At 71.1% G+C, this 57,671-nt stretch carries 45 protein-coding genes (1 of these 45 only partly in view); 26 read left to right on the forward strand and 19 right to left on the reverse strand.

Features of this window, described 5'->3' with window-relative positions; genetic code table 11:
• Positions 1 to 223 precede the first annotated feature (223 nt).
• The gene (locus B2K11_RS07935; RefSeq protein ID WP_163617732.1) at positions 224 to 1,360 is read right to left on the reverse strand and encodes a glycerate kinase; all 1,137 of its coding nucleotides are present in this window, start codon (positions 1,358 to 1,360) and stop codon (positions 224 to 226) included.
• Positions 1,361 to 1,461: 101 nt separating this feature from the next.
• Here B2K11_RS07935 and B2K11_RS07940 point away from each other — a divergent pair, with 101 nt between their 5' ends.
• Positions 1,462 to 2,154, forward strand: coding sequence for a ThuA domain-containing protein (locus B2K11_RS07940; RefSeq protein ID WP_163617733.1), 693 nt, complete (start codon positions 1,462 to 1,464; stop codon positions 2,152 to 2,154).
• 390 nt (positions 2,155 to 2,544) lie between these two features.
• Complete coding sequence (galE, locus tag B2K11_RS07945) at positions 2,545 to 3,522, forward strand: UDP-glucose 4-epimerase GalE (RefSeq protein ID WP_163617734.1); 978 nt, start codon at positions 2,545 to 2,547, stop codon at positions 3,520 to 3,522.
• Positions 3,523 to 3,558: 36 nt separating this feature from the next.
• Here the strand turns inward: galE and B2K11_RS07950 are convergent, their stop codons facing one another.
• Entirely contained in the window at positions 3,559 to 4,551 is a 993-nt protein-coding gene (locus B2K11_RS07950; protein ID WP_163617735.1) for a LacI family DNA-binding transcriptional regulator, read from the reverse strand.
• A gap of 164 nt (positions 4,552 to 4,715) precedes the next feature.
• Here B2K11_RS07950 and galT point away from each other — a divergent pair, with 164 nt between their 5' ends.
• From galT to B2K11_RS07965, 3 genes are all read left to right on the forward strand, one after another.
• Positions 4,716 to 5,900, forward strand: coding sequence for a galactose-1-phosphate uridylyltransferase (gene galT, locus B2K11_RS07955; protein WP_204260053.1), 1,185 nt, complete (start codon positions 4,716 to 4,718; stop codon positions 5,898 to 5,900).
• The gene (gene galK / locus B2K11_RS07960; protein WP_163617736.1) at positions 5,897 to 7,114 is read left to right on the forward strand and encodes a galactokinase; all 1,218 of its coding nucleotides are present in this window, start codon (positions 5,897 to 5,899) and stop codon (positions 7,112 to 7,114) included. Before galT ends, galK begins: the two co-directional genes overlap by 4 nt.
• A 232-nt stretch (positions 7,115 to 7,346) precedes the next feature.
• Positions 7,347 to 8,189 (forward strand): alpha/beta hydrolase, encoded by an 843-nt coding sequence (locus tag B2K11_RS07965; RefSeq protein ID WP_163617737.1) that lies wholly within the window; start codon positions 7,347 to 7,349, stop codon positions 8,187 to 8,189.
• A gap of 57 nt (positions 8,190 to 8,246) precedes the next feature.
• Here B2K11_RS07965 and B2K11_RS07970 read toward each other — a convergent pair whose 3' ends face one another.
• The 3 genes from B2K11_RS07970 to B2K11_RS07980 form a co-directional block, all read right to left on the reverse strand.
• Positions 8,247 to 11,060, reverse strand: coding sequence for a lamin tail domain-containing protein (locus B2K11_RS07970; RefSeq protein ID WP_163617738.1), 2,814 nt, complete (start codon positions 11,058 to 11,060; stop codon positions 8,247 to 8,249).
• A 215-nt stretch (positions 11,061 to 11,275) separates the two neighbouring features.
• Positions 11,276 to 13,555 (reverse strand): glycoside hydrolase family 3 C-terminal domain-containing protein, encoded by a 2,280-nt coding sequence (locus B2K11_RS07975; RefSeq protein ID WP_163617739.1) that lies wholly within the window; start codon positions 13,553 to 13,555, stop codon positions 11,276 to 11,278.
• A 59-nt stretch (positions 13,556 to 13,614) separates the two neighbouring features.
• Complete coding sequence (locus B2K11_RS07980) at positions 13,615 to 13,812, reverse strand: hypothetical protein (RefSeq protein WP_239525851.1); 198 nt, start codon at positions 13,810 to 13,812, stop codon at positions 13,615 to 13,617.
• Between the two features lie 109 nt (positions 13,813 to 13,921).
• Here B2K11_RS07980 and B2K11_RS07985 point away from each other — a divergent pair, with 109 nt between their 5' ends.
• Positions 13,922 to 14,596 carry a TetR/AcrR family transcriptional regulator gene (locus B2K11_RS07985; protein WP_163617740.1) on the forward strand — a complete coding sequence of 225 codons (675 nt, stop codon included), beginning with the start codon at positions 13,922 to 13,924 and terminating at the stop codon, positions 14,594 to 14,596.
• A gap of 51 nt (positions 14,597 to 14,647) precedes the next feature.
• Here B2K11_RS07985 and B2K11_RS07990 read toward each other — a convergent pair whose 3' ends face one another.
• Together B2K11_RS07990 and B2K11_RS07995 are read right to left on the reverse strand one after the other, a co-directional pair.
• Complete coding sequence (locus tag B2K11_RS07990; RefSeq protein WP_163617741.1) at positions 14,648 to 15,847, reverse strand: ROK family transcriptional regulator; 1,200 nt, start codon at positions 15,845 to 15,847, stop codon at positions 14,648 to 14,650.
• Between the two features lie 55 nt (positions 15,848 to 15,902).
• Entirely contained in the window at positions 15,903 to 16,706 is an 804-nt protein-coding gene (locus B2K11_RS07995; protein ID WP_163617742.1) for a histidine phosphatase family protein, read from the reverse strand.
• Positions 16,707 to 16,889: 183 nt separating this feature from the next.
• Between B2K11_RS07995 and B2K11_RS08000 the strand changes: the two genes are divergently transcribed.
• Complete coding sequence (locus B2K11_RS08000; RefSeq protein WP_163617743.1) at positions 16,890 to 18,203, forward strand: MFS transporter; 1,314 nt, start codon at positions 16,890 to 16,892, stop codon at positions 18,201 to 18,203.
• A gap of 24 nt (positions 18,204 to 18,227) precedes the next feature.
• Positions 18,228 to 19,730 (forward strand): carboxylesterase family protein, encoded by a 1,503-nt coding sequence (locus B2K11_RS08005; protein ID WP_163617744.1) that lies wholly within the window; start codon positions 18,228 to 18,230, stop codon positions 19,728 to 19,730.
• 182 nt (positions 19,731 to 19,912) lie between these two features.
• Here the strand turns inward: B2K11_RS08005 and B2K11_RS08010 are convergent, their stop codons facing one another.
• From B2K11_RS08010 to B2K11_RS08035, 6 genes are all read right to left on the reverse strand, one after another.
• Positions 19,913 to 20,899 (reverse strand): LLM class F420-dependent oxidoreductase, encoded by a 987-nt coding sequence (locus B2K11_RS08010; RefSeq protein ID WP_163617745.1) that lies wholly within the window; start codon positions 20,897 to 20,899, stop codon positions 19,913 to 19,915.
• A gap of 144 nt (positions 20,900 to 21,043) precedes the next feature.
• Positions 21,044 to 21,904: a site-specific DNA-methyltransferase gene (locus B2K11_RS08015; protein WP_163617746.1), complete on the reverse strand. Its 861-nt coding sequence runs from the start codon at positions 21,902 to 21,904 to the stop codon at positions 21,044 to 21,046.
• A gap of 178 nt (positions 21,905 to 22,082) precedes the next feature.
• Positions 22,083 to 23,132: a biotin/lipoate A/B protein ligase family protein gene (locus B2K11_RS08020; protein WP_163617747.1), complete on the reverse strand. Its 1,050-nt coding sequence runs from the start codon at positions 23,130 to 23,132 to the stop codon at positions 22,083 to 22,085.
• Positions 23,133 to 23,225: 93 nt separating this feature from the next.
• Entirely contained in the window at positions 23,226 to 23,552 is a 327-nt protein-coding gene (locus B2K11_RS08025; RefSeq protein ID WP_163617748.1) for a hypothetical protein, read from the reverse strand.
• A 189-nt stretch (positions 23,553 to 23,741) separates the two neighbouring features.
• On the reverse strand, positions 23,742 to 25,343 hold the full coding sequence (locus tag B2K11_RS08030) for a glycoside hydrolase family 6 protein (protein WP_163617749.1): 1,602 nt from the start codon (positions 25,341 to 25,343) through the stop codon (positions 23,742 to 23,744).
• Between the two features lie 197 nt (positions 25,344 to 25,540).
• Positions 25,541 to 26,392 (reverse strand): alpha/beta hydrolase, encoded by an 852-nt coding sequence (locus B2K11_RS08035; RefSeq protein ID WP_163617750.1) that lies wholly within the window; start codon positions 26,390 to 26,392, stop codon positions 25,541 to 25,543.
• A 105-nt stretch (positions 26,393 to 26,497) separates the two neighbouring features.
• Between B2K11_RS08035 and B2K11_RS08040 the strand changes: the two genes are divergently transcribed.
• Positions 26,498 to 26,971, forward strand: coding sequence for a MarR family transcriptional regulator (locus tag B2K11_RS08040; RefSeq protein ID WP_163617751.1), 474 nt, complete (start codon positions 26,498 to 26,500; stop codon positions 26,969 to 26,971).
• Positions 26,968 to 28,326 carry an MFS transporter gene (locus tag B2K11_RS08045; RefSeq protein ID WP_163617752.1) on the forward strand — a complete coding sequence of 453 codons (1,359 nt, stop codon included), beginning with the start codon at positions 26,968 to 26,970 and terminating at the stop codon, positions 28,324 to 28,326. Before B2K11_RS08040 ends, B2K11_RS08045 begins: the two co-directional genes overlap by 4 nt.
• A gap of 97 nt (positions 28,327 to 28,423) precedes the next feature.
• On the opposite strand, the gene B2K11_RS08050 is transcribed toward B2K11_RS08045, so the two are convergent.
• Entirely contained in the window at positions 28,424 to 30,871 is a 2,448-nt protein-coding gene (locus B2K11_RS08050; protein ID WP_163617753.1) for a glycoside hydrolase family 2 TIM barrel-domain containing protein, read from the reverse strand.
• Complete coding sequence (locus B2K11_RS08055; RefSeq protein WP_239525853.1) at positions 30,868 to 31,635, reverse strand: TetR/AcrR family transcriptional regulator; 768 nt, start codon at positions 31,633 to 31,635, stop codon at positions 30,868 to 30,870. Before B2K11_RS08055 ends, B2K11_RS08050 begins: the two co-directional genes overlap by 4 nt.
• A gap of 197 nt (positions 31,636 to 31,832) precedes the next feature.
• Here B2K11_RS08055 and B2K11_RS08060 point away from each other — a divergent pair, with 197 nt between their 5' ends.
• The 7 genes from B2K11_RS08060 (at position 31,833) to B2K11_RS08090 (ending at position 42,522) form a co-directional block, all read left to right on the forward strand.
• A complete protein-coding gene (locus B2K11_RS08060) occupies positions 31,833 to 33,362 on the forward strand; it encodes an ABC transporter substrate-binding protein (protein WP_163617754.1) in 1,530 nt (509 codons plus the stop codon).
• Positions 33,363 to 33,425: 63 nt separating this feature from the next.
• Positions 33,426 to 34,367, forward strand: coding sequence for an ABC transporter permease (locus tag B2K11_RS08065; protein WP_163617755.1), 942 nt, complete (start codon positions 33,426 to 33,428; stop codon positions 34,365 to 34,367).
• The gene (locus tag B2K11_RS08070) at positions 34,364 to 36,286 is read left to right on the forward strand and encodes a dipeptide/oligopeptide/nickel ABC transporter permease/ATP-binding protein (RefSeq protein ID WP_163617756.1); all 1,923 of its coding nucleotides are present in this window, start codon (positions 34,364 to 34,366) and stop codon (positions 36,284 to 36,286) included. Before B2K11_RS08065 ends, B2K11_RS08070 begins: the two co-directional genes overlap by 4 nt.
• Positions 36,283 to 37,146 carry an ATP-binding cassette domain-containing protein gene (locus tag B2K11_RS08075; protein WP_163617757.1) on the forward strand — a complete coding sequence of 288 codons (864 nt, stop codon included), beginning with the start codon at positions 36,283 to 36,285 and terminating at the stop codon, positions 37,144 to 37,146. The genes B2K11_RS08070 and B2K11_RS08075 overlap by 4 nt, the downstream gene beginning before the upstream one ends.
• Positions 37,147 to 37,236: 90 nt before the next feature.
• Positions 37,237 to 39,663: a glycoside hydrolase family 3 C-terminal domain-containing protein gene (locus B2K11_RS08080; RefSeq protein WP_163617758.1), complete on the forward strand. Its 2,427-nt coding sequence runs from the start codon at positions 37,237 to 37,239 to the stop codon at positions 39,661 to 39,663.
• 157 nt (positions 39,664 to 39,820) lie between these two features.
• Positions 39,821 to 40,951 (forward strand): serine hydrolase domain-containing protein, encoded by a 1,131-nt coding sequence (locus B2K11_RS08085; RefSeq protein ID WP_163617759.1) that lies wholly within the window; start codon positions 39,821 to 39,823, stop codon positions 40,949 to 40,951.
• A gap of 62 nt (positions 40,952 to 41,013) precedes the next feature.
• Positions 41,014 to 42,522, forward strand: coding sequence for a glycoside hydrolase family 43 protein (locus tag B2K11_RS08090; protein ID WP_163617760.1), 1,509 nt, complete (start codon positions 41,014 to 41,016; stop codon positions 42,520 to 42,522).
• Between the two features lie 104 nt (positions 42,523 to 42,626).
• Here B2K11_RS08090 and B2K11_RS08095 read toward each other — a convergent pair whose 3' ends face one another.
• The 4 genes from B2K11_RS08095 to B2K11_RS08110 form a co-directional block, all read right to left on the reverse strand.
• The gene (locus tag B2K11_RS08095; protein ID WP_163617761.1) at positions 42,627 to 44,123 is read right to left on the reverse strand and encodes a DUF1593 domain-containing protein; all 1,497 of its coding nucleotides are present in this window, start codon (positions 44,121 to 44,123) and stop codon (positions 42,627 to 42,629) included.
• A complete protein-coding gene (locus B2K11_RS08100; protein ID WP_163617762.1) occupies positions 44,120 to 45,196 on the reverse strand; it encodes a nucleoside hydrolase in 1,077 nt (358 codons plus the stop codon). The genes B2K11_RS08095 and B2K11_RS08100 overlap by 4 nt, the downstream gene beginning before the upstream one ends.
• A 105-nt stretch (positions 45,197 to 45,301) precedes the next feature.
• A complete protein-coding gene (locus B2K11_RS08105; RefSeq protein WP_163617763.1) occupies positions 45,302 to 46,570 on the reverse strand; it encodes a D-arabinono-1,4-lactone oxidase in 1,269 nt (422 codons plus the stop codon).
• Between the two features lie 29 nt (positions 46,571 to 46,599).
• Positions 46,600 to 47,337, reverse strand: a complete 738-nt coding sequence (locus B2K11_RS08110; RefSeq protein WP_163617764.1) for an FCD domain-containing protein — start codon at positions 47,335 to 47,337, stop codon at positions 46,600 to 46,602.
• Positions 47,338 to 47,475: 138 nt separating this feature from the next.
• Here B2K11_RS08110 and B2K11_RS08115 point away from each other — a divergent pair, with 138 nt between their 5' ends.
• The 9 genes from B2K11_RS08115 to B2K11_RS08155 form a co-directional block, all read left to right on the forward strand.
• Complete coding sequence (locus B2K11_RS08115; protein WP_239525854.1) at positions 47,476 to 48,795, forward strand: extracellular solute-binding protein; 1,320 nt, start codon at positions 47,476 to 47,478, stop codon at positions 48,793 to 48,795.
• Between the two features lie 72 nt (positions 48,796 to 48,867).
• On the forward strand, positions 48,868 to 50,553 hold the full coding sequence (locus tag B2K11_RS08120; RefSeq protein WP_163617765.1) for a hypothetical protein: 1,686 nt from the start codon (positions 48,868 to 48,870) through the stop codon (positions 50,551 to 50,553).
• A gap of 94 nt (positions 50,554 to 50,647) precedes the next feature.
• Positions 50,648 to 52,066 carry an MFS transporter gene (locus B2K11_RS08125; RefSeq protein ID WP_239525855.1) on the forward strand — a complete coding sequence of 473 codons (1,419 nt, stop codon included), beginning with the start codon at positions 50,648 to 50,650 and terminating at the stop codon, positions 52,064 to 52,066.
• On the forward strand, positions 52,063 to 53,811 hold the full coding sequence (locus B2K11_RS08130; protein WP_163617766.1) for a dihydroxyacetone kinase family protein: 1,749 nt from the start codon (positions 52,063 to 52,065) through the stop codon (positions 53,809 to 53,811). The genes B2K11_RS08125 and B2K11_RS08130 overlap by 4 nt, the downstream gene beginning before the upstream one ends.
• Complete coding sequence (locus B2K11_RS08135; RefSeq protein ID WP_163617767.1) at positions 53,804 to 54,289, forward strand: ribose-5-phosphate isomerase; 486 nt, start codon at positions 53,804 to 53,806, stop codon at positions 54,287 to 54,289. Before B2K11_RS08130 ends, B2K11_RS08135 begins: the two co-directional genes overlap by 8 nt.
• A gap of 86 nt (positions 54,290 to 54,375) precedes the next feature.
• Positions 54,376 to 55,284 carry a triose-phosphate isomerase family protein gene (locus tag B2K11_RS08140; RefSeq protein ID WP_345770764.1) on the forward strand — a complete coding sequence of 303 codons (909 nt, stop codon included), beginning with the start codon at positions 54,376 to 54,378 and terminating at the stop codon, positions 55,282 to 55,284.
• Positions 55,281 to 56,075: a TIM barrel protein gene (locus tag B2K11_RS08145; RefSeq protein ID WP_163617769.1), complete on the forward strand. Its 795-nt coding sequence runs from the start codon at positions 55,281 to 55,283 to the stop codon at positions 56,073 to 56,075. Before B2K11_RS08140 ends, B2K11_RS08145 begins: the two co-directional genes overlap by 4 nt.
• Complete coding sequence (locus B2K11_RS08150) at positions 56,072 to 56,938, forward strand: phosphogluconate dehydrogenase C-terminal domain-containing protein (RefSeq protein ID WP_163617770.1); 867 nt, start codon at positions 56,072 to 56,074, stop codon at positions 56,936 to 56,938. Before B2K11_RS08145 ends, B2K11_RS08150 begins: the two co-directional genes overlap by 4 nt.
• Positions 56,939 to 56,946: 8 nt before the next feature.
• A protein-coding gene (locus tag B2K11_RS08155) for an SDR family NAD(P)-dependent oxidoreductase (RefSeq protein ID WP_163617771.1) crosses the window boundary here: on the forward strand, positions 56,947 to 57,671 show its 5' portion. Its footprint extends 28 nt past the window's final position; only the first 725 of its 753 coding nucleotides appear in the window; it begins with the start codon at positions 56,947 to 56,949; its stop codon lies off the right edge, out of view.

Below are 57,671 nucleotides of genomic sequence, written 5' to 3' on the forward strand. Positions count from 1 at the left end.
CCCTCGTTCCTCGCTCGCTCAACGACCGGAACCAGCGGAGCGCGTGGAAATCCGGACGCGATCCGTCTCCCGGCGCCAAGGACCGGAGACGCGGAGTACCGGGACTGCGGACGCCGTCGATCTCGCTCGCAACACGCGTGATTCCGGTCGTTGAGCGGAGGGCGCTCTAGCGCCCGCAGACGAAACGCCTCGAACCGCCGCGAAGCCCTGGCTCGGATGCGAGTCAGCGGTCGGAGACGGCCCGCGCGAGCTGCGCGCCTGCCTTTTCGAGCCAGTGCCCGGCATCGGCCATCGCCGCCACACCGGAGCCGGCGAGCTCCGTGAGCGACGCGGTCGCCGCGAAGCCTGCGACATCGGCGTCCGCTGTGATCCGCCCCGCGACCAGCGCGACCGGCACGCCCGCCGACGCGGCGATCGCCGCCACGTGGGCCGGGACCTTGCCGGCGGCCGACTGGCCGTCGTACGACCCCTCCCCCGTGACCACCGCAGCGGCGTCCGCCACCGCCGCGGCGAGACCCACGAGGTCCGCGACCGCAGCCGACCCGGGCACGAGCGTCGCGCCCCACGCCAGCAGGCCGAACCCGGTGCCGCCGGCCGCGCCGGCGCCCGCGGCATCCGGATCCGTGCCGGCGAATGCGGCCAGCCCTGCGAGCCGCGCCAGCCCCGCGTCGAGCGCGGCGATGTCTTCTGCCGCCGCACCCTTCTGCGGGCCGAACACCGCCGCCGCGCCCCGCACGCCGAGGAGCGGGTTCGTCACGTCGCTGAGCACCGTCGCACCGTGGGACGGGAGCGGCGCGAGTCCTGACAGGTCCGCCGATGCCACCGCGGCGAGGCCCCGGGCGCCGTCAGCGATCGGCGAGGCGGCGGCATCCGTGAATCGCGCCCCCAGCGCCGTGAGCATGCCCGTGCCGCCGTCGGTCGACGAGCTCGACCCGATGCCCAGCACGAGCCGCGACACCCCGTGGGCGAGGGCGTCGGCGATCGCCTCGCCGAAGCCGCGCGTGTGCGCGTCGAAGGCCCGGAGGCGGGGCGGGGTGCCGAGCAGCTCGATGCCGCTGGTGTTCGCGAGCTCGACGACGCCGGTTCCGCGGGGCGCGTCAGGGCTCGGCGGGAGGAGGACCCAGGATGCCGCCACCGCCGTGCCCTCCGGACCGGTCACCGTCACCGGCATCCGGCGCGCGCCCGGCACGGCCGCGGCGAACGCGTCGACCGTGCCCTCTCCGCCGTCCGCCATCGGCAGCGGCCGCACGTGGTCGGAGGGATGTTCGGCACGCCACCCGGCGGCGAGGGCCGCGGCCGCGGCCGCGGCTCCGATCGTCCCTTTGAACGAGTCGGGCGCGATCACGACGGTGCGGGTCATGGCGTCATTCTCCTCGGGAGTGCGGGCGCGTCACCCGCGCGGGCGACGACCGGGCGGAGACATTCGTGCGGGAAAGCGTTATCCTGCCGATCATGGTATCCATGGACTCAGCGGAAACCCAGCCCGAGCGCCCTCGTGCGACGATCGCCACCGGCACCGGCCGCTACGCCGATCCGTGGCATCCGTTCCCCGAGACGTCCGCGTGCATCGCCGCAGCCCTGCGGGACGACGGCTGGGACGTCACGGTCGACGACGACGTCGACCACGCCCTGGCTCACCTCGACGGCGTAGACCTGCTCGTCGTCAACGCCGGCGACCCCTGGCGCCACGGAGACGTCGAGCTCGAGCACTTCGCCGACCCCGCCGCGGACGCGGGACTGACGGCCGCGATCGCCCGCGGCATCGGCATCGTCGCCGTGCACGCGTCGCTGTCGACGCTGCGCGACCATCCCGCCTGGCGGGAGGCCATCGGCGGCGAGTGGGAACCCGGACGCTCCTGGCACCCTCCCATCGCCGACGCGCACGTGCGGGTCGTCGACGCCGATCACCCTGTGACGGAGGGGATGCCGGGGATCGACGTGTTCGACGAGCGCTACAGCGACCTCGCCGTCGACGACGGGGCCCGCGTGCTCGCCGAGCACGACGTCGACGGCACCGCCCACGCGGCGGTGTGGGTGCGGGAGCAGCCGACCCGCGCGGTCGTGTCGTCGCTCGGTCACGACGCGCGCGCGTACGACTCCCCCGAGCACGTCGCGCTGATCCAGCGCGCGGCGCGCTGGGCCGCGCGCGTCTGACGCCTCTGGACTCGACAGGTCAACCGCGCTTCCACAGGAGGCTGGATCGATTCAGCCTCCTGTGGAAGGCCGGTTGACCTGTCGGAACGCGGGCCGCGGCATCCGCCTCTCGGCTGACGCCTGCCCCCGACGCCGGACGTCCTCGACAGAACCCCGGCCGCGGCATCCGTCGCACGCCTGACGCCCTGCCCCCGACGCCGGACACCCCCAACAGGTCAACCGCGCTTCCACAGGAGAGTGAAAGGAATCAACCTCCTGTGGAAGGCCGGTTGACCTGTCGGAACGCGGGCCGCGGCATCCGTCCCGCCTCGTCACCCGACAGGGACGCCACACCGGAGCGGGCAGAATGGGATGCGGCGCCGCTCGGCGACCCGAACCCCACGGAGTGACATGACCTGGCTCGTGACCGGAGGCGCCGGCTACATCGGCGCCCACATCGTCCGCGCTCTCGCCGGCGCGGGGCTGACGCCCGTCGTCATCGACGATCTCTCGAGCGGACACGCGACGTTCGTGCCCGACGACGTGGCGTTCGTGCGCGGCTCGATCCTCGACCGCGACCTCGTCGAGCGGGCGCTCCGCGAGCACTCGGTCGACGGGGTCATCCACCTCGCCGGGTTCAAGTACGCCGGTGTCTCGGTGCAGCGCCCGCTGCACACCTACGCGCAGAACGTCGAGGGCACGCGTGTGCTGCTCGAGGCCATGCAGGCGGCGGATGTCGCGAACCTCGTCTTCTCGTCGTCGGCGGCCGTCTACGGCACGCCCGACGTGCCGCTCGTGACGGAGGACCTGCCCAAGCGTCCCGCGTCGCCGTACGGCGAGTCCAAGCTCATCGGCGAGTGGCTCATCCGCGACCAGGCGATCGCGACCGCCGCGTCGGAGCAAGCCCTCCGCTACACGGCGCTGCGCTACTTCAATGTCGTCGGCTCCGGCGACCCCAGCGTCTACGACACCAGCCCGCACAACCTGTTCCCGCTCGTCTTCGAGGCGCTGATCGAGGGACGCACGCCCCGCATCAACGGCGACGACTACGACACTCCGGACGGCACCAACGTGCGCGACTACGTGCACGTCGCCGACATCGCGGCGGCCCATGTCGCGGCGGCGCAGCGGCTCCTCGCGAACCGGCCGATCGAGCCCGCGTACAACCTCGGCTCGCAGAACGGGCTGAGCGTGCGCGAGATCATGGACGCGATGGCACGCGTGACCGGCGTCGACTTCACGCCCGAGATCGCCCCGCGCCGCGCCGGCGATCCCGACCGCATCGTCGCCACCGGCGAGCTCGCCGCGCGCGACCTCGACTGGCAGAACCGGTACACGGTGGACGAGATGGTCCGCTCGGGCTGGGAGGCCCGCCGGGCCGCCGGCTGACCCGGGCGGTCGCCCCTCGCCGAGGTGAGGGAGAGCTCAGCGGGCGGGCGCCGTGCTCGCCCGCACGACGAGCCGTGTCGGCACCGTCTCGAACGCGGCAGGCGCGCCGGCCTCGATCCCGTCGACGAGCGCGGCGACCGCACGCGCCCCGAGCGCGTCGAAGTCCTGGTGCACGGTCGTGAGGGGCGGGCGGTAGTCGGCGGCATCCGCCACGTCGTCGAACCCGACCACGCTCACGTCGCCCGGCACCGCGCGGCGCGCCTCAGCGGACGCGCGCAGGAGGCCGAGTGCCATCTGGTCGTTCGCCGCGAAGACGGCGGTCACCCCGTCGATGAGCAGAGCGGATGCCGCGGCGAAGCCCGACGCGGATGTCCAGTCGCCCCGCACCACCGCCGGCACCGTGGCACCGGCTGCCTCGAGGCCGTCCCGCCAGCCGCGCTCGCGCTCCGCAGCGGCGAACGAGCCCGCGGGGCCGGCCAGATGGTGGACCGTCTCATGCCCGAGTTCGAGGAGGTGGTTCACCGCCCCACGCGCGCCGCCGGCGTGATCGGTCTCGATGATGCCGAAGCGGTCGTCGCGCGGCGAGTCGACCACCACGAGCGTCAGCCCCGCCGCGCGGAGGTCGGCCTCCCGCACCCGCTCGGTCGCCTCGTTCAGCACGATCGCACCGTCGACGCCCTGGTCGGAGAGGCGCTCGAAGGCCGCCGACACGTCGCCGTCGGCGCCGAGCGTCACGACGGTGAGGGCGTAGCCGCGGGCGGCTGCGGCATCCGCCACCGCCTGCAGCATGCGGGAGTTGCCGACCGACGCGAGCGTCGAGACCACGAGCCCGATCGTCTGCGTGCGCCCGGTGCGCAGCGCACGGGCGGCGCGGTGCGGGCGGTAGCCGAGCTCGGCCATGGCGGCCTCGACGCGCGTCCGCGTCTCAGGGTCGACGCGAGGGCTGCCGTTGACGACGCGTGACACCGTCTGGCCGGAGACGCCGGCGCGTGCCGCGACATCGGCCATCGAGACCCGTCTCGCCGTCATCTCCCCCGCTTTCCCGACACTGAACGGCCCAGAGGTTCTCGGGCACCGGCTCGGTCAAAACTCCACATCACCCGTCCATGTTGACGCTAACATAGCGCGGTTGGTACCGTGTTGACGTGAACACACCTGAGTTTCTGTCAGACGGTGCCGTCCGCGCCGCCGACATCACGTCGCAGACGCTCGGCGCCGGCGTCGTCAAACGCTCGACACGCCTCGCCGACGGACGCGAGCTCATCTACTACGACGACCCGGGCACGACTCTCGGACCCGAGCGGGCGATCGACGCCCGCGAGCTCGCCCCCCGCCCGGACACCGCGACGATGCGGCGCGACGTACTGACGGGCGACTGGGTGTCGGTCGCGGCAGCGCGGCAGAATCGCGCGTTCCTCCCGCCGGCCGAGCTCGACCCGCTCGCCCCGCAGACGCCGACCAACCCCTCCGAGATCCCATCGCGCTACGACGTGGCGGTCTTCGAGAACAAGTCGCCGTCATTCGGCCCGGCACTCGCCGTCGCGCACGGCGATGCACCGGCGGGCCCTCTTGGCGAAGCTCTCATAGGCACAGACGCGCCGCGCGATCTCGACGACCTCGCCGCTCCCGGACTCGGCCGCACGCGCACCAGCGTCGGCCGCTGCGAGGTCGTGTGCTTCAGCCCCGAGCACTCCGGCTCGTTCGGCTCGCTCACCCCGACGCGGGCGCGCACGATCATCGAGACCTGGGCCGATCGCACCGCCGCGCTGTCGGCGCTGCCCGGCGTCGAGCAGGTCTTCCCGTTCGAGAACCGCGGCGAGGCGATCGGCGTGACGCTCCCCCACCCGCACGGGCAGATCTACGCCTACCCGTACATCACGCCGCGCACGACGAGCCTCCTCGCGTCGATCGATCGCGAGGGTCCCGACCTGTTCGCCCGCATCCTCGACTTCGAGCGCGCCGGCGACCGCGTCATCCTCGCGGGCGAGCACTGGACCGCGTTCGTGCCGTTCGCCGCTCGCTGGCCCATCGAGATCCACCTGCTGCCGCACCGCCACGTCGCCGACTTCGCCGAGACGACGGATGCCGAGCGCGACGAGCTCGCACCGCTCTACCTCCGACTGCTCCGCGGCATCGATGCGCTCTACGACTCGCCCACTCCGTACATCGCGGCGTGGCACCAGGCGCCGGTGCACCGCGGGCGCGACACCGCGCGCCTGCACCTGCAGCTCACGTCACCCCGCCGCGCGGCCGACAAGCTCAAGTTCCTCGCCGGATCCGAGGCCGCCATGGGCGCCTGGATCGGCGACATCCCGCCCGAGACGGCCGCCGCAAGGCTGCGCGAGGCCGTCGCATCCGTCCCCGAGGAGACCCTGTGACCACCACCGACACCCGCACGCCGCGGGCGCGCGACACCGCCGACGCCGCCCGCGCGCTCTTCGCCGAGCGCTTCGGCATCGAGCCCGTCGGCACCTGGTCAGCCCCGGGCCGCGTGAACCTCATCGGCGAGCACACCGACTACAACGACGGGTTCGTGCTGCCGTTCGCGATCCAGCACCGCACGCACGTCGCCCTCGCGCCGCGCACCGACGGCCTGTTCCGCGTGCGCGTCGCGTCGACGTTCGACGACGCGACGGCCGAGGTCGAGCTGGACGAGCTCGACGCGCTGTTCCCCGACCGGCGCGACGAGGTGCCGGAGTGGGCCCGCTATCCCCTGGGCGTGGCGTGGGCGCTGCTCGCGGCATCCGATACCGACCCCTCCACCGTCACCGGCGTCGACCTCGCCTTCGCCTCGAACGTGCCCATCGGCGCCGGCCTGTCGTCGTCGGCGGCGATCGAAGGCGCGACCGCCGTCGCCCTCGCCGAGACGTGGGGTGTGGTCCCACTCGACCGCGTCGCGCTCGCGAAGGTCGGCCGTCGCGCCGAGAACGAGGCCGTCGGCGCGCCCACCGGGATCATGGACCAGATGGCGTCGCTGCTCGGCCGCGCCGACGCCGCGATCTTCCTGGACTGCCGCTCGCTCGAGGCACAGGTGATCGACCTCGGGTTCGCGGATGCCGGTCTCGAGCTCGTCGTCATCGACACCGGTGTGAAGCACTCGCACGCGACCGGAGGCTACGGCGAGCGCCGCGCGGCGTGCGAGCGGGGCGCGGCAGCGCTCGGCGTTCCCGCGCTGCGCGACGTGACGCCCGACGACCTCCCGCGCCTCGCCGAGCTCGTCGACGACGTGACCTTCCGCCGCGTCCGGCACGTCGTGACCGAGAACCAGCGCGTGCTCGACACGGTCCGCACCCTGCGCGAACAGGGACCCGCCGCGATCGGCGACCTCCTCGTCGCGTCGCACGCGTCGATGCGCGACGACTTCGAGATCTCGGTGCCCGAGCTCGACACGGCGGTCGAGGCGGCGCTGTCGGCCGGCGCCGTGGGCGCCCGCATGACCGGCGGCGGCTTCGGCGGCGCCGCAATCGCGCTGGTGTCGCACGACCGCGTGCAGGCCGTGACGGATGCCGCCACCGCCGCCTTCGCCGCCGCGGGATTCGCCGCTCCGACGATCTTCACGGTGTCGCCCTCCGCCGGCGCCGCCCGCGACTGACCCCCTCGACCCCTCGCCTCCTGCCCCGCCCGCCCGCGGTTTCCTCGTCTCGACCCCTTGTTCACTTGCGCTGAACGTACGCCGATCCCGCGTGAGAGCGCACGTTCAGCGCAAGTGAAATCGCGAGGAACGAGGGGACACACCGAGCGCAAGACCTGGCGGGAATGGATAGGAGCGGCCTAGCGTCGAACGCAGGGCCGCGGCATCCGTTCGCGGCGTGGAAGGAGCGATCGTGGCGTACATCACCGTCGAAACCGAGAACTCGGTCGACGTCGACCTCTACTACACCGACCAGGGGCCCTCCGATGCCCAGCCGGTGGTGCTGATCCACGGCTTCCCGTTGAACGGCGAGTCGTGGGGCAAGCAGCAGGCCGCGCTGCTCGATGGCGGGTTCCGGGTGATCGCGTACGACCGCCGGGGCTTCGGCGCGTCGACGAAGGCGGGTGCGGGGTACGACTACGACACGTTCGCGGCCGACCTGCATGCGCTCATCGAAGACCTCGACCTGCGCGACGCGGTGCTCGTCGGCTTCTCGATGGGCACCGGTGAGATCGCACGCTACCTGGCGCGGTACGGCAGCGGCCGCGTCGCCAAGGCGGCGTTCCTCGGCTCGCTCGAGCCGTACCTGCTCAAGACCGACGAAAACCCCGACGGAGCGGGTCCGCAGGAGTTCTTCGACGGCATCGCCCAATCGGTGCGCGACGACCGCTACGCGTTCATCACCGCGTTCCTGAAGGACTTCTACAACCTCGACGACAACCTCGGCACGCGCATCTCGCAGGAGGCCGTGGACGCCAGCGCACAGGTCGCGAACCTCGCCGGCAACACGGCGATCGCCGCCGCGCCGCTGACGTGGCCGACGGACTTCCGGGCCGACATCGGCGCGGTCGACGTGCCGGCGCTCATCCTCCACGGCACCGCCGACAACATCCTGCCGATCGACGTGACTGCGCGCCGGTTCAAGGACCTCCTCCCCGACGCGACGTACGTCGAACTCCAGGGCGCCCCGCACGGGCTCCTGTGGACGCACGGCGCGGAGGTCAACGAGGCCCTGCTGGCGTTCCTCCACCGCTGACCGCACGACGCGACGGATGCCCCGGCACCAGGTGCCGGGGCATCCGTCGTTCCGATGTCATGACTGCACGCGGCGGCGGCGCAGCACGACCGCGAACGCGCCCGCGGCGATGAGGGCGGCGGCGAGCCCGGCGGTCGCCGCCAGTCCGGCGCCGTCGGCCCCGGTTGCGGCCAGAGGGCCGGTCACGGTCACCTCGGTCCAGCCGATGACGTTGCCGTCGGCGTCCAGCACCACCAGGCGGTGCTCGCCCGGGGCGACGCCCGCGGGCAGGGTCACCGTCACGGTGCCTGCGGCGCTCACCACGTGGGCACCGAGCAGGATCGGGGCGGAGTGCAGCCACACCCACACGGTGTCGCCTGCGTACTGCGTGCCGACGGAGAGCGTCACCGTCTGCCCTGGCGCCACCGAGGTGGGCGCGTCCACCTGCCCGCGCGTCGCGTCGGTGAGCTGTGCGTCCGTCACCGGCCCGGGAGTGCCCGGCGTGCCCGGCGTGCCCGGGGTCGGGGTGGGGCCACCCGGCTCACTCGGGCCGCCGGGCTCACCCGGGCCGCCGGTCGCCGGGCACGGCAGGGTGCCCGCGCGCAGCGAGTGCCCGTCGGTGTCGCCGTCGTCGGCCCACACGACCTCCTGGAAGCCGCTGGCGCATGTGGACACGGGTGCGACGGCCATGCCCTCGTTGTTGAGGTTCGCCATCCCGGCCGGCCGCACGTAGGAGTGCGCGACGTCGAAGTCGCCGTCGACGACGGTCAGGAGGTTGTAGACGCCGCCGCAGCCGTCGTCGCACAGCGCCCACAGCGCGGCACGATCCGCGTCGTACGCGACATCCATCGACCACGGCAGGCCGGAGCTCTCGACCTTCACCTCGACCGGTGCCGCTCCGGCGGCGAGCGAGAACAAGTGCAGCGCTCCCGTGGCCTCGACGGCCGTCACGAACAGTCCGGGCGTGGCGTGGGCGGCGGCCGCGTAGGCGACGCCGTCCACCTTCCAGCCGGACTCGACGAGGAATTCGTCGGGCACGTAGGTGATGCCTTCGAGGCCGAGGTTCGTGCCGGTCGACACGAAGCCGTTCACGTCCCACTCGTGGGTCGCGACGAGCTCGGTCGTGGCCGGCGTCACGGCACCCACGTCGAAGCGGGCGACCTTGTTGTACGACGTGGACTTGGCTCGACCGTTGTCGCGCTCGGAGGTGATGTAGGCGGCGCCGTCCGGGCCGATCGTCACTCCCTCGGCATCCAGTTCGCCGCCCCCGTCGGCGAAGCGGAGCGGGAGGCCGCCGTCCCACTCGGGGAACGCCGCGTACACGCCGTCGACCTTGTGCATCTTGAAGAGGCGACCCTTGTTCATGACGACCCAGAGGATGCTCGGGTCAGCCGGATCGAAGGCCGCGCCCGACACATCGCCCTCGTCGTTCGCGTCGAGGTCGGTGAAGGCGTCGACCGCGTCGACGACGGACACGGTGGCGGCGCCCGGCCAGGCCTCGGTGACCAGTCCGGGGCACGCGTTCACCGCGCCCCACGTTGCCGTCGGGGTCTCGACGTACGAGACGGTGCCGAACAGGTCGCAGCGGCTGTACGAGGCGATGCCGTCCTCGTACCAGGTGTGGGCGACCACGCTGGCGCCGTCGACGGCCCGGCGGATGGTGAGCGAGTCGGCACTGTCGAGGCCGGCGATGTCGTCGCCGACGTAGAAGGCGCCGGCCGCGATCGTGGTGTCGGCGGGGACCGTGTGCACCACCGCGCCGTCGGAGTCGACCAGCTGCCAGCCCGAGATGTCCGCCGTCTCAGCGCCGGTATTGAGGAGCTCGGCCTTGCCACCGACGTTGGAGACCTCGTTGAGCACGACCGCCGTGGTGAGGCGCCGTGACTTCGTCTCGCACGACGGGGTGTTGTCCTGTCCGAAGCTGTTCGCGGTCACGCGCCAGAAGTCGTCCGACGCGTCGGGGCAGGCCGCGAAGGCGCGCGCGTCGGAGTCGTACGTGTCCGAGACGCCGCCGTCGCCGTCGCCGTAGGCCTGCTGGTCGATCAGCTGGCGGGTCGCCGCGTCGGCACCGGGGCCGTAGAGCTTGACGGCGTCACCCTCTCCGGAGAGGCCCTTCTTCGAGCTGAAGGCGACGTAGCCGCCGGCGGGGATGATCCATGAGCCGGCCGGCTCGAACGAATCGCCGTCCCACACCTTGAGGTCCGCGAGGGTCAGCGGCGAGGCGCCCGTGGCCGCACCGCTGTCGGTCTGGTGCCAGCCTTCGATGGTGACGTCGTGGGAGCCGGTGTTGACCAGCTCGACGGCATCGCCGAAGCCCGGATTGCCCGGGTCGTCGTCATTGAGCGAGGCGATCTCGTTGATCTCGATGTCGTCCCAGTTCGGGTCGAGCGCCGGCGCGGGGGTCGGCGTCGGCGTCGGCGTGCACGCGTTGGCGGCGGCAGGGCTCGGCGTCGTCGCCTGGAAGGCGCCGATCCCGTCGGCGCAGCGACCCCACGTGGTCGCATGGACGCCGGCCGGCCACGTGGTGGTGTCGACGAGGGTCGCGGAGTCAGGCAGGTAGAGGTTCGCCTCGTCGCCCTTGCCGAGTCCGGCCGCGGTGTAGTCGATCTTCACGAAGCCGCCCGGCTGGAGCGTGGTCCCAGCCGCGATCGCCTGAAGGTGGGTGGCGTCGGAGAGGCGGGCGTTGTCGGCGAGCAGCCAGCCCGAGATGTCGACGGCGTCGCTACCGGTGTTCGTCAGCTCGATCCAGTCCCCGGGGTCGGAGCTGACCTCGTTGATGCGGATCTGGTCGCCCACCGCCGCCGACGCGGGCGCCGCCGCGAACACGGTGACTGGGACGAAGCCGATGAGTGCGGCCAGAGCGGCGGCGATGCCGCGGTGATGCGTGTGCACGGGGGGTTCCTCGCGAGTCGTGCCGGCCCCAGACCGGCATCCGAATGGACCCCTGGAGCGTCACAGCGCGGGGAGAACGAGAGGTGAACGACGCGCGAACGCCGCCCATACGCGGCACCAACCGCCCACAGGCCCGACCCGTCCGGAGGCGCGAAAGCGTAGATCTCCGCACGGCGAGCGCGCGGAAATCTACCCTTTCGGCGTTCCGGGACGGGCTACTGCTGCGAGGCGTTCGCCATCGCGATGAGGCCGTCGATCATCTCGGGACTCGTGCCCGCACCGTCGCCGCCTCCGAGCGCGCCCATCATGCCGATGCGGCCGATCGGGAACGACTCCATCATCTTCGACATGTCGACGCCCTCGGGCATGATCGATGCGGCGCTCTGGTCGAGACCGCCCATCATCTGCGCGATCGCGGCCTGCACGATGGGGCCCGCGACCGGGTGGTGCAGCACCTCACCCATCGACGACGTGCGCGACAGCGGCAGAGTGAACTCGTCGCCCGTGACCGCGACCGAGACGGTCGAACGGATGTCGCGGCTCGAGGCTGCGACATCGACCGTGTACTCGCCGCCTTCGACGACCCAGCGGTCGGCGCGGATGTCCCAGTACGCGAGATCCTTGCGACGCACCGTGAGAGTCACGACCTGGGTCTCGCCTGGCTCGAGAGCGACCGAGGCGAAGGCCTTGAGCTCTCGCGGCGCGCGCTGCACCGACGAGCCCGGCAGCGACGTGTAGACCTGCACGACCTCTCGGCCCGCACGCTCGCCGGTGTTGGTGACCGCGACGGTCACCTCGACGTCGCCGTCCGCGGCGACCGCGGCTGCGGCATCCGCGTACGAGAAGCTCGTGTACGAGAGTCCGTGGCCGAACGGGAAGCCCACCTCGAGGCGGCGCGCGTCGTACCAGCGGTAGCCGACGAAGAGGCCCTCGCCGTAGCGGGTGTGCGAGAACTCGCCGGGGAAGTCGAGGAATGCCGGGGTGTCCTCGAGGCGCACCGGGATGGTCTCGGTCAGCTTCGCCGACGGGTTGACCGCCCCGAACAGCACGTCGGCCGTCGCGCCGCCGCCGGCCTGGCCGAGCAGCCAGGCCTCGAGGATCGCGGGCACGCGGTCGGCGAACGGCAGCGCCACGACGCCGCCGTTCGAGAGCACGACGACGGTGTTCGGGTTGGCGGCGAGCACGGCGTCGAGCAGTTCGAGCTGTGCGGCCGGCAGGTCGATGTCGTCGCGGTCGTAGCCCTCGGACTCGAGACGGGCCGGCAGACCGAGGAACACCACGGCGACGTCGGCAGCGGATGCCGCGGCCACGGCCCCGTCGCGGAGCGCCACGGTCTCTTCGGCCGAGACCTCCAGCGCGTTGCTGAAGCCCTGCGCGTAGGCGACGTCACCGGTCGAGAGCGCGCTGATCTCGTCGAGCGCGGTGTCGAGGCGCGTCGGGTTGATCATCGACGACCCGGCGCCCTGGTAGCGCGGCTTCGCGGCGAACTCGCCGATGACCGCGAGCTTCGCGTCCTTCGCGAGCGGCAGGACGCCGGCGTTCTTGAGCAGCACGATCGAGCGGCCGGCGGCCTCGCGCGCGAGGGCGTGGTGCGCGTCGACGTCGAGCGGTCCCGCGCCCGCTCCGGCGCCGTCGGTCGCCTTGCGCACGAGGTCGAGCACGCGGCCGGCGGCGACATCCACCACCGACTCATCGAGCGAGCCGTCCTGCACCGCAGCGACGATCTGCGCGTCGGTGACGCCGTTCGACGACGGCATCTCGAGGTCCATGCCCGCGGCGAGGCCCGGGACGCGCTCGTTGACCGCGCCCCAGTCCGACACCACGAGGCCCTCGAAGCCCCACTCGTCGCGCAGCACCTGCGTCAGCAGCCACGGGTCCTCCGACGCGTACACGCCGTTGATGCGGTTGTACGAGCACATGACCGTCCAGGGCTGTGCGTCCTCGACCACCCGCTGGAACCCGCGCAGGTAGATCTCGCGCAGCGGCCGCGGGTCGACGTCCGAGGAGGACCGCATGCGGTCGTCCTCCTGATTGTTGGCGGCGAAGTGCTTGAGCGAGGTGCCGACGCCCTTCGACTGGATGCCGTTCACGATCGCGGCGCCGAGCACGCCCGAGACGATCGGGTCTTCGGAGAGGTACTCGAAGTTGCGGCCGCACAGCGGCGAGCGCTTGATGTTGATGCCGGGGCCGAGGAGCACCGCGACGTTCTCGATCGACGTCTCGGTGCCGAGCGCTTCGCCGACGCGGTGGATCAGGTCGACGTCCCACGACGAGCCGAGTCCGACGGCCGGCGGGAAGCAGGTGGCCGGCACGCTGTCACCGATGCCGAGGTGGTCACCGCCCTCGCGCTGCTTGCGCAGACCGTGCGGGCCGTCGGTGACCATGATCGCCGGAACGCTCACGCGCTCGACGGGCTTGGTGTACCAGAAGCTCGCGCCGCTGGTGAGCGACGCCTTCTCTTCGAGGGTCAGTTCCGTGACATCGGGGATGCTCATCGGGTTCCTTTCATCGGGAATGCGGGTCGGGGGTCGGGTCGCGGGCGCCCGGGTTCAGCTCAGCGGACGGCCTTGATCGGCCAGATCGCGAAGGCGCCCAGGATGCCGAGCACGATCGCGACCGGGAACAGACCCTGGTAGCCGAACACGAGCACGATGGCGCCCGCTACGCCCGGGGCGAGGGTCTGCGGCAGCGTCGCAGCGAGGTTGACGACGCCGAGGTCCTTGGCGAACGACTTCGCAGACGGCGCTGTCATGGGCGGATCCTTGCTTTCGGGTATCGCGCGACTCGACGGTGAGCCACTCGCGGAAACCTTACGTCATTTGGTTTTGAAAAATCAAGCGTTGTTCGGGTTTACTGTCCCTATGAGAGACAGCGGCGGCACGGGGCGGCGGGGCTCCTACGCGAAAGGCGTCGCGAAGCGCGAGGAGATCCTCACCCGCGCACTCGACGTCATCGCCCGCGAGGGCTACCGCGGGGCATCCATCAAAGAGCTGGCGGATGCCGTCGGCCTGAGCCAGGCGGGACTGCTCCACTACTTCGGCAGCAAGGAGGAGCTCTTCACCGAGATCCTCCGAAAACGCGACGAACTGGACTCGGTCGATCAGGGGCTCGCCGGCGACCTGCACCAGGGCCTCGTCGCGGAGGCAACGCCGCTCCCCGACATCCGGGCCGGCTACCTCAGCGTCATCCGCCACAACGCCGACGTCCCCGGCCTCGTGCATCTGTTCGCCCGACTGTCGGTCGACGCCGCCGATCCGGGGCATCCGGCCCACCAGTTCTTCGTGACGCGGGGCGAGAGTCTCCGCGGGTTCTTCGCCGGGGCCATCGCCGCCCAGCAGGAGTCGGGCGAAATCACCGACCGGGTCGACGCCGACACCCTGGCGCGGATCTTCCAGGCTGTCGCGGATGGCCTGCAGGTGCAGTGGATGCTGGAACCCGACGTCGACATGGCCGCCACGGTCGACGCCCTGTTCGAGCTGCTGTCCGCCCGCCCCGCCGGCGGCGAGGGTGCAACGGACGACGCGACCGGTCGTTGAGGAAGGGCGGGACGGTCGACACGAGCGCCCTGACCGCCGAGCGGCGCCTGGTCAGATCCCGAGCGGATCCGAGAGGAGCCGCATACGCGCGTCGCGCTGCGCACCGCGCAGAGCGGCGTCTGCCCCCAGCGCGCTGCCGACCACCGGCGCGACCGGGAGCACCGGCGCCCGCGCGATGCGGGGCTGGATCGTGCGGAACACCGCGTCGACGTCGGCCGCGAGCGCTGCGGCGAAGCCGCCGAGCACGATGACGTCCGGCGCGACGGTCAGCGCCACGATCTGCAGCGTGCGCGCGATCTCCGGGACCGCGCCCCGCCACACGCCCGCCGCGGGCTCCGTTCCGGCCTGCACCTGTGCGACGAACGCCTCCAGCGCGACGGTCAGCCCCTCCGCGGCCGCCAGAGCGCCGAGGTCCGACCGTGCCAGCAGAACGTCAGGCCCGGCGACGGTGACGAGGCACCCGCGCTGGCCGCACGCGCAGCGCGTGCCGTCCGGCACCACCGGCAGATGACCGAGCGCCGCCCCGAGGACGCGGGTGCCGGCGACCTCGTCGGTCAGGACGATCGCGCCGCCGATGCCCGAGTCGGCCTTGAGGTAGAGGAGCGTGTCGCCGCCCACGGCGGCGTGCTCGGCGAGCGCGGCGACGTCGGAGTCCGGCACCAGCCGGGCATCGCCACCCGCCTCCTCGAACGCGGTGAGCGCGGCTGAGCGAGCGCGCAGGAGCCCGAGGAGGTCGACCTCGCCCCAGTCGAGATCGGTGTCGGCGAGCACCCGGACCGGCGTGCCGCCGACGGGCGCCCACACCACGACGCACACGTCCGCGATCCGTCGGCCCGTCGCGGCGATGCACTCGGCGGCCTCATCGACGACTCCGGCCAGCACGTCGGCGATGGCGGCGGGGTCGCCCATCGGCCGTCCGTGACGCCGCGAGACGCGGGTGAGCTCCTCCCCCGACAGGGTGCCGGCGACCGCTGTGGCATGGTCGGCGTCGAGCATCACGATCAGCACGCACGGGGCGGATGCCGCGAGCACGAGCATCGTCCGCGGCCGGCCCATCCCGGCCGGCGCCACGACGTCGCTCTCTTCGACGAGCCCGGCATCGATGAGCTCGGCGACCAGGGACGTCACCGAGCCGCGCGACAGCCCGGTCGCATCGGCGATGTCGGCGCGCGCCTCCCCGGCGCCCTCGAGCACACGCCCCAACACGAGGCCGAGGTTGTGCCGGCGGACGTCCGGGGTCGCGAGAGGCATGATCGCCATCGTAGGCCGGGGCGGGCCCGGCGACGCCCGCCCCGCCCCGGTCAGGTCACGGCTGCGCCGCGAAGTGCGTGTCGTTGACCGTCTTGACGGTCCACCTGCCGGCCGTGTAGGTCAGCAGGTTGACGGCGCCGTTCGCCAGCCCGGTCGGGGGCAGGAGGTGCGCCGCGCCGAGGTCGACGAGCAGGCACGAGATGGACAGACCGCTCGAGACCACCAGCACGTTGTCGTCCCGATGCTTCGCGGCATCCTCCGCGATCGCGTCCAGCGAGTCCTGCATGCGGTCAGAGACCTCCTCGCAGTCCTCGGCGGGCAGTGCCGGCACCGGGTTGGTGGCCTTGATCGCGTCGGTCAGCTGCCCGAGCGTCGGCTCGGTGATCCCCTGCTGCGCCAGGCCGCCGAACACGGCGGCGCCCATCTCGCTCTGCTTCGCACCCTCCCAGCCGCCGAAGTTCAGCTCGCGCAGACGCTCGTCTCGCGTGGCCGACAGCTTCGAGCCCATGCCCTCCAGCATGAGCGTCGCGGTCTCATGGTGGCGCACCATGTCGGACGAGTACGCGGCATCCATCTGTCCGATCTCGGTGCCGAGGTTCGCGCCGATCGTCGTCGCACTGGAGCGACCGGCCGCGGTCAGCGGCGAGTCCGACCAGCCCTGCACCAGGTGCAGCGCGTTGAGCATCGTCTCTCCGTGGCGGGTCAGGTACACCTGCACGACGGCGTCGCGGTTCGAGGTCGGCGGGTTCGCTGCGGTGGTGGCCGTCGCTTCGACAGGGGCCGCCGCCCAGCCGCCGAGCGCGGTGGCTCCCAGCACGGCGGCAGTGGCGAGGGCGATCCGCGCAGTCTTTCGGGTCATGTCATCTCCTTCGATAGGACGGCCAAACGCTAGCGAGTTTCGGGATTGGCGCGAGGGGTCGTTGCACGATCGTTACACATAATTCAGATATTGAATTTTGTACGCCATTGCGGCACACTGATCCCGAATGCCGTTCGCATTTCGCGCCTCACCCCCGAGACGTCTCGACGACGAGGAGTCACCATGACCGCACAGCCCGCGCCCGATCCGGCCATCGACATCGCCCCGACCGGGCTCATCCGGTCCGCGCCGCCCGCACCGGGCGAGCCGCCGGCCAGCCCCCCGGCCCGCAAGGCGCTGCTGCCCAGCATGCTCGTAGCCGCGCTGACGCTCTTCGCCACGTACGGCGGCCTGATCGCGATCCTCCTGCCCACGCAGATCCAGCTGCTGTTCGGCGACGACCACAAAGAGGCGAACCTCGCGATCGTCACCACCACCTCTTTCGTCTTCACGCTCTTCGCGCAGCCGATCGCCGGCGCCTTCAGCGACCGCACCCGCTCGCGGTTCGGCCGCCGCGCACCGTGGATGGTGCTGGGTGCGCTGGTGGGCGGCATCCTGCTCTTCGGAATGGGATCCCTCACCGACCTCATCTGGATCACCGTGTTCTGGGTCGTGATCCAGGTCGCCCTGAACTTCCTGCAGGCGCCCCTCACGACCATCACGGCCGACCGGTTCCCACGCTCGAGGCGCGGCGGGGCGAGCGCCATGATCGGGCTCGGAACCCAGGTCGGCATGACCGTCGGCATCATGGTCGCAAGCGCCCTCGCCGCACAGTTCGGCGTCGCGTACTCGATCTTCGGCGGCGCGGTGATCGTCGTCACGCTGCTGTTCGTGCTGATCAACCGCGACTGGTCGTCGAAGGACGCCGCCGTGCAGCCGTTCCGCTGGGGCGCGTTCTTCCGAGGCTTCTGGGTGAACCCGCGCACGCACCCTGACTTCTTCTGGGCATTCACGGCGCGGTTCCTGCTGATCCTGGGCTACTTCGTCGTCGCGACGTACCAGCTGTACCTGCTGCAGCAGTACGTCGGTCTGTCGCTGCCCGAAGCGCAGGGCGCCGTCCTCACACTGACGCTCGTCGCCTTCATCCCGACGCTCATCGCCATCGGCCTGTCGGGGTGGTGGAGCGACAAGGCCGGCCGCCGCAAGGCCTTCATCTACGCCGCCTCGGCGATCATGGTGGTCGGCCTCGCGATGCCGCTCCTCATGCCCGACATGACCGGCATGATTCTGATGAGCATCATCAACGGCGTCGGCTTCGGCGTGTACATGTCGGTGGACGCCGCCCTCATGACTGAGGTACTGCCCAGCGAGGGCACCGACGCCGGCAAGGACCTCGGCATCCTCAACGTCGCGACGAACATTCCGCAGGCGCTCAGCCCGTCGATCGCGCTGCTCATCATCTCGTCGCTCGGCGGGTACGCCATGCTGTTCGTGTTCGCGATCGTGTTCGTGATCCTCGCAGCGATCGCCACGGCGCCCATCAAGGGCGTCCGCTAGAGTCCGCAGGAAGGGACCCGCTCCATGACAGACACCACGACGACCATCCGCCATGCGGAGGCCGACACCGTCACCGGAAGGGTGCGCGGCCTCTGGCGGGGCGAGCCCGGCGCCGGCGGTTCCGCCGCATTCCTCGGCATCCCCTTCGCGAAGCCGCCCGTCGGCCCGCTGCGGTTCGCCGCCCCGGAACCGGCCGAGCCCTGGACGGGCGTGCGGGACGCGCTGGAGTTCGGGCCGACCGCGCAGCGGGGAGATCCCGGGGTGACACTCATCCCCGAGCCGTCCATCCCGGGGGAGGCCACGCTGAACGTGAACGTCTTCACACCGGTGCCGGGCGACAAGGCTGCCGCTCTGCCGGTGCTCGTGTGGATCCACGGCGGCGGCTACTTCGCCGGCTCGCCTGCGAGCCCCTGGTACGACGGACGCTCGTTCAACCGCGACGGCGTCGTCACCGTGTCGATCTCGTACCGACTCGGCTTCGACGGCTTCGGCTGGATCGAGGACGCGCCGTCGAACCGCGGTGTGCGGGACTGGCTGCTCGCACTGCAGTGGGTGCAGGACAACATCGCGAACTTCGGTGGGGACCCGTCGCGGGTCACGATCGCGGGGCAGTCCGCCGGTGGCGGGGCGGTGCTGACGCTGCTCGGGATGCCGGCGGCCCAGCACCTCTTCCACTCGGTGTGGGCGCTGTCGGGCGCGACGGCCGATGTCGCCACCGATCGCTGGGAGGCCCTCGGACGCGACATCGCCCGCCGTGCCGGCGTCTCTCCGACGCGTGCGGCCCTCTCGATGGTGTCGGAGGAGGGCCTCATCGAGGCGCAGAAGGCGGCGACCGCGGTGGCCGGTCCCGACGGCTTCACGAAGCTGCTCGACGACGGGCTGCAGCTCGGCCCGTCGATCGACGGCGATCTCATCACGCGCCCGACGGTCACCTCGCTCGCGGCAGGCGTCGGCGCCGACAAGCCGCTGGTGCTGGGCGCGACGGACGACGAGTTCTCGATGGTCGTGGCGGGGCGGGCGAAGACGCTCCGCTGGATCCCGCTGGGCCTGCTGCTCGGCAAGTCCGGTCTCAAGGGCGCGCAGCGGAAGGCGTACATCGCCGCCAACCGCGATGTCGTGACGCGCGGGCACGCCGCCCTGCTCGGCCGCTACATCACCGACCGCATGTTCAAGACCGCCGTGGTCCGGACGGCGCGGGCGCGCGGCGCCGCTCCGACGTGGGTGTACCGCTACGCCTTCCGCTCGACCCAGCCCGGCATGGTCCACGACGCGGCGGTGCACTGCATCGACGTGCCGTTCTGGTTCGACTGCCTCGACTCCGTGCAGATCGAGCCGCTGACCGGCCCGAACCCGCCGCAGGCGCTCGCCGACCAGACGCATGCGGCCGCGGTCGGGCTCGTCGTGGGCGGCGACCCGGGCTGGCCGTCGTGGTCGGCCGTTCCCGGCACGACGCGCGTGTTCGGCGCCCCCGCCGGCGCGCGTGACATCGACCCCGACGGCTACGCCTCGGTCGCCCCTCTGCTCTGACCTCCGCAGTCACTTCCTGCCGCTCGGGCCCTGCCCGCACGCCCGAATCTGACTGCGGGACCGGACGTCATCACGCTCCGCAGTCAGAAGACGCCGCGACGTGCCGAGGTGCGCGGGCGGAAGCCGACTGCGGAGCGTGGGGGCTTGGGGGGGCAGGGGGGTGCGGGAGAGTGCGGGTGGTGTCAGGACAGCGCGCTGACGACCTCACGCTCGAACAGCTCGACGCCTGACAGGTCGTACGCCGCCTCGGGGAAGTAGTGGATGGCGTACGTGATGCCGTGACGCTCGCGCTCGGCGAGACGCTCGACGACCTGGTCCACCGCGCCGAAGGCGGGCGAGGTCACGTAGTCGTGCTCGATCTGATCGGCGCGCTCCTGACCGACGTGCGGCAGCAGGCGCTCCTTGACGACGGCGAGGCGCTCGTGCGCCTCGGCCTCGGTCGCACCCACGATGGTGTTGAAGTTCGAGGTGCGCGTGATCTCCGAGAAGTCGCGGCCGAGCGCATCGCAGTGCTCGCGCAAGACCACGCTCTTGCGGTCGATGTCTTCGAGCGACCCCGCGTAGTTCGTGTACGACGCGTACTTCGCCGCGATCTTGAGCGTCACCTTCTCGCCGCCGCCGGCGACCCAGATCGGGATGCCGCCGTCCTGCAGGGGCAGCGGCTGCACGATCGCGCCGTCGACCTGGTAGTGCTTGCCGTCCAGGGTGGCACGGCCGGTCGTCCAGGCCTGCTGCATGATGTCGACGCCCTCGCGCAGCATCCGCAGCCGCTCCGGCACCGGCGGGAAGCCGTAGCCGTACGCCTCCCACTCGTGCTCGTACCAGCCGCCGCCGATGCCCATCTCGGTGCGCCCGCCCGACAAGATGTCGACCGTCGCGGCGACCTTCGCCAGGTAGGCGGGGTTGCGGTAGCCCATGCACGTGCACATCTGGCCGAGCCGGATGCGGTCGGTCGTCGCGGCGAACGCGGCCATGAGCGTCCACGCCTCGTGCGTCGCCTCGTCGGAGTGCACCGGGGTCGTGTGGAAGTGGTCGTACACCCACAGCGACTCCCAGGGGCCCTCATCGGCGCGCTGCGCGAGCCCCTTCATCACCGCCCAGTGCTCCGCGGGGTCGATGCCCACGAGATCGAATCGCCAGCCTTGGGGGATGAAGGTTCCGAAACGCATGGTGCTCAGCCTATGGGGATGACGGATGCCTCGGCCCGGCGCCCCGGACCCTCGCTGCTGGAACCGCGAAAGGGTATGTCTCCTCCCCGCGCCCGTGCGGAGATCTACCCTTTCGCGGTTCTCTTCTCGGGAGGGCTCGGGACCTCAACCGGAGGGGAGGACGCGGGCGTGCGGCATCCGCTCGCGCATCACGGCGACCGCCTCGGGGTTGTGGTCGACGAGCACGGCGTCGCGACCGAGCGCCGAGGCGACGGCGCCGGTCGTGCCGCTGCCCGCGAAGAAGTCGAGCACACGATCGCCCGGCCGCGACGAAGCCTGCACGATGCGGCGGAGCACGCCCTCGGGCTTCTGCGTCGGGTACCCGGTCTTCTCGCGCCCGGTCGTCGGCACGATCGTGTGCCACCACACGTCGGTCGGGAGCTTGCCCCGCTCGGCCTTCTCGGGCGTGACGAGCCCGGGCGCCATGTAGGGCTCGCGGTCGACGGCATCCGAGTCGAACCAGTACGCCTTCGGATCCTTCACGTAGACGAGGATCGTGTCGTGCTTGGTCGGCCAGCGCTTGCGCGTCTTCGCACCGTAGTCGTAGGCCCAGATCAGTTCATTGAGGAAGCGCTCGCGCCCGACCAGCGCGTCCATCAGCACCTTGGCGTAGTGCGCCTCGCGGTAGTCGAGGTGCAGATACAGCGTGCCGTCGTCGGCGAGCAGCCGCCACGCCTCGAGCAGCCGGGGCTCGAGGAACCCCCAGTAGTCGTCGAACCGGTCGTCGTAGGCGCGGAGGTCGCCGCGGATCCGCTCGTACTCGCGCCCGTGGAACCCGCGCCGCACGATGCCGTCGCCGCGCGGCTCGGGGCCCGACACGGGGGACGGATGCCGCGACCTGGCCGTCTCGATCGAACGCTCCTGCGGGCGGCCGGTGTTGAACGGCGGGTCGAGGTAGATCAGGGTGAACGCGCCGTCGGGCAGCCGCCGGATGACCTCGAGGTTGTCGCCCTCGTGGATCTCCACGGAACCCGGAACCGGAGCCCCGCCCGCCGCTGAGGCCGCACCCGGACCTCGCGCGCTCCCGGGGGCCGCCGCGCTGCCACGGGCCTCAGCCCCAGCCGCAGCCGTCGCGCTCCCGGGGGCGGTCGCACTGCCGGGGGCATCCGTTCCGCCCGCAGCCGAGCTCACGCGCGCCGGCCCGTCACGGGACCCGGCGCAGCCACGCGTCGGTCGCGAACTTGGACTCCACGAGCGCCTCGGCCTCGGCGTACTCGTCGTCGGTGATGCGACCGGGGACGGCGCCGTAGAGGTTGGCGAACGTCTCCTCGAGCTTGGCGATGATGGCCTCGCGAGGCAGGCCGGTCTGGCGGCGCAGCGGGTCGACGCGCTTGGCCGCCGAGGTCGTGCCCTTGTCGCTGAGCTTCTCGCGGCCGATGCGCAGCACCTCGGTCATCATCTGACCGTCCATGTCGTAGCTGAGCGTCGCGTGGTGCAGCACTCCCCCGTTCGCGAGCCGCTTCTGCGCCGCGCCGCCGATCTTGCCCTGGGGCGAGGCGATGTCGTTGAGCGGCTGGTAGGTCGCCTCGACACCCAGCGCCCGCAGCGCCTGCAGCACCCAGTCATCGAGGAACGCGTACGAGTCGGCGAACGTGAGTCCGGCGACGAGGGATGCCGGCACGTAGAGGGAGTAGGTGACGATCGAGTTGGCGCCCATCATCATCGCGCCGCCGCCCGAGATGCGGCGGACCACGTCGAAGCCGTGCCTCGAGGCGCCCTCGGGATCGACCTCGTTGCGGAGGGACTGGAACGAGCCGATCACGACGGCGTTCTCGTCCCACTCCCAGATCCGCAGCGTCGGACGCCGTCGACCGTCGCCGACGCGGCCGGTGAGGACCTCGTCGAGCGCGAGGTTCATGCGCGGCGAGACGGGCTTGTCGTGCACGATCTCCCAGTCGAAATCCCGCCAGCCGGGCGCGGTCACGAGGGCCCGGCGCACCGCGGTGCCGACCGCCTCGGGGGTGAAGCCCAGCAGCTGCGCCCCGCGCGGAAGGGCGGACCGCACAGCGGCGGCGATGGTCGCGACGTCCGACTCGATCGGCAGTCCGTTGACGGCGGCATCGATGTCGCCGAGCGCGTCGTCGGGCTCGAGGAAGAAGTCGCCTGCGAGGTGGAAGTCCGCGATGCGGCCGTCGCGCTCCTCGAGGTCGACGACGACGAGCTTTCCGCCGGGCACCTTGTATTCGCCGTGCATGCGTTCAGCCTATTGCCGGGGCGCCGGAGGCCGGGCGGCCACCCAGGGCGCGCAGGCCGGGCGCCGCCCGAAGGCGACGCCCGGCCGACCAGGTCAGTTGATCCCGGGGATCACCAGCCACCGGTTGACGAGCACGATCCACAGTGCGATGACCGCGAGAGCCGCGATCGCGATGCCGATGCCCTGACGGCCGCGGAGCAGGAGCCCCACGACGATCACGATGAGCGTCGCGATCGCCAGCACGAGCGACCCGAACGGGATGCCGGGCAGGAACAGCGACAGGATGAAGAGCGCCGCGACGACGATCTCGATGATGCCGACGACGGTGTTGCCCTTGCCGCGCACCCGGAGGATGCCGTCGAAGAGGGCGAGCGCGCCGCCGATGAGCGCGATGAGCAGGAGCCAGCTGAGGGTGATCAAGGTGGGGGGAACCTTTCGCGAGGGATGCCGCGGCAACCGCCGCGGCGCCGGTCAGCCTATCGACGCGCGGCACCGGGCCTCCGAAACAAGCCGGGGCTGGACGCGGCACCCGCGGGACTGGTAAGAGGCGGCGACGACGGGGCGAGGCATCCGTCATCGCCGCCTCTCAGGAGTGCGGCACGCGCCTTGCTATGAGGTGCAGGCCCGCCCGTCGAGAAGGAACTGCCACGGCGTGCTGGCCGCGCCCTTCGCGTGGATCACCGTGTCGGGCGCGTTGCCACCCTTCTTGGTCGTGCCCGAGACGCTCACCGTGCCGTCGGACTGCGTGACGGTGGCGCGCGTGGCCTTCGTCACGGTCTGGCCGTCCGGTACGGCGAACGCGAGCGTCCACCGGTCGGCGACGACGCCCGACAGGCGCACCGTCGCAGAGAAGGCGACCTCCTCGCCGTCGGCGGCCCACTCGACATGGCAGTCGAGCGGCGCGATCGGCGGGTTCGCGAGGGCGATGAGCTCGCGCGCCTGCTCGACGAACCACTGACCGGCCGCGGGGTCCTCCATGCCGCGCTCCGGATCGAGCGGTCCCGCCGTGCCGCGGTAGCACTTGCCGTCGGACTCGCCCGGCACCTTGATCCACAGGTACGCGTCCACGAGGGGCGCACCCGTCGTCGTGTCGGGGCGGGTGCCCAGGCCGCGATCCGGCGGGTTGCACCAGTCTTCGTGCGTGTCGCCGTACAGGCCTTCGTGGTTCCAGGGCCCGAGGCCGTTGCGGCTGGTGTCGATGACGAAGTGCGTGGTGGCCTCGACATCGCCGAGGATCGCCGCGTAGCGCGAATCGACGCCACTCGTGTTCAGCGCGGGGTCGGCGGCATCTGCGCTCCATTCGCCGTACGGCGACATGGCCACACCTTGCCAATCGGTCGCAGGGCCGCCGTTCCAGTACTGGTTGCCGCACGAGCCGAAGTCACCCGGGTTGACCTGCGCGGCGTAGGCGATGCACTGCGACACCCAGGTGCCGTATGCGGTGTTGTTCGCGGTGAACTGGTAGTTGGACGCGTTGAGGAAGAACCCGTCTGCGTCCTGCACGCCGGCCTTGATCAGACGGTCCGAGATCTCGCCGACGTTGAGCCACGCCGAGCTGGTGCCGTCGAGATATACGGATGCTTCGGGCAGAGCGCCGATCGCATCCACGGCGTGGTTCAGCTGGGTGAAGCGGTCGGCGGCAGCTGTGTCGGCGGGCACCTCGGCCGGCTGGCACCACTCCATCTGCCCGTCGAGCGTGACGTAGTGCGGGATGATGCCGAGGCCGTCGGGCTCGAGGATCACGGTGGCGGCACGATCCCCGATGCCGGCGGTGAACCCGTCGATCCAGGCGTTGTACGCCGCGGTGTCCGCCGCTCCGCCCGCCGAGTACTGCGCGCAGTCGCGGTAGGGCAGGTTGTAGGCGACGAGCACCGGCATGCGGCCCTGCGCGGCGGCAGCGGTGACCACGTCATCGACCGCCGCCTCGACCTCGGCCGGCGTGCCCGAGGTGAACCAGTCCGCGGACGGGATCGAGCCCAGCAACTGGGCGTCGTCCCGCGCCTGTCCGGTGAGGGACTGGGCGGCTTCGAGGGTCGTGCTCCACGGGTTGACGTAGAGCTCGGAGCCGACGAGGTCGCCGTCCGGTTCGTCGGCGGCAGCCGCGGTCGCGCTCAGCGGCACGGCGAGCCCCACCGCGAGTGCAGCAGCGGCGCCCAGTGCCCAGGCGCGCTGTGGCGGACGCGCGCGGAGTCTGGCGAGTGGGTGGGTCATGTGGGCCTCCTGGTCGTCGTCGACCTCCGGGCACCGTCGCCCGGGGAGCGGCACTGCGGGACTGACGGCTCGCCGGACATCCGAACCCGACGTGGGAGCGCTCCCATAGTGACCACTGCGGCCAGGATGACTCATCAGCCGCCGGTCGTCAACGGTGGAAGCGGGACAGCCGAGCCAGCCGGAGGCAGCGGCCGGGTTCAGTCCCGGGCGGGCACGGTCCGATCGAGCCACGCGAGCAGATCGGCGCGGACATCCTGCTGCATGACTTCGTTGAAGATCTCGTGGCGCGCCTCCGGGTAGACGAGCGTCGTCACGTCGGTGAAGCCGGAGCGCGTGCGATACGCATCGGCGAGCCTGTGCACGCTGCGCGGCCCGCCCACCGTGTCGTCGCGGCCCACCATGAGGAGCGTCGGGATGTCGCGACCGAGGTTCTTGCGGGGCAGACCGTACATGCGAAGCGAGTCCAGCACGCCGATCAGCTTGATCGGCTCTTCGCTGGTCGTGAGCGGATCGTCCAGGAAAGCACGCCCCACCGACAGATCACTCGAGAGCCACTCGGTGCCCATCGCGTCGGGACCGTCCCAGGGCTTGTTCAGTCCGCTGGTGTGGATCGATCCCGGCATGCGCAGCGCTGAGCCTGTAAGAATCAGTCCGTCGTACGACTGGGGATGCAGGTTCACGAGCATCTGAGCGAGCACCGACCCGCCGGAGTGCCCCAGCAGCACGAGCGGCAGATCGGGGTTCTCGGCGCGGACCTGCTCGGTGAACTGCCACATCGCGGCGAGCGCTGCCCGCAGGCCACCGGGCCCGAGATGTCCGAGCAGGGCGACGTCGCCGCCGTGCTGGGTCATGCCGGTGCGACCGTGGCCGCGGTGGTCGGCGGCCCACACGGCGTAGCCGTGCGCGGTGAGCGCGTCAACCAGCACGGCGTACCGCCCGGCGTGCTCGCCGACGCCGTGCAGCAGCTGCACGACCGCCCGCGGTTCGGTCTTCGCCGGGTGGACGTCGAAGAAGATCGTGATGCCGTGCGCATCGATGAACTCGGGCATGCGCAGAAGTCTAGGTGCGGGACGCCGACGCCCCGCGCACGAACCCGGGAGGCGGCACCGGTCCATTTTCTTTAGCAGGACTAATGAGCTATGCTAAGTAATCGCATGAACAGCAACGTGATCCCCATTCCAGCCACCGGCACCGACCCGGGCGACCAGCCCGACCTCTCCCCCGCCGCATCGCAGCTGCGGATCGCCACGTTCCGCCTGGCCCGGCGGATGCGCACGCAGCGCGCCGTCGACTCGATGAGCGACGGCCAGTTCGCCGTTCTGGCGGCCCTGCGCGTGCACGGCGCGCACACCCTCGGCGAGCTCGCCGAGCGCGAGCGCGTGTCGGCGCCTTCCATGAACCGCACCGTCAACTGCCTGCAGGAATCCGGCTACATCGTCCGCGCCGCCGACGAGCGCGACGGCCGCAAGGTCGTCATCTCGCTGACGCCCGACGGCGAGGCCGTGGTCGAAGAGACGGCACGCCGCCGCGACGCGTGGGTCGAGGCATCCCTCGCCGAACTCACGCCCGCCGAGCGCGACACCATCGCCGCAGCCGCCGAGATCATGCAGCGGATGGTGGCGCGATGAGCGCCATGTTCCGGTCGTTCTCGGCCTTCAACTACCGCGTCTGGTTCATCGGCGCCCTGGTGTCGAACATCGGCGCATGGATGCAGGCGACGGCCATCAGCTGGGTCGTGCTGACCGAGCTGACGTCCAACGACGCCGCCGCCATGGGTGTCACGATGGCGCTGCAGTTCGCTCCGCCGCTGCTGCTGGTGGGCGTCACCGGGCTCGTCGCGGACCGCTTCGACCGCCGCAAGCTCCTCCTCCTCACACAGAGCCTGCTGCTGCTGCTCGGCGTCGCCATCGGCGCGCTCATCTTCGCCGGCGTGATGACGCTGCCGATCATGTACGGCTTCGCGCTGGCACTCGGTGTCGTCGCGGCCTTCGACAACCCGGCGCGACAGACATTCGTATCCGACCTCGTCGCGCGTGAGAACGCCTCCAACGCCGTCGCCCTGAATGCGGCGTCGTTCAATGGCGCGCGCATGATCGGCCCCGCGGTGGCGGGCATCGTGATCGTCGCCATCGGCACCGGGTGGGTGTTCGTGGCCAACGCCGTGACCTTCCTCGCCATGCTCGGCGCCCTCGTCCTGATCCGCACGAACGAGCTGGTGCCGCGCGTGAAGGCGCCGCAGTCGTCGCGCCTCGCCGACGGCGTGAGGTACGTCGCCCGGCGTCCCGACTTCATCGTGACCTTCGCGATGGTCTTCCTCATCGGCGCGTTCGGCATGAACTTCCCCATCCTGGCGTCGACGATGGCGGTCGAGTTCGGCAAGGAGGCCGACGGCTTCGGCCTGCTCAGCTCGATCCTCGCGATCGGCTCAGTCGCGGGCGCGCTGCTGGCCGCCCGTCGTGATCGGGCCCGCCTGCGCGTGCTCATCGTGGGCACGGCGATGTTCGGCGTCGCCGCGGTGGTGTCTGCGTTCATGCCCACGTACTGGATGTACGCCGCGACGCTGGTGTTCACGGGTTTCTCCGTCGTGACGATGATGGCGACGGCGAACGGCTACGTGCAGACCACGACCGACCCGGCGCTGCGCGGCCGCGTGCTGGCGCTGTACATGGCGATCCTGATGGGCGGGACGCCGATCGGCGCACCGATCGTCGGCTGGGTCGCCGCCGAGTTCGGCCCCCGCGCCGCGATCCTGGTCGGCGCTGCGGCCGCCTTCGTCGCCTTCGCGATCGGCGCGACGTGGCTGCTCGTCTCCGGCCGCCTGCACCGCCACGAGCGCAGGCGGTTCCGCCTGACGCTCGACGAGACGCGGCCGCTCAGCGTCGTCGTGCCCGAGGAGTTCAGCGACGAGGTCGCCGGCACCACGCCGATCCCGCTGCCGCGAGACGACGACGAGCTGCCCGCCCGCACCCGCGCTGCAAGCTGACCCCCTCCCGCCCCCGCACGCGGACGCGCGAAAGCGGAGATTTCCGCACGCTCCGGCGTGCGGAAATCTCCCCTGTCGCGGCTCCCGGCGGGGGGCGTCAGCGTGGGGCGGAGCTGGAGACGGCGAGGGACGCGACGGCGGGCGCGAGGCCTTCGGCAGTGACGGTCACGGTCGCCCGGCCCGGACCCGTCGGCCGGACGATCGCGAGCGCGCGCCCGTTGAAGGTCGTGACCGACGGACCGGCGAACGACTCCTCCGTGCGGATGCGGCCGGTGCCGAGGCCGACCAGTTCGGCATCGCCCTCGACCGACACCGTGACGAGGCGATCGGCGTCGGACGCGATGACTCCGTCGGTGTCGGCGAGCGAGACGGCCACGAACCCGAGACCGTCCACCGTGATCTGGGACTGCTCGACGGATGCCGTGAGCACGGGCTCTCCCGCCGTGCGCAGCGCCGTCCTGCCGACCTCGCGGCCACCGCTGCGGGCGACCGCGACGAGCTCGCCGGGCCGGTACTCCGTCTCGAACCGCGCGCGGAACGCCTTCTCGGCGCCGACCGTCGCCACGCCGAGCGAGACGCCGTCGCGGAGCAGCTCGACCTCCTCGGCGGGCGCATAGACGTCGACCGTGACGGGGACGCCGAGCTCGGCATCCCACGTCCACGACGACACCGAGTCGTCCCACGACCACGGCGTCGTCGCGGTCGGGCGGCCGTGGTGTCGCGGTGGATGCACCGTCAGATACGGCTCGGTGCGCAGCCCGAACACGATCTCGCGGTAGTACGAGACCGGGCGGCGGTGCCCGGTGATGTCGATGTCGCCGCAGCCGGCGAGCAGGTGCGGGTACGGGCCCGCCGTGCCGGTCGGCTCGTAGCCCGGCTCGTCGGTGTAGTCGACGCGGCCGATGCCGGCCTCGCCGAGATAGTCCCAGCCGGTCCACGTGAAGTCGCCGATGACGTGGTCGAGGCGCTCGACGAGCTCCCACATCTTCTCGATGCGCGACGGGAACGTCTCGGAGCCCACGATGATGCGGTTCGGGAACAGCTCGCCGTCCAGTTCATAGCGCGATTCGGCGTAGTTGAAGCCCACGACGTCGAGCACCGACGCCGATTCCTCGGTCGACTGCGTCACGAGCTCCGACGCGTTGGCCGCGGCCATCATGTCGCCCATCGCGGCCATCATCGTGTTCGGGTCGGAGGCGTCTGGCGCGGCCTCATCGCCGGGCGCGGCATCCGTCTCGAAGCGGCCGAGGTTGGCGATGATGCCGTTGATGCCGTTCGTCACCAGGCGGGTGTCGTCCAGGTCGCGGATCGCCTCGGCGAGGCGCCGGCTCCACGCGGACCCGGCCGGCGTCGCGAGCTCGAGGATCTCATTCCCGATCGAGTACATGATGACGCTCGGGTGGTTCAGGTCCTTCGCGACGAGGGCGTCGACGTCGTGACGCCAGCGTGCCGAAAAGCCCGGAGCCGCGTCGAAGGCGACCTTCGAACGGGTCCAGGTGTCGGTGAGCTCGTCCATCACGAACACGCCGTGCCGGTCGCACGCGTCGAGCATCGCGCGGCTCATCGGATTGTGGGCGCTCCGCAGCGCGTTGAACCCCGCCTCCTTGAGGAGGCGCACGCGCCGGTCCTCGGCGTCGGCGAACGTCGCCGCCCCGAGCGGCCCGCTGTCGTGGTGCACGCAGGCGCCCCGCAGCTTTACGCTCTCGCCGTTGATCCGCAGTCCGTGCCGCGCATCGACCTGCAGGCGACGGATGCCGAAGGTCGCGGCATCCGTGTCGATCACCTGTCCGTCCTCGTCGGCGAGGCTCGTGCGCACGCGGTGAAGCGAGGGCGACTGGTCGCTCCAGAGCGCGGGGCCCTCGACGGCGAGGCGCACGCGCGCCACCGCCTCGGAGCCGGGGAGCACCGTCACCGGCGCCGTGCCCGACGCGACGTCGGAGCCGTCCGGCGCCATCACCACCCAGGCGACGCGCAGCGTGCGGGTATGGCGCGAGGCGTTCCGCACCGTCGTCGCGATGCTCGCGATCGCGCGCTCGGCGTCAATGTCGGGCGTCGTCACGCGCGTGCCGTCGAGCGGGATGTGCACCGGATCGGCCACCACGAGGTGCACCGGCCGATAGATGCCCGCTCCGGAATACCACCGGCTGTCGCGGTGGGCGCGAGCTTCCACGGTGATCCGGTTCTGCTCCCCGTAGCGGAGGTAGGGGTCGAGCACGGCCTCGAACGCGTTGTAGCCGTTGGGCTCGTGCACGACCGCGTCGCCGTTCAGGAAGACGACGGCGTCGCGGTAGACGCCCTCGAACTCGAGCCGCACGGTCTTCTCCCGCCAGGCGTCCGGCACCTCGAACGTCTTGGCGTACTCGAACACGCCCCCGGGGACGTAGCCGGTGTGCACGCCCTGGTCGCTGTCGGCCGAGCGGGGGAGGTCGCGGACCGCATCGTGCGGCATGCGCACGGCGCGCGGCGCGGACTCGGCGGTCGCCGCCTCGAACGCGCCGAGCTTCGGCCCCACGGTCCAGCCGTCGAGGAAGGGCTCGCGGATCATGCCTCTGCTGCCTCGGTCGCTGCGCCGGTCGCCGGGAGGGCGGCAGCGCTGGTCTCGACGGCGTCGACGGATGCCGCAGCCGGCGACCGCGCGTCGAGCACCTGCTCGAGGCCGGCGAGGTCGTAACCGCTGACCATGCTGCGGAACGCCTCGGCGAGCGCCTCCGCCATGTCGGTGGACCCGGGGTCCAGCAGCCACTGCACCTGGAGCCCGTCCATGAGGGCGATGGTCGCTACGGCCGCGCGGCCGGGGTCGACACCCGGGTTGAGGCGTCCCGCCTCGGCGACGCGCCGGAACGACGCGGTGATGCTCTCGCGCACGGATTCGTAGCGATTCACGAAGTAGGCATGCGCCGGATGCGCCGGAGAAGTGGCCTCGGCCGACAGGGTGCAGTAGAGCTCGACGACCCCCGGAATCGAGGCGTTGTGCTCGGCGAGCGTCACCAGGCCGCGAAGCGCCTCGATACCGTCGGGCAGGTCGAAGTCGACGAGAGCGCGCGCCAGTTCGTCACGGTGATCGAGCACGGCCATCAGCAGCGCGCTCTTGCTGCGGAAGTGGTGCAGCAGTCCGGCCTCGCTCATGCCCACGCGCTCCGCGACCTCCCGCAGCGAGCCGGCCCGATAGCCGGACTCGGCGAACACTTCGAGGGCAGCGTCCAGGATCGCGGTGCGGGTCGCGGCGGATTTCGCATACTCGCCGCGGGGCTTGCGCATCCTCGTGGGAGCGGTCCCCTCCCGCTTCGCGGCGGAGGTCGTCTCGGTCATCGTCTCACCGTATCCCCGGGTCGTCTCGCGCACCGCCATCGGTGCCCGCCGGGGTCCTTCCTCTCCGTTCTATAACGAATTCCGAGTCTTCGCTAGTTTTTTGTTCTAAAAACCTAGCGCTCACTCGATATTGCTGTTAGCGTCTCCCGGCAAGTAGGCGATCCGCAGGGGTATCGCCACAGATGAAGGGACCAAGGATGTTCCGTTGGAAGGCCACAGCAGCCACCATCGCGATCGCCGCGATCGCCCTCACCGGCTGCGCCGGTGGCGGGGATGACTCCGGCACGAGCGATTCCGGCCGAGCCGACCGGCTCACCCTCACCGCCATCATCGGCCCGACGAGCTACGACATCGGTCAGGGCGCCGAGTACGGTAACCGCAGCCCGTTCTTCCAGGCGGTGTTCGACACGCTGCTGCAGAAGAACGGCGAGGGTGAGATCGAGCCCTGGCTCGCCACCGACTGGGAGTACAACGAAGACAACACGGTGCTCACGCTGACGCTCCGCGACGACGTCGAGTTCACCGACGGCACTCCGCTCGACGCCGAGGCCGTCGTCGGCAGCCTCGAGCGCTTCCGCGACGGCACCGCGCCGCAGGCCGCGACGCTCGTGGGCAAGGAGTTCGCGGCCGTCGACGCCACCACCGTCACGATCACCCAGCCCGCGCCCGACCCGTCGCTGGTCAACCTGCTGTCGATCGCACCCGGGCTGATCCAGGCACCCTCGACGTTCGACGACCCGGATTCGGCGACCGAGCCTGTCGGCTCCGGCCCCTACGTGCTCGACACGGCCGCCAGCGTCACCGGCACCACGTACGTCTACACGGCCAATCCCGAGTACTGGAACCCCGACGTGGTCAAGTACGACAACCTGACGATCAACGTCATCGAGGACCCCACCGCCACCCTGAACGCCCTCAAGGCGGGCGAGGCCAACGGCGCGAAGATCGTCAACAACGACACGATCCCCGAGATCGAGGCATCCGGCTGGACCATCGAGGCCAACGAGCTCGACTTCCAGGGCCTGCTGCTGTTCGACCGCGCCGGCACGATGGCGCCCGAGCTGGCCGACGTCAACGTCCGCAGGGCGATCAACATGGCGTTCGACCGCGAGGCGCTCCTCGAGGCGCTGCAGGCGGGCTACGGCACGGTGACCGAGCAGGTCTTCCCGACCACGTCGGTCGGCTACGACGAGGCACTCGACAGCACCTACGGGTACGACCCCGAAGGCGCCAAGGAGCTCCTCGCCGAGGCCGGGTACCCGGACGGGTTCACGCTGAACATGATGTCGACCGCAGCGTTCCAGACCACGTTCGACCTCGTCGCGCAGCAGCTCGCCGACATCGGGATCACGGTGAACTACACCGACCCCGGCACCGGCAACTTCATCACCGACATGCTCGCGCCGAAGTACCCGGCGACGTGGATGGCGCTGGAGCAGAACCCCGACTGGCAGCTGATCAACTTCATGATCGCGCCTGACGCGACCTTCAACCCGTTCCACTCGCAGGACCCACAGGTGGACGAGTACATCAGCACCATCCAGAACGGCACACAGGAAGAGGCCGACCAGGCGACGACGGACCTGAACGCCTGGATCGTCGAGAACGCCTGGTTCGCCCCGTTCTTCCGGGTGCAGGGAACCTACGCGGTCGACGCGAACACGGACCTCGAGTTCTGGCCGTCGAACGCCTACCCCTCGATCTTCGGATTCTCGCCGAAGAACTGAGTCCTCGCCCCGCCCGCGCGTCGCGCGCGGGCGGGGCGACACCACCCACGGGAAGCGACAGACATGCTTGCATTCATCCTCAGACGCCTGCTGTCCGGCGTCATCCTCATCGCGGTGATCTCCTTCCTCGCGTTCGTCCTCCTCTACGCGGCCGGAGGCGACATCCCGCGCCGCATCCTCGGAGAGAACGCGACCGCCGACACCGTCGCCAAGAAGGCCGAGGAACTGGGCCTCAACCGGCCGCTGCTGACCCAGTACTTCGACTGGCTGACGTCGGCGTTCACCGGCGACCTCGGCCGCAGCTGGTTCACCGGTGAGCTGGTCACGACGAGCGTCACCAATCGCGTCGCCGTGACGTTGTCGATCGTGATCGGCGCGACGGTGATCTCGGCGATCATCTCCGTCGTCGTGGGTGTCCTCGCCGCCCGGCGCGGCGGGGCCGTAGACGGCACCGTCCAGGTGTTCTCGCTCATCGGCTTCGCGATCCCCGGCTTCCTCATCGCCCTCTTCCTGGTGCTCGTCTTCGCGATCAACCTCGGCTGGTTCAAGGCGACGGGGTACATCCCGCTTGCGACATCGGTGCCAGGGTGGCTGTCGTCGGTCACGCTGCCGATCATCGCCCTGTCGATCGGCGCGATCGCGACCGTCACCCAGCAGGTGCGCGGCTCGGTCATCGACGCCATGTCCCGCGACTACGTGCGGACGCTCCGCTCGCGTGGGCTGAGCGCGAACTCGGTGGTCTACCGCCACGTGCTCCGCAACGCCGGCGGCCCCGCCCTCGCGGTGCTGGCCGTGCAGTTCATCGGCCTTCTCGGCGGCGCGGTGATCGTGGAGCAGGTCTTCGCCATCCCCGGCATGGGCCAGCTCACCGTCCGGGCGACGACGCTCGGCGACATCCCCGTCGTCATGGCCCTGGTGATCGTCTTCGCGATCATCGTCGTCGTCGTCAACCTCCTCATAGACCTCGCCCAAGCGGCGCTGAACCCGAAGGTGCGACTGTCATGACCGCTGTCGACGTTCCCCTCGCTGTCCCCGTCGCGCCGGTGCGCGTTGCGCTCTGGCGACGTCTCGTGCGGCGCCCCCTGGGACTCGCCTCCCTCCTCTTCCTCGCGTTCGTGGCGGTCATCGCGATCATCGGACCGTGGATCGCACCGCAGGACCCCAACTACGCCGACATCCGCAACGTGCTCTCGCCGCCCAGTGCCGAGCACATCCTCGGCACCGACGGCAGCGGTCGCGACGTGCTGTCGCGCCTGCTGGTGGCGACGCAGATCAGTGTCTCCGCCGCCCTCCTCGCTCTCGTCGTCGCCGTCGTCCTCGGCGTGACCAGCGGCCTCATCGCGGGCTACTACCAGGGCTGGTTCAACAGCACGGCGACGTGGGTGACCGAGCTGAACATGGCGCTTCCCGGCATCGTCGTGCTGCTGGCAGCCCGCGCGGTGCTGGGCCCGTCGGTGTGGATCTCGATGTTCATCTTCGGCATCCTGCTCGCCCCGGCGTTCTACCGCCTCGTGTACGCCTCCGTCACCGCGGTGCGCTCGGAGCTGTACGTCGACGCCGCACGCGTCTCGGGGCTCAGCGACACCCGCATCATCGGTCGCCACGTGCTGTCGGTCGTGCGCGCGCCCATCATCATCCAGGGGGCGATCATCGCGGGCATCGCCATCGCGATCCAGTCGGGACTGGAGTTCCTCGGCCTCGGCGACATCAGCGTCCCCACGTGGGGCCAGATGCTCAACGACGGGTTCAAGAACATCTACAAGGAGCCCATCCTGATGCTCTGGCCGTCGCTCGCGATCGGGCTCACGTGCATCGCGCTGACGCTCCTGGCCAATGTGATGCGCGACGAGCTCGAGCGCACGGTGTCCGTGCGGCGCAAGCGCCGCCGCGCCGTCGCCACCGCCACCGGCTCCATCGCAGCCGTCACCACGTCGCTCTCGACCGGCGGCGGAGACGTCGTCGACCTCGACGAGCCGCCGATCTTCGAGAGCTCCGGCGTCATCGTCCACCAGGACGACGTGCGCAGCAAGGCGAGCGAGAAGGTGCTGGAGGTCCGCGATCTCCGCGTCGGGTACGACCAGCCGGACGGCTCGCACATCGAGGTCGTCCACGGCGTCTCGCTCGACATCCGCAAGGGCGAGGTGCACGGTCTCATCGGCGAGTCGGGCTCGGGGAAGACCCAGACGGCCTTCGCCGTGCTGGGCCTGCTCCCCCGCGGCGGTCACGTCACCGCCGGCTCGATCCTGTACGAGGGCACCGAGCTCGCCGACGGCGACGAGCGCGCGTACGCCGGCGTCCGCGGCCAGCGCATCGGCTACATCCCGCAGGAGCCGATGTCGAACCTCGACCCCGCGTTCACGATCGGCAGCCAGCTGGTCGAGCCGCTGCGCAAGAACCACGGGCTCTCGAAGAGGGCCGCGACCGACCGCTCGCTCGAGCTGCTGGCGCGGGTCGGCATCCCGAACCCGAGGCGCACGTTCGACGCGTACCCGTTCGAAGTCTCGGGCGGCATGGCGCAGCGTGTGCTCATCGCCGGTGCTGTCTCGACCGATCCCGATCTGATCATCGCCGATGAGCCGACCACGGCCCTCGACGTGACCGTTCAGGCCGAGGTGCTCGAGCTGCTGCGCGACCTGCAGGCCGAGCGGCACATGGCCATGCTCCTCGTGACGCACAACTTCGGCGTCGTCGCCGATCTCTGCGACCACGTCACGGTCATGCAGAGCGGCCTGTTCGTCGAGCAGGGACCCGTGCGCGCGATCTTCAACGACGCGCAGCACCCCTACACGCGGGCGCTGCTGGACGCGATCCTCGACGAGGGTCCCGCCCGAGGCCCGCTCGTCGCGGTGCCCTCGAGCACAGCGCCGTCGAGCGCAGCGACCTCGAACGCACTGCCGTCGACCGAGAAGGGAGCACGAGCATGAGCACTCCGACGCCGCAGACGCCGCTGCTCGACATCAAGGACCTCGTCGTCGAGTACCCGGGCAAGGGCTTCCGCGCCCAGCCGTTCCGGGCGCTCAAGGGCGTCTCGCTCGACATCCTTCCGGGCGAGACCGTGGGACTTGTGGGCGAGTCGGGATCCGGCAAGACCACGCTGGGCCGGGCCGCACTAGGCCTCGCACCCGTCACCGAGGGCTCGATCCGGTACGAGGGCAAGGAGATCGCCCACCTGAAGAGGCAGGAGCGGCGCGCTCTCAGCTCCGAGATCCAGGTGGTGTTCCAGGACCCGTACTCGTCGCTGAATCCGTCCATGACGATCGAGCAGATCCTCACCGAGCCGCTGACCGCGGCCGGCGTCGCCGGGAAGGAGGCGAAGACCCGCGTGCACGACCTGCTCGACCAGGTCGGCCTCCCCGCCGACGCGCGCGGGCGCCTGCCGCGCGAGTTCTCGGGCGGCCAGCGCCAGCGCGTCGCGATCGCCCGGGCCCTCGCCCTGCGGCCGCGGCTCATCGTGTGCGACGAGCCGGTGTCGGCGCTGGATCTCTCAACCCAGGCGCGCGTGCTCGACCTGTTCATCGACATCCAGGACCGCACCGGCGTCGCCTACCTGTTCGTGACGCACGACCTCGCGGTGGTGCGCCACATCAGCCACCGGGTCGCCGTCATGTACCGCGGCGAGATCGTCGAGTCGGGCGACGGCGAGCGGGTCACCTCGCAGCCGGAGCACCCGTACACGCAGCGCCTGTTCATGGCCGCGCCGGTCCCCGACCCCGACAAGCAGGAGCAGCGTCGCATCGCGCGTCGCGCACTGCTCACCTCCGAAGCGGCCGCCGGCGCCGTCTGACGACTCGGATGCCGCAGCTCGGCCCGGCCCGTGGGTGGCGGGCTGCGGCATCCGTCCTCCTGACCCTCCTCTGAGAAAGAACCTCCCCCGATGACCGACATCGCCACGCACCCCGACGCGGTGCGCCACCTCGTTCCGCTGCTCGAGCGCCTGACACTCGAGCAGAAGGCGGCGCTCGTGCAGGGCGCCGACTTCTGGACCACCGTCCCGCTCCCCGAGATCGGGCTGCGCGCGATGACGCTGTCGGACGGCCCGGCGGGCGTCCGCGGTCCGCGCTGGGACGAGCGCGAGCCGTCGCTGAACCTGCCCTCGGGGTCGGCGCTGGCCGCGTCGTGGGACGTCGACCTGGCGTACCGGTACGGGGCGGCCGCGGCATCCGAAGCCCGCCGCAAGGGCGTCGACGTCGTGCTCGGGCCGACGATCAACCTCCATCGCTCGCCGCTCGGCGGCCGTCACTTCGAGTGCTTCAGCGAGGACCCGGAGCTGAGCGCGGAGCTCGCCGCCGCCTACGTGCGCGGCCTGCAAGACAACGGGGTCGCGGCCACGCCCAAGCACTACGTGGCCAACGACTCCGAGACCGACCGCTTCACCGTCGACGTCCAGGTCGCCGAGCGTGCGCTGCGGGAGCTGTATCTCGCGCCGTTCGAACGCGCAGTCGATGCCGGCGCCTGGACCCTCATGAGCGCCTACAACGCCGTCGACGGCGTGACGATGACCGAGAACGACCTGCTCGAGACGCCGCTCAACTCCGAGTGGGGATTCGACGGCGTCACCATCAGCGACTGGACCGCGGTGCGCTCGCTCGGCGCCGTGCCCGCCGCACAGGACCTCGCAATGCCGGGTCCCGCCCCCGCGTGGGCGGACCTCGTCGCGACGATCCGCGACGGGCACCTGAACGAGGCCGACCTCGACCGCAAGGTGCTGCGCCTGCTGCTGCTCGCGGAGCGGGTCGGCGCGCTCGGCGATGCCGCCCCGATCGAGCCGGCGCCGCTCGACGGCCCCCGCTTCGCGCGTGCCGCGGCGATCGAAGGCACCGTGCTCCTGCGCAACGAGGGCGTTCTTCCCCTGGATGCCGCCTCGCTCGGTCGCGTCGCCGTCATCGGCCAGAACGCGCGCGAGGCCCGGACGCAGGGCGGCGGCAGTGCCACCGTGATCCCCGAGGCCGTGGTCTCGCCCCTCGACGCGATCCGCGGCGCCGTGCCGGAAGCCGACGTGCGGTACGAGATCGGCGCCGTCGTGCAGGAGGGCGTCGCCGAGATCCCGCTCGCACAGCTGCGAAATCCGGCAACGGGCGAGGCGGGCATGCGCGTCGCGTTCTTCGACGCCGACGGCACCGAACTTTTCGCGGAGAACCGCCTCTCGACCGCCCTGGTCTGGTTCGGCGGCGACGCGCCGATCGCGGCGAGCGCGATGGTGGTGTTCGAAACGCTGTACACGCCCGCCGAGACCGGCGACATCGAGCTCGGCTTCGCCGGCGCGAACCCGGGGCGGCTGTTCGTGGACGAGCGCCTCGTGCTCGACGACGCACCCGTCATCGAGGGTTCCGACCTCGGCGCCGCGTTCCTGAACCCGCCGTCGATCACGGCGACGGTGGCCGTCGAGGCCGGCCGCGAGACGGCCGTGCGCGTCGAGTTCACGCGCGCCGCCGGCGGTGCGCTGTCGGGGGCGCTGAGCGCGACGCTCGGCATCGCCCCCGAGCGCACCGATCCCGCGGAGCTCATCGCCCGTGCGGCGGCGGAGGCCGCGGCATCCGATGTCGCGATCGTCGTCGTGGGCACCAACGCGAAGGTCGAGTCGGAGGGCTACGACCGCACCAGCCTCGACCTGCCCGGCCACCAGGACGACCTGGTGCGCGCGGTCGCGGCGACCGGGACGCCGACAGTCGTCGTGGTCAACGCCGGCTCGCCGGTCGCGCTGCCGTGGGCCGTCGACGTCGCGGCGGTCGTGCAGGGGTACTTCGGCGGGCAGGAGTTCGGGCACGCGATCGCCGACGTGCTCACCGGCGCCGCCGAGCCCGGCGGGCGACTGCCCACGACCTGGCCGGCCGCGCTCGCGGACGTGCCCGTCACGGAGGTGGTGCCCACCGACGGTCGTCTCGAGTACCGCGAGGGTCTGCACATCGGCTATCGCGCGTGGCTGAAGACGGATGCCGAGCCGGCGTTCCCGTTCGGCCACGGCCTCGGCTACACGACGTGGTCGTGGGGTGCGGCCCAGCGCGTGGGCGACGCCCTCGAGGTGACGCTCGCGAACACCGGCGACCGCGCCGGCAAGCAGGTCGTGCAGGTCTACGCCGAGCGCGCGGACTCCGCGGTGGAGCGCCCCGTGCGCTGGCTCGTCGGATTCGCGACGGTGCAGGCCGAGGCGGGCGAGACCGTCACCGCGCACGTTCCGGTGCCGGGGCGACGCCTGGCGCACTGGGACGGCGAGTGGGTCATCGAGCCCGGCGAGTACACGCTGCACGCCGGCGCCTCGGTAGCCGACCTGCCGCTTTCCGTGAACTGGTCCGCGGTGCAGTAGACGGCGGCCGGCGTGGGACGTTCGCAGAATCGCGCGAAACTCGGAGCGTCTCGCCGGATCCCTGCGAACGACGCGAGATTCTGCGAAGTTCGTACGCGGATGCCGCGCCTCGCCGCTGCCCACACCCCAGACCAGCTTCACCGACGAGAGGTACGCGATGAACGATGTGACCACCGAGAACCTGCGAGGACGCGCCGACGAACGCCTCGACGAGATCGTCGGCCGCCTCGACGGCTACCTGGCAGCCGACCCGGATCTGTCGTTCCAGGTCGCCGCGTTCCACGACGGCGTCGCGGTGCTCGATGCCTGGGGCGGCCCGCACCTCTCCGAGGAGTCGGTGATGGTGCCGTACTCGGTCACGAAGAACACCATCGGCCTCTCCGTAGGGCTCCTCGTCGAGCGCGGTGAGCTCGACCTCGACGAACGCGTCGCGCACTATTGGCCCGAATTCGCGGCGAAGGGCAAGGGTGCCGTCACGGTGCGGCAGCTGCTGTCGCACCAGGCCGGCATCCCGCAGGCGACCCCGCCGCTCACCTGGGAGGAGCTGCTGGATCATCACGCCGCGGCCGGGCGGCTCGCGGCCAGCCCGCCGTTCTGGCACCCGGGCTCGGCCTTCGGCTATCACGCGGTCACGATCGGAAACCTCGGCGACGAGCTCGTCTTCCGCGTGACGGGCCGCACGCTGCACGAGTACTACGAGCAGGAGATCCGCGCTCCGCACGGCATCGACTTCTTCCTCGGCCTGCCCAGCGGCCACGAGGAGCGACGGGTGCCGGTCCTGCCGATGATCCGTCCCGTGGCCGACACGACGACGATGCAGCCGACCGCCATCGGTCTGCACACCTGGGTGACGCCGGGGCCGCAGGTCGATCTCGCCAACGACGAGGCGAGCTGGCGATACGGCCATCCCGCGGGTTCGGGCACGGGCACCGCACGGGGACTGGCGCGCCTCTTCGCCGCCGCGGTCACGGGCGTCGACGGCAGCGCGCCCTTCCTCTCCCCCGACACCGTGTGGCAGATCGGCCAGCAGCAGGTGCACGGCACCGACGAGGTGCTGGGGCTGCCGGATCGCGCGCACGCGATCGTCTTCCAGAAGTCGACGTCGACCGTCTCCTTCGGCGGGCCGCGCGCATTCGGGCACGACGGCGCGATGGGCGCGCTGGCGTGTGTCGACCCCGACACCGGCATCGCCTTCGCCTGGACCATCGCCCGCGGCGCGTGGCCGGGCGGCGCCGACCCGCGCGCGGCCGCGCTCGCCGTCGAGCTCGGCCGCATCCTGCCGGCCTGAGCCACCTGCCGACGCATCCACCCGCCCACCCACCCACTACCCGCCCGATCCGAGAGGCACCCGTGACGACGCTGCACAACCCGCTGATCAACGGCTTCCACCCCGACTCGTCCGTCGTGGCCGTGGACGGCGCGTACTACCTCGCGACCTCGACGTTCGAGTACCTGCCGGGGATCCCCATCCATCGCTCCGTCGACTTCGAGACCTGGGAGCTGATCGGACACGTCGCCACGCGCCCCGGCCAGCTCGGCGTGGACGGCGTGCCGACGGGCGGCGGCGCCTGGGCCCCGACGATCCGCCACCACGGCGGCGTGTTCCACCTCGTCATCACCGACGCGATGGGGCGGGGCATGCTGCACTTCACGGCGACGGATGCCGCCGGGCCCTGGAGCGACGGCGACCTCCTTCTGAAGGCGGACGGCTCCGGCACGATCGAGGGCATCGACCCGGACATCGCATGGGATGCCGCGGGCACCTGCTACGTCACCTTCTCGGGCCTGCAGCTGAGCGGCGCTCTGGATCCGAACCAGCCGGCGCACCTCGGCATCCAGCAGGTGCGGGTCGACCTCGAATCGCATCGAGCCCTCGAAGAGCCGCGCTCGCTCTGGTCGGGCACGGGGCTGATGTTCCCCGAGGCGCCGCACCTCTACGAGATCGAGGGCGCGTGGTATCTCCTGATCGCGGAGGGCGGCACCGAACGCGGTCACGCCATCTCGATCGCGCGGGGCGACGCGCCCACGGGGCCGTTCACGGGGGCTCCGGACAACCCGCTCGTCTCGGCGCGGTCGACGCCGCGCCCGGTCCAGAACACCGGCCACGGCGACATTGTGCGCGGCCCCGGTGGTGAGTGGCTCTGCGTGCTGCTCGGTGTGCGGCCGCGCAGCGGCACGCGTGCGTTCTCGGCGCTCGGCCGCGAGACCTTCGTGACGCCGGTGACGTGGACCGACGGATGGCCGTCGATCGCCCCCGTGGAGCTCGCCCCGCGGCCCGGCACGCACGTCGAGATCGACTTCTCCCAGCCTCTCGACGGCGAGTGGATCGCGGTCCGCCGACTGCCGTCCGACGTCTCGACCGTCACCGACGGGCGCCTGGTGCTGACCGCCGACGGCAGCACCCTCGCCGCCCCGCAGCCGGTCTTCGTCGGGCGCCGTCAGGAGCACCTGACGAACGAGGTCACGGTGGCCCTCGACGTCTCGAACGGCATCGGTGGAATCGCGGTCCGGTACGACGAGGGCTTCCGCATCGAGCTCGAGGCCGGAGGCGCGGCGATCACCGCCCGCGCACTGATCGGCGGCCTGCGGCAGGAATGGGCGCATCCGTTCCAGGGCGGGTCGGTCGTCCTCCACCTCGCTTCCCGCAAACCCGCAGGCGGAGGCGGCATGCTTCCGACCAGCGACGTCTTCCATCTCGCCGCGACCATCGACGGCGAGCGCATCGAGCTCGCCGAGATCGACGGGCGCTTCCTGTCGTCCGAGGTCACCGAGTCCTTCACCGGCCGCGTCATCGGCGTCTACGCCGTCGACGGCGAGGTGGCCGTGTCGAGCTGGGTGGCCGACGGCGACGACGACTGACGGATGCCTCCACCCTCCGGGTGACGCAACACGTGGCCTCCGGTCGCCCGTAGCGGCGTGTCGTGCCACCCGAAGCACGAGCCTCGACGTGAACGGGTCGGACGCTAGGCGCCGGTGACGGTGACGATGACGCGCTGGTACGACTTCAGGGGGTACCCGGCAGCATCATCGGATGCCTCGGCGATGACGTGGATCGTGTCGCCGGGGTTCGCGCCGGCAGGCACTTGCACGGTCGTCTCGGGCCCGTCGACGGCGGCGAGCGCGGCATCCGTCGTCCCCGCGTCGTCGTAGATCCACCAGCGCACCCGCACGATGTCGCCGTCGGGGTCGTCGACGAGAGCCGACAGCCGCACCTCACCACCCGCCTCGACGCCGTGGTCGATCCCCTGCTCGATCGCCAGGACCGGGTGGTGGTTGGCGTCTTCGAAGCGGCGCGTGACACTCCACCGAAGGCGCGCGGCGAAGTCGGCCTGCGCATCGGCGAACCAGCGCACCACGGATCCCTCGTCGCCGCCGGGTCCGTTCGCGAGGTCGGCACCGTTCGGGTGGAAGGCGGCGTCGGTGAGACCCCACGTGTCGGCACCCTCTGACGTCGGCTCGTATCTGCCGCCCCAGCCGCCATAGGACGGATGCTCGTGCCCGCGCAGGCTCGGAACGAGCAGGTTCAGCATGTTCGTGCTGTCGCCCTCCGAGATCCACTCGCCGGCGGGCTGCGGGTCGATCCACACCTTGTACCCCTCTGCGCGGAGCTCGTCGGCGGACACCCCCGACAGGTGGAAGTAGTCGGTCATGTCGCCCGGCACCATCTGCCGCCCGTCGCCCCAGACGCGGTACAGCGCGCCGAGCGGGCCGACGCTCGTGACGTTCTCGCGCATCCACTCGGCACTCAGCAGCCCGTGCTGGGCGGCGGGGATGGTCCAGCGCGCCATGTAGCCCCAGGCGAGCGTGGCCACCTCGAGCACCCGGATGCCGGGCCAGACCGGCGCGATGTAGTCGTCGAACGTGCCGTCCTGCGAGGCGAACTTCGTGATGACCGCCTTCGCCGACACGGTGGCGTGCACGGCTTCCCAGTCAGGGGTGTCGCGGAACCGCTCCTCGATCGACCGCAGCGCACGGGCGACGGTGCTCGGTCCGGCCCACAGCTGCAGGAAGACGGGGCCCGGGCGATCGTCCAGCAGCACGTCGGCGATGAGGCGCGACCCGGGCGTCTCAGCGGAGGTGTCGCCCTCGAAGTCGACGTTGCCCTCGCGGATGACCGACCGCAGCCGCTCCGGGCTCGGAAAGCGCGGGTCATGCACCACGAGATTCGCGTGCGCCTGTGCGTAGGCGTCGACCGCATCGTCGATGAACCGCTCGCCCGGTGCCCATCGCCATGAGGTCTGCGGCTCGTCGTACTCGCGGTCGGGCAGGAAGAAGCTCGTGCCCGCTCCGTCGCCGCGCCAGTGGAACCGGCTGCTCGCGTAGATCAGGCCCTCGATCTCGAGCTCGTTGCTGTAGAGCAGGAACCGGATCATCGAGTTCAGGTCGTCGAGCTCGGGATCGGCGGTGACGATCGTCCGCGGCCGGGGGATGGTCGACGCGACGGGTGCGGGTGCCGTCATGAGAGCACCTCAGGCTCCCCCGGGGCGGCATGCGGCGCCGCCTGCCACCGTTCGAACTCGGCGAGCTTCAGATACATGTCCTCGAACATCAGCCGCGTGTCGACCCAGGTGTAGACCCGCATCGGCCGTGCACCGGCGACATCGCTGTAAGCACCGTCCTCGCCGAGCGCGGGCGTCGGTCGCCGGACGTATCGGCTCGAAGAGGGATCCGGCTCGAACACCGACTGCAGCGCGGTGAGCAGCACCAGCGGCGAGTCGCCGAGGGCGTACGTCTCCGACGCTCCGCCCAGATGCGAAGCGACCATCGCGCACACGTACGCGACCTCGTCGTAGAGGTAGCGGCCGAGCGGACCAGCCCCCGCCACGCGGACGCGCAGCTCGGCATCCGACACGAGACACTGGCGGTAGACGTCCCGCGGCACCTGCCACAGCGGGATCGTCGAGTCGTTGAACACGACCTGCCCGGCGACCGGGTCGATGAGCAGGTTGTACTCGACCGGCATGGGGTTCGGCGGCGGCACGGCAAGGCCGTCGTGCTCACCACCGCCGATCCACACGAGCGTCAGGCGCTCCGCGATGCGCGGATCGGTGAGGTACGCCGAGGCGATGTCGGTCAGGCCGCCGCCGGCGACGTAGAACAGCGGGCTCGAGACGTCATCGCGCAGGGCCTCGGCGATGATGGCGTCGACGGCCGGGGCGGGCTGTGGGCTCGAGCGGTCCGGCAGCGGGTCGTCCGACCCCGCGACGATGATGTCCGTGGACGTGAGTCCCATCCGCGAGAACACGTCACGGGCCACAGCCTCGGCGTTCTGCGCGCTGCGGCCGGAAGAGTCGAACGGGTCGTCGCCGCGCAGGTGGGAAGCCACGACGAGCCGGATGTCGACGCTCGGCGAGAGCAGGTGGTGCACCAGCTGGTAGAGGTCGTCGGGGTCGCCCGCGAAGTCGTTGTCGATGATGACGCGCGCACGCGGCCCGCCGACGGGAGGGATCTGCTGCCAGGGCGTCTCGCCCAGGCTCCAGGTGCGCGCGGGGCGGCCGGTCGGGCGGGGGCTTCCGCTCGGAATCTGCGTCATCGTCGACTTCCCTTTCGCCGCGTCGTCACGAACGATCTCGTCGGTAACTGTAACACCGGTTGACCAATCTCCGATGGTCCACGCCCCTCCTCGGGGACGCCGGCGTCAGCGCCGCTCGCGCACCCCGACGCGCTCGAGGTGCGCGTTCGTGAAGCGCCCGTCGGGGTCGAGACGCTCGAACACCGCGCGGGCGTCGGCCAGGCGGGGGTGGACGCGCTCCATGGCGGCACGGTCGAAGCCGTGCACCTTGCCCCAGTGCGGCCGCGCGTCGAACGGCTCGAGCGCCGCCTCGATGCGCCCCAGCGCGGCGGCCACGTCGTCGGGGTGATTGAACCACGTGAAGTGGATGATCACGACGTCGCGGCGGTAGGCGGGGCTCAGCCACAGCTCGTCGGCGGCAGCGGTGCGCAGCTCGGTCCAGATGAGATGGGAACGGATGCCGTCGTCCGGTGCTGACTGCTGGAACACGGCGCGCACCGCCCTCAGGGCGGCGGGCGCATCGGCGCGGGCGACGAAGTACTCGCTCTGGATCTCGTCGCCGAACGAGGGCTGGGCGTCGAGGCGGAAGTGCGGCAGCCGCAGCATCCACGGCCCCGGGACGCCGGCCAGTTCGGTGACGTTGTCCTCGACCCCGAGCGGCGAGTCGCCGGTGAGGGCACGGACGCCGTCGAAGACCGTGTCGGGCACGAGGTCGTCGTCGGCGTCGAGGCGCGTCTTGATCCACACGTAGCCGACCGACGGCTCCTCCCAGCGCGAGAAGACCGACACGCTGTACCCCGCCGAGGTGAGCTCGTCGTAGTGAGCGAGCGCGGCATCCCAGCTCACGCCGGTGTAGATGTCCTGCCGGACGCGGAAGGCGGGCTCGATGTCGAGCGTCAGCGACACGACGATGCCGTAGGCGCCGAGACCGACGACGAGCGCGTCGAAGTCGGGACCCCCCCGGCGCACCTCGTGCACCTCGCCGTCGGCGCCGACGTAGCGCAGGGCGCGGACGGATGCCGAGAGCACCGGATTCGCGTCGCCCGACCCGTGCGTACCCGTGGCGGTCGCACCGCCGACGTTGATGTGCGGGAGCGACCCCATGTTGCGCAGCGCCCAGCCGCGGTCGTCGAGCCATACGGCCAGCACGCCGTAGCGGATGCCGGCGGGCACGGTGACCGCCTGCGCGGCCTCGTCGAGCTCGAATTCGGCGGCGAACCCGGTCACGTCGACGAGCGTGCCGGTGGTGTCGGGCAGATCGGTGAACGAATGGCGCGTGCCCAGGGCGCGGACGCGCCCCGGCTCGCGGAGTACGCGGCGCACGTCGTCGGCCGACGTCGCGTCGACGATCCGCGGCGCGGAGTACTCGTACGTTCCAGCCCAATTGCGCGGCATCGCGCCTCCTTACGGCTTGATGCGGGGGGTCAGGGAGCGGCTTCGGCGGCGAGGCGCTGCGATGCGGTCGCCATGTGGGTCGCCATGGCCGAGGCCGCGGCATCCTCATCCCCCGCCTCGATCGCCCGGAAGACGGCACCGTGCTCGTCGACGGCGATGCGCGCCTCGGCGTCGTCGTGCACCGCACGGTCGGCGTACACCTGCAGCAGCGAGCGCACGACGTGCAGCAGGTCGACGAGGGTGTCGTTGCCGGCCGCGGTCGCGAGCGCGTTGTGGAAGTCGAGGTCGGCCCGGGCGAAGGCCTTGAGGTCGCCGACGCCGCTGCGCATGCGGGCGAGCGAGCCCGACAGCGAGGACAGATCGGATGCCGCGGCCCGGCCGGCGGCCAGCCGGGCCACGTAGATCTCGAGCCCCGAGCGCAGCTCGAGCAGCTCCGCGGTGTTCTTGCTGCCGATGAGCAGCCCCCAGCGGAGCGTCTGCGGCAGCAGTTCGCTTGCGGTGCCGCGCAGGTACGTCCCCGAGCCGGGGCGCACGTCGACGATGCCCAGGATCTCGAGTGCGGCGAGGGCCTCGCGGACCGCCGAACGCCCCACGCCCAGCGTCGAGGCGAGCTGCCGCTCGGGAGGCAGCCGCGTGCCGGCCTCCAGGTCGCCGGTCGTGAAGAGGTCCATCAGGCGACGGGCGACCTCCGACACCGGAGTGCCGGAGGGGAGGGCGCCGAGCGCCGCCGTGATCTCGGCCGAGCGGTCGTCGGGGTAGGCGGGCATGCGAACAACTTACGGCAGTCGCGCGAGATCCGGGATTGATTTCGGTCAACCGGTTTGTCAGACTGTGGCGAGGCGACGTCAGTCGCCTTTCTCACGGCACCGTGAGAAAGCGTTTCCTGAAGCTCGATGACGAGAGGCATGACGATGAAGTTCCGGAGCAAGAAGCCCATGGCGGCCACGGCGGGGGTGGGTCTGGCAGCCCTCGCCGTCCTGACGGGATGCGCCTCGAGCCCGCCGGCGAGCACGCAGCCGACCCTCGACCCCGATGAGGAGGTGTCGATCACCTTCACCTTCTGGGGCAACGACGTACGCGCCGAGCTCTACAACGAGGCGATCGCCGTCTTCGAGGAACAGCAGCCCAACATCGACGTCGACATCATCTTCCTCGCGCCGACCGATTACTGGGAGAAGCGTCAGATCGAGGCGGCCGGCAACGGCCTGCCCGACGTCGTCACCATGGACCTCGCCTACCTCCGGCAATACTCGCAGAGCGGGTCGCTGCTCGACCTCGAGCCCTACCTCGGCTCCATCATCCAGACCGACACGATCGAGCCACAGGTGCTCTCGGCCGGCGTGGTGGACGACGTCACCACCGCCGTGCCACTGTCCACCAACTCGTGGGGCATGTTCCTGAACACCACCCTGCTCGACGAGCTCGGCGTGGAGCCGTTCACCGATGGCAGCTGGGACGACTACTACGAGTGGATCGCCGACGTGAGCGACGCGGCGCAGTCGGCGGGCGTCGACGCGTGGGGCGGCGTCGACCCGACGGCCCGCATCGAGAACTTCGAGCTGCAGCTGCGCGCAGAGGGTGCGAACCTGTTCGACGAGGACGGAACGCCCGGCTTCGACGAGGACCGCCTCGCAGAGTTCTGGGACTCCGCCTCGGCCGCCCGCGAGGGCGGTGAGTTCGTTCCCCAGCAGCGGATCGCCGAGGTGCAGCCGCTCACGGCCTTCGACAGCGCGCTCAGCGCGAGCGACGCGACCTGGGACAACACCGGCGCCGGCTTCCTCGCCAACCTCGGGGAGGGCTACGAGATCCAGCTGATCGCTCCCCCGCTCTCGGTCAAGGAGGGGCAGGACCTCTATCTCAAGGCGTCGCAGATGTACTCGATCGCCGCGAACTCCGAGCACCCGGCGGCGGCGGCCACGCTGATCGACTTCCTCATCAACTCTCCCGAGTCCGGCGAGATCTTCGGCACCAACCGCGGTCTGCCGGCCTCGGAGACGGCACGCGAGGCCGCCGATCTCGACGAGCTGAGCCAGACGATCGCCGACTACGAGGCATCCATCGCCGACCGACTGGGCGACGCTCCGCCGGTGCCGATCGTCGGCTACGGCTCGCTGCACGAGAAGTTCCGCGAACTCGGCGAGGAGCTGAACTTCGGCACGATCTCGGTCGACGAGGCGGTCGCGCAGTTCTTCGCCGAGATGGACGTCGTCGTCAGCAGCCAGTAGTGCACGCGATGCGGAGGCCGACCGTGACGGCCGGCCTCCGCGTCCGTTCGCCACAGACCCGAGGAGCCACACGTGCCCACGTCCGATCCGCTTCCCGATCCCCCGGACCGCGCGCCGGCATCCCGGCCGTCGCTCGGCATCCAGGGTCCCGTCGTCGCCTTCCACGACCCGTGGGCGGGCGACGCCTCGGACGCGGTCATGCGCACGGGCACCGGCATCCCCATCGCCTCGCAGGATCCCGCGCCGACGCCCCGCGAGTTCGTGATGGCGCTGCGGGAGCTCGGCGCGGACTTCTACGTCCACCACGTCATCCCGACCGTCCACGACCACGGCGCCCTGCTGCGCGACCTCGACGACGCCGGAATCGACGTCGTGCTCGGCAACGAGTACGGCAACATCAACGGTCCCTACGTCGACGGCACCAACCGGTACGACCTTCCCGCGGAGCTGGTCCGGGATGCCGCGGCCTCGGGCAGGCTCGCCGGCGTGCTGTACGACGAGCCCGAGCACCTGCAGATCCACGCCGACCAGTACCGGCGCGACGCGCATCTGCCGCATTTCGGCCAGACCGAGGGTCTCGACGCGGAGGATGCGATCGGCGTCATCGACGCCGCGGTGCGGGCCATCGTGCGCGACGTCGATGCGGCGACGGCGGAGGGCGGGGGCGCTCCGGTGCCCGTGCTCGCCGAGCAGGTGTTCCCCGTCATGTTCCACACGCTCGCGCGGGCGGGGATGACTCCGGCGCCGAAGGTCATGAAGGAGTCGTTCCAGCCGCTGCAGCTGGGCACCGCCCTCGGCGCGGCGGTGCAGTACGACCGCGAGCTGTGGATCTGCGCCGATCTGTGGGGCCCCGACATCGGGCCATGGCTCACCCGGGCCCCCGGATTCCCCGGCCACTCGCCCGCGGAGTTCGCCTCGGCCCTGCGCCTCGCCTACCTCTTCGCACCCACACGGCTGTTCGTCGAGAACGTCGACGTGCTGGTGAGCCACCGCGCGTCAGGTGCGTTCGAGCGCACCGCCCATGGGGAGGTGTGGCACGAGTTCGTGCGCGACTTCGTGCCGCGGCATCCGCTCCATTGGAGCCACCGCGATGCGCGTGCCGACATCGCGCTCGTGCACGCCGACGACAGCGACTTCGGGCGCGGCCACCGGCCGTTCGGCAACCGCGACGCGACGGCGCCTGCCACATCGCGCAGCGTATTCGCCGCATGGCACGCGCTGAGTCACGGGCAGCTCCCCGACCACGGCAGCTGCCTGCACATCCCGGGGTACGAGTTCCCGCGCCACGAGCTCGACGGGATCGCGCGACCGCACTTCCCTCTCGAGGCGGGCGCCGCCGCGCAGACGCATCTGCACGGCCTCTTCCAGGCGACGCGGAGCGTTCTCGTGTTCGACGAGCACGTGCGATCCGATCAGCTCGCGGATGCCGGACTCGTCGTCGTCGCCGGCAGCCGGCTTCCCCTCATGACGCGGGACGCACTCCGCGCACGGGCGCGGGCCGGAGCGACGGTGCTCATCGCCGCATGGCTCTGCGGCGCGGAGCACGCGGCGACCGAGCGCGTCGGCGACGGGCGCTGGGTCGTGTACGAGAGCTTCGACGACCCCGACGCGCAGGAGACGATCGCCGAGCACGCCGGATCCCCAGACGTCTGGACCCAGCGTTTCGGCGACGTCGAACTCCGCATCCGTGCTGCGAGCGCCGGCGGAGAAACGCTCGAGTTCGAGATCGCGGATGCCCTGCGTTCGCGGGTGGGCTGACTTCCGGCATACGGACGCCTGCTTGCAATTGGTCAACCGGTTTGCCACAATAGTCGGCAGTCATCTCGATCACCGTCGACGAGCAGGAGTCACAGTGGACCAGAACCAGAACACCGCGGAAGCGCCGCCGGTCGCGCGCTCGACCATCCGCAAGGTGTCGACCCGCCTCGTGCCGTTCGTGGCGCTGATGTTCTTCATCAACTACCTCGACCGCACCGCGATCGGGTTCGCCGCCCCCAACGGCATGAACGACGACCTCGCGCTCAGCGCCGCTCAGTTCGGCTTCGCGTCGGGCGTGTTCTTCATCGGCTACATCCTGCTCGAGGTGCCGTCGAACCTCGCCCTGCACAAGTTCGGCGCCCGGCGCTGGCTGTCGCGCATCATGGTCAGCTGGGGCATCGTCGCGCTGCTCTTCACCTGGGTTCAGAACTTCGAGCAGCTGGTCGTGCTCCGCTTCCTCCTCGGCGTCGCCGAGGCCGGGTTCTTCCCGGGCGCGATTCTCTTCCTCAGCCTCTGGGTGCCCGCGCAGTACCGCGGCCGCATCCTCATGCTCTTCTACCTGGCCCAGCCCCTCACCACGGTGATCGGCGCTCCGCTCGCCGGCTGGCTGATCCAGCAGAACGAGGTGTTCTTCGGCCTCGAGGGCTGGCGGTTCATGTTCTTCGGCGTCGCCATCCCGGCGATCGTCGTCGGCGTCATCGCGTGGTTCTACCTCAAGGACAAGCCGACCGACGCCAAGTGGCTCACCCGCGAGGAGCAGGTGTGGCTCACGGATGCTCTCGACCGCGAGAAGGCCGCCACACAGAAGAAGGAGCACGGCCACGTCTCGGCCCGCTTCGCCTTCAAGAGCGGTCGCGTGTGGGTGCTGTCGTTCATCTACTTCGGCTTCATCTACGGCCTCTACGCCCTGGCCTTCTTCCTCCCCACGATCATCGAGGGCTTCCAGGAGCAGACCGGCCAGACCTTCGACGTGTTCCAGAAGGGCCTCATCACGGCCATCCCGTACCTGCCGGCCGCCATCATCATGTACTTCTGGTCGCGCGACGCCTCCAAGCGCGGCCTGAAGACCTGGCACATCGCGATCCCCGCGCTCGCCGGCGCCGTCAGCATCCCGCTCGCCCTGTTCGCGGGCTCCCCCGCCGCCACGATCGCGGTCATCACGATCACCGCGAGCGCCATCTTCGCCGCGCTGCCGAACTTCTGGACGCTTCCCACGCGCTTCCTCACCGGCGCGGCCGCGGCGGCCGGCGTCGCACTCATCAACACGATCGGCAACCTCGCCGGGTTCTCGGCGCCGTTCATCACCGGAGCGGTGCGCGACTGGACCGGCGGCTACGAGATCCCGATGTTCATCGTCGGCTTCGTCATGCTGGTGTCGGCGGTGCTGATGGTGCTCCTGGCCCGCAGCAACCGCATCAACCCGGTCACCGTCGACGCGGCCGCCGACGACGTGCCCACGGTGGACGCGGCCGCCCTCGGCGCGGCCGCCGACCCGAAGGGCGACGCGCGATGACCCGTCTGTGGAACGAGCCGGCGGACTTCGCCGACGAGATGATCGACGGCTTCGTCGCGGCCAATGGGCGCTACGTGCGCCGGGTCCCGGGTGGCGTCGTGCGCAGCACGGCGTCGCCGGCCGGCCAGGTCGCGGTCGTGATCGGCGGCGGCTCGGGCCACTATCCCGCTTTCGGCGGACTCGTCGGCCCCGGACTCGCGCACGGCGCGGCGATGGGCAACCTGTTCGCCTCGCCGTCGACGCAGCAGGTGTTCTCGGTCGCCAAGGCGGCCGACAACGGCGGGGGCGTGTTCTTCAGCTACGGCAACTACGCCGGCGACGTGCTGAACTTCGATGCCGCGCAGGAGCGGCTGCGGGCCGAGGGCACCGCGTGCGAGACCGTGACGGTCACCGACGACATCTTCAGCGCGACGGTGGACGAGAAGCACAAGCGCCGCGGAATCGCCGGCGACCTCACCGTGTTCCGCATCGCCGGAGCCGCCGCGGCGTCCGGCGCGGATCTCGCCGAGGTCACGCGGCTCGCGCAGCACGCCAACGAGCGCACGCGGTCGTTCGGCGTCGCGTTCACCGGCTGCACGCTGCCCGGCGCCGATGATCCCCTGTTCACCGTTCCCGAGGGCCGGATGGCGATCGGGCTCGGCATCCACGGCGAGCCGGGCATCGACGAGACCGGCATCCCCACGGCCGACGGCCTGGCGGAACTGCTCGTCGAGAAGCTCCTCGCCGAGGTGCCGGATGGGGTCGACGCGGTCCGGGGGGCCCGCGTCGTCCCCATCCTCAACGGCCTGGGCTCGCTGAAGTACGAGGAGATGTTCGTCGTCTACCGGCGCATCGCACAGCTGCTCGCGGATGCCGGCATCGACATCGTCGACCCGCATGTGGGCGAGTACTGCACGAGCTTCGACATGGCCGGCACGTCGCTGACGCTGTTCTGGCTCGACGACGTGCTGGAGTCGCTGTGGGAGACCCCGGTCGACACCCCGGCCTACCGGCGCGGCTCGGTGGCTCCGCAGGAGCGGTCCGACGCGGCCGCCACGGCCGACGTGGCCGATGTCATCGAGCCGGGCGACGAGGCATCCCGTGCCGCCGCCGCGACGGTGCTGGCCGCCGTGCGCACGATCGCCGAGACCGTCGACGCCCACGTCGGCGAGCTCGGCCGGCTCGACGCGATCGCCGGCGACGGCGACCACGGCATCGGCATGCAGCGCGGTTCGCACGCCGCGCTCGCCGCTGCGGAGACCGCGGTGGACGCCGGAGCCGGCGCCCGCACCACGCTCGCGCGCGCGGCCGACGCGTGGGCCGACAAGGCCGGAGGCACGTCCGGCGCACTGTGGGGCGTCATCCTGAACGCGATCGCCGCGAAGCTGGGCGACGAGGGCAGCCCCGACGCCGCAGCCGTGGCTGCGGGCGTCGCCGCCGGATCACGAGGCGTCACCGACTACGGCAAGGCCGAGGTCGGCGACAAGACGCTCGTCGACGCGCTCGTGCCCTTCACCTCGACGCTGACCCAGGCCGTCGACGCCGGCGCGAGGCTCACCGACGCGTGGCGAACGGCGGCGGATGCCGCGACCCGGGCCGCCGACGCGACCGCCGATCTGCTCCCCCGCATGGGCCGCGCGCGTGCGCACGGCCAGAACAGCGTGGGAACCCCCGACCCGGGCGCGATCTCGCTCGCGCTCATCGTGACCGCCGTGGGCGAGCTGCTCACGGCCCGGAAGTCCCCGAAGGAGAACGCCCATGCCTGAGTCCCAGACCGCAGAGCCGCTGCGGATCGTGATCGGCGCCGACGACGCCGGCTTCGACTACAAGGAGATCCTCAAGAAGGACCTCGAGCAGAACCCCGGCGTCGCCTCCGTGGTCGACGTGGGCGTGGACGCCGACGGCCACACCCCGTACCCGAGGGTCGCGATCGAGGCCGCCCAGCAGGTCGCCGCCGGCACCGCCGACCGCGCGCTGCTGATCTGCGGCACCGGGCTCGGCGTCGCGATCGCGGCGAACAAGGTCTCCGGCATCCGCGCGGTCACGGCCCACGACTCGTACTCGGTCGAGCGCGGCGTGCTCTCCAACAACGCCCAGGTGCTCACGATGGGCCAGCGCGTGGTCGGCGTCGAGCTCGCCCGGCGCCTGGTGCGTGAATGGCTGACCTACCGCTTCGACACCTCGTCGGCCTCGGCCGACAAGGTCGCCGTCATCGACGAGTACGAGACCACCGGAAGCTGCTGATGTCCAGGCACGAACTCCGCAGAAACCAGCCCATCTCTCACGATTCCCGTCAGAATCTGCGAGGGTCGCTCGGTTCTGAGGAGTTCGTGTCCGTTCGCAGCGGGACCGACGCGCAGGTCACGGTGGGGGTGAGCCTGAAGACGTACTTCGGGCATGAGCAGGCGCGGGCGTGGTTCGCCGCTGTCGCTCGCCGCGCCGGCGCGCACCCCGCCGTGGCATCGGGCGATGTGCGGTTCTTCGTGATCCCGACCTACCTGCAGATCCCCGCCGCGATCGAGGCGTTCGCCGGCACGCCGGTGCTCGTGGGCGCGCAGGACGTCTCGGAGTTCGAGCCCGGCGCGTACACGGGCGAGGTGGCCGCCGCCGAGCTCGCCGAGATCGGTGTGGCGGTCGCCGAGATCGGGCACGCCGAGCGCCGCCGCCTGTTCGGCGAGACGGACGCCGTCACGGCCGCGAAGGCCGCCGCGGCCCTCGCCCATCGGATCACGCCGGTGGTCTGCATCGGCGAGGCGGAGCGCCTGGCGAGCACGGCAGCCGCGCTCGCCAACGTCGAACAGCTGGCGGCGAACCTCGAGAACGTGCCCGTCGGTCCGGCAATCGTCGCGTACGAGCCGGTGTGGGCGATCGGCGCCGCCGAGCCCGCTCCCGACGAGCACATCGTCACCGTGACGCGCGCTCTCCGCGCCGCGATCGACGCCGACCCCGACCGCACCGGCAGCGTCGTGATCTACGGCGGCTCCGCCGGCCCCGGCCTCCTCACCCGCCTGGGCGACAGCGTCGACGGACTCTTCCTCGGCCGCTTCGCGCACGACCCGGACGCCCTCGTCGCGGTGCTGGAGGAGGCATCCGCTCTCGCCGCCCGCTCCTCCGTCGTCGACGCCCGCTCCTCCGTCGTCGAGCCCGTCGAGGCGCGGGCCCTTCGACAGCCTCAGGCACCGGAGGCTCACGCGCAGGGACCGGGAGCTCAGGCACCGGGCACGGAGGTCGGCGCATGATCGGCCTCGGGACGTACGCCTTCTTCTGGCAGCACTCCGACCAGGTGCCGGAGCCGCTCTCGCTCGTCGGCGCGTTCGAGGCCACCATGGCCCTGGATGTCGGTGTCTTCCAGATCTGCGACTATGCGCCGCTCGAGTCGATGGACGACGCGGAGCTGACGGATGCCGCGGCCGCCGCCCGCGACCTGGGCCTCACGATCGAACTGGGCACGAAGGGCATCGAGCCCGACCGCCTCGCCCGCTTCCTCGAGCTCGCCGGCGTCTTCGACGCCCGGCTCGTGCGCAGCATGCTGTACTCCCCCGACAACCGTCCGACGCTCGCGCAGGCAGAGGAGTGGCTGCGCTCCGCGCTGCCCGCGTACGAGGCATCCGGAGTCGAACTCGCTCTCGAGACGTACGAGCAGGTCGCAACCGCCGACCTCGTCGGTCTCGTCGACCGCATCGGCAGCGAGCACCTCGGCATCTGCCTCGACCCGGCGAACGTCGTGGCACGTCTCGAGCTGCCCCGCGACTGCGTCGAGGCCACCGCTCGCCACGTGAAGAACGTGCACGTCAAGGACTTCGCCTTCGCCCGGCAACCCGGCTGGGTGGGCTTCACGTACGGCGGCGCGCCGATGGGCGACGGCCTGCACGACTACCCCCATCTGCTCGAGACCGTCCAGCCCCGCGAGAACGGGGTCAACGAAATCGTCGAGCACTGGCTCTCCTGGCAGACAGACGCCGCGACCACCGTCCGAACCGAGCGGGAATGGACCCGCCGAACCATCGAATATCTGAGGAGCACGACATGAGCACCACCTCGACCGAGACGTACAAGATCGCCGTCGTCGGCGCCGGCGGCAAGATGGGCATGCGGGTGTCCGACAACCTCGTCAAGACCGCCCACCAGGTCGCGTACGTCGAGAACTCGCCCGCGGGTCAGCAGCGCACCCTCGACGCAGGACGAGAGCTGACGGATGCCGGCACCGCCGTCGCCGACGCCGACATCGTCGTGCTGGCCGTGCCCGACCTCGCGCTCGGCCCCGTCACCGCCGACCTCGTGCCGCAGCTCAAGTCGGGCGCGATCGTGCTCACGCTCGACCCGGCCGCCGCCTACGCGGGTCTGCTCACCACGCGTGAGGACGTCATCCAGGCCGTCGCCCACCCCTGCCACCCATCGATCTTCCTGCAGCGCCAGACGCCCGAGGAGTGGGCCGACACGTTCGGCGGCATCGCGGCCCCGCAGGACGCGATCGCGGCGATCGAGTCGGACGATCCCGAGAAGCAGGCGATCGTCGAGGCGACCGTCCGCGCCATCTATGCGCCCGTCATCGACGTCCACTGGGTCACCATCAAGCAGCTCGCCCAGCTCGAGCCGACGCTCGTCGAGACGGTCGCGTGCATGATCGGCGCCCTCCTCAACGAGGCTCTGCAGGAGGCCGTGAACACCATGGGCGTTCCCGAGGCGGCGGCCCGCAGCATCCTGTACGGCCACACGCAGGTGGCGCTCGCCAACGGCCTGCGCGGCGACAACCCGTTCTCGGACGCGTGCCTCATCGCCATGGACTACGGCCGCGAGAGCATCATCAAGGAGGACTGGAAGAAGATCTTCCGCGACGACGAGCTCGACAAGAACCTCGCGCGCATGCTGCACCTCGACCACATCGAGCGCTGAGGACGACGATGACCAGACTCGAAGGCAAGACCGCACTCGTGACCGGTTCGGGCACCGGCATCGGGCGCGCCGTCGCGGAGCGGTTCGCCCGCGAGGGAGCTCGCGTCGTCATCGCCGACAGGGATGCCGCTGCCGCGAGCGCGACGGCGGATGCGATCGGGCTCGCCGCCCGGGCTGCTGTGATGGACATCTCCGACGAGGCGTCGGTCGAAGCCGCCTTCGGGTTGCTGAGCGCCGAGGGCTGGGCGCCGGACGTCGTCGTCGCCAACGCCGGTGTGCAGCTGTTCGGGCAGGATGCGGCCGCGGCCGACCTCGATCTCGACGTGTGGAAGCGCACGATCGACGTCAACCTGACCGGCACCTTCCTCACCGTCAAGCACGCCATCCGTTCGATGCTGGAGACCGGCGGCGGCTCGATCATCCTCACCGGCAGCCCGACCGGGATCAACGGCGAGGGGCAGGACTTCACCGCGTACAGCGCATCGAAGGCAGGCATCCACGGCCTCGGACGCACGGTCGCGGCGGCCTACGCCGATCGCGGCATCCGGGTCAACACCGTCGTCCCGGCGTATACCGAGACCTCGCTCGTCAACACCATCACCAGCGACCCTGTGGCGCGCGCGGCGATCATCGGCCGCATCCCGATGGGTCGTGCGGGAGCGCCGGGCGATGTCGAGGGGATCATGGTGTTCCTCGCGTCGGACGACGCCGCGTTCGCGACGGGCGCGCTCTT

Source organism: Microbacterium sp. B35-30, from assembly GCF_010634855.1.
Taxonomy (GTDB): Bacteria; Actinomycetota; Actinomycetes; order Actinomycetales; family Microbacteriaceae; genus Microbacterium.

Coding starts and splice junctions, on each gene's coding strand:
- B2K11_RS07935 (WP_163617732.1), bottom strand. CDS start 1,360: ATGACCCGCACCGTCGTGATCGCGCCCGACTCGTTCAAAGGGACGATC.
- B2K11_RS07940 (WP_163617733.1), top strand. CDS start 1,462: ATGGACTCAGCGGAAACCCAGCCCGAGCGCCCTCGTGCGACGATCGCC.
- galE (WP_163617734.1), top strand. CDS start 2,545: ATGACCTGGCTCGTGACCGGAGGCGCCGGCTACATCGGCGCCCACATC.
- B2K11_RS07950 (WP_163617735.1), bottom strand. CDS start 4,551: ATGACGGCGAGACGGGTCTCGATGGCCGATGTCGCGGCACGCGCCGGC.
- B2K11_RS07975 (WP_163617739.1), bottom strand. CDS start 13,555: ATGAGCATCCCCGATGTCACGGAACTGACCCTCGAAGAGAAGGCGTCG.
- B2K11_RS07980 (WP_239525851.1), bottom strand. CDS start 13,812: ATGACAGCGCCGTCTGCGAAGTCGTTCGCCAAGGACCTCGGCGTCGTC.
- B2K11_RS07985 (WP_163617740.1), top strand. CDS start 13,922: ATGAGAGACAGCGGCGGCACGGGGCGGCGGGGCTCCTACGCGAAAGGC.
- B2K11_RS07990 (WP_163617741.1), bottom strand. CDS start 15,847: ATGCCTCTCGCGACCCCGGACGTCCGCCGGCACAACCTCGGCCTCGTG.
- B2K11_RS07995 (WP_163617742.1), bottom strand. CDS start 16,706: ATGACCCGAAAGACTGCGCGGATCGCCCTCGCCACTGCCGCCGTGCTG.
- B2K11_RS08000 (WP_163617743.1), top strand. CDS start 16,890: ATGACCGCACAGCCCGCGCCCGATCCGGCCATCGACATCGCCCCGACC.
- B2K11_RS08005 (WP_163617744.1), top strand. CDS start 18,228: ATGACAGACACCACGACGACCATCCGCCATGCGGAGGCCGACACCGTC.
- B2K11_RS08010 (WP_163617745.1), bottom strand. CDS start 20,899: ATGCGTTTCGGAACCTTCATCCCCCAAGGCTGGCGATTCGATCTCGTG.
- B2K11_RS08020 (WP_163617747.1), bottom strand. CDS start 23,132: ATGCACGGCGAATACAAGGTGCCCGGCGGAAAGCTCGTCGTCGTCGAC.
- B2K11_RS08030 (WP_163617749.1), bottom strand. CDS start 25,343: ATGACCCACCCACTCGCCAGACTCCGCGCGCGTCCGCCACAGCGCGCC.
- B2K11_RS08035 (WP_163617750.1), bottom strand. CDS start 26,392: ATGCCCGAGTTCATCGATGCGCACGGCATCACGATCTTCTTCGACGTC.
- B2K11_RS08040 (WP_163617751.1), top strand. CDS start 26,498: ATGAACAGCAACGTGATCCCCATTCCAGCCACCGGCACCGACCCGGGC.
- B2K11_RS08045 (WP_163617752.1), top strand. CDS start 26,968: ATGAGCGCCATGTTCCGGTCGTTCTCGGCCTTCAACTACCGCGTCTGG.
- B2K11_RS08050 (WP_163617753.1), bottom strand. CDS start 30,871: ATGATCCGCGAGCCCTTCCTCGACGGCTGGACCGTGGGGCCGAAGCTC.
- B2K11_RS08055 (WP_239525853.1), bottom strand. CDS start 31,635: ATGACCGAGACGACCTCCGCCGCGAAGCGGGAGGGGACCGCTCCCACG.
- B2K11_RS08060 (WP_163617754.1), top strand. CDS start 31,833: ATGTTCCGTTGGAAGGCCACAGCAGCCACCATCGCGATCGCCGCGATC.
- B2K11_RS08065 (WP_163617755.1), top strand. CDS start 33,426: ATGCTTGCATTCATCCTCAGACGCCTGCTGTCCGGCGTCATCCTCATC.
- B2K11_RS08070 (WP_163617756.1), top strand. CDS start 34,364: ATGACCGCTGTCGACGTTCCCCTCGCTGTCCCCGTCGCGCCGGTGCGC.
- B2K11_RS08075 (WP_163617757.1), top strand. CDS start 36,283: ATGAGCACTCCGACGCCGCAGACGCCGCTGCTCGACATCAAGGACCTC.
- B2K11_RS08080 (WP_163617758.1), top strand. CDS start 37,237: ATGACCGACATCGCCACGCACCCCGACGCGGTGCGCCACCTCGTTCCG.
- B2K11_RS08085 (WP_163617759.1), top strand. CDS start 39,821: ATGAACGATGTGACCACCGAGAACCTGCGAGGACGCGCCGACGAACGC.
- B2K11_RS08095 (WP_163617761.1), bottom strand. CDS start 44,123: ATGACGGCACCCGCACCCGTCGCGTCGACCATCCCCCGGCCGCGGACG.
- B2K11_RS08100 (WP_163617762.1), bottom strand. CDS start 45,196: ATGACGCAGATTCCGAGCGGAAGCCCCCGCCCGACCGGCCGCCCCGCG.
- B2K11_RS08105 (WP_163617763.1), bottom strand. CDS start 46,570: ATGCCGCGCAATTGGGCTGGAACGTACGAGTACTCCGCGCCGCGGATC.
- B2K11_RS08110 (WP_163617764.1), bottom strand. CDS start 47,337: ATGCCCGCCTACCCCGACGACCGCTCGGCCGAGATCACGGCGGCGCTC.
- B2K11_RS08115 (WP_239525854.1), top strand. CDS start 47,476: ATGACGATGAAGTTCCGGAGCAAGAAGCCCATGGCGGCCACGGCGGGG.
- B2K11_RS08130 (WP_163617766.1), top strand. CDS start 52,063: ATGACCCGTCTGTGGAACGAGCCGGCGGACTTCGCCGACGAGATGATC.
- B2K11_RS08135 (WP_163617767.1), top strand. CDS start 53,804: ATGCCTGAGTCCCAGACCGCAGAGCCGCTGCGGATCGTGATCGGCGCC.
- B2K11_RS08145 (WP_163617769.1), top strand. CDS start 55,281: ATGATCGGCCTCGGGACGTACGCCTTCTTCTGGCAGCACTCCGACCAG.
- B2K11_RS08150 (WP_163617770.1), top strand. CDS start 56,072: ATGAGCACCACCTCGACCGAGACGTACAAGATCGCCGTCGTCGGCGCC.